This is a genomic window from Jannaschia formosa, assembly GCF_003340555.1.
GTDB classification, from domain to species: Bacteria; Pseudomonadota; Alphaproteobacteria; order Rhodobacterales; family Rhodobacteraceae; genus Jannaschia; species Jannaschia formosa.
This window is the reverse complement of sequence record NZ_QPLJ01000006.1, coordinates 55948-109862: the sequence shown is the minus strand read 5'-3', so window position 1 is coordinate 109862 and position 53915 is coordinate 55948. Positions and strand designations below refer to the sequence as shown.

The window sequence follows — 53915 nt, the reverse complement described above, 5'->3', positions numbered from 1 at the left end:
AGGACATAGCCCTCGTCCATCGTCTCGAATAGGTGGCGATACTTCGCCTCCCCGAGGCGGAGCGCCACCTCGGCGCAGGCGCGTTCCGTCGCTGCCCGAATGCGTTCCGCGACCTCGTGCATCAGATCGAGTTCACGCGGGGTCCAGTCGCGCGGCGCCGGGTCCGCCACGCAGAGCGCGCCGAGAAGCCGGCCCGCCTTCATCAGCGGCGCGCCCATGCAGGCGACGATGCGGAGCGCCTCCGAGGCGTGGCGGTCAGGCTCGGGCACGAGCGGCGAGGTCCGGACGTCGGAGATGGCATGGCATTCGCCCCGGCGAAGGATCTTCACCGCCCAGTCGAAATTGGAGATCCCATGCATCCCCGCGAGCGAGCGCGCGTCCGCCCGAACAAAGTCCCGGCCGATCCGCGCCGCCCCCTTCGCCTCGTTTATCTCGACGTAGAAGGCGCGCTCGACGCCGAGATGCCTGGCCAGAAGACGGCAGGCCTCGCCTTCTATCGAATCCCTGTCGTCCATCGGCCGGATCGCGTCGCTGAGCGCCAGAAGGAACGCCTGTCGCGCTTCGCTCTCGCGCAGGGCGGTCTCGGCGGCGGCGCTGCGGCGCTCCGAGATGACCCGGTCCGTCGTCTCCACCACGACCGCGAGCACGCCCGCGACCTTCTCGGCGTCGTCGCGCACCGGGCTGTAGAAGAGGTCGAACCAGGCCTCCGCCTCCCCGCCGTTGCGTCGGAGCTTCAGGTTCTGGTCGCGGAAGGTCCGCGACTCGCCGCGCAGCACGGCGTCGTAGATCGGGGTGGTGAAGTCCCGGATCTCCGGCCAGCAGGCATGGGTCGGCTGGCCCAGCCCCCGCGCATGCTTGACCCCGATCAAGGCGCGATATGCGTCGTTGTAGATCTGGACGAGATCGGGCCCCCACTTGACGACCATCGCGACTGGCGACGCGAGGACCATCTCGACGGTCCAACGGAGGCTGCGCGGCCAGGAGTCGATCGGGCCGAGCCCGGTCTTCGCCCAGTCCAGTGCGCGGACGTCGCTGGCCAGTTCTCCGGTGCCCGGTGGCCAGTCGAAGGTGTCGGCCATCGCACGACCCTCCACGATCGCTTTCGCTCGTCGGGAAAGCCTAACCGTCCTTGCCCGTCGAAGGAACAGGCTTCGGACCTTGTCGCGTGCTGCAAGCCCGGTGGCCCGCCCGATCCGCTCCGGCGGCGACGGCCTCGAACGTGGCAGAGGTCGGGCTCGCCGCCGCCCCAAAGGTCCGGGGCGGTGGCGTCGCGCATCGTTTGACCCCGCGGTCCACCCGAAGGCGCGGTCCGCGGGGCCGGGTATGGCTCAGATCAGCTTGCCCATCGCGACCGCGGTGTCGGCCATGCGGTTCGAGAAGCCCCACTCGTTGTCGTACCAACTCAGGATCCGGCACAACTTGCCCTCTTCCATGACCTTGGTCTGGTCGAGGTGGAAGATCGACGAATGGGGGTCGTGGTTGAAGTCGCTCGAGACCAGCTTCTTGTCCGTGTAGCCTAGGATGCCCTTCAGCGGCCCGTCCGCGGCTTCGCGGATGGCGGTGTTGATCTCCTCGACGGAGGTGCTGCGCGCGGCGGTGAAGGTCAGGTCCACCACCGAGACGTTGGGCGTCGGCACGCGGATGGCGACGCCGTCCATCTTGCCGTTGAGCTCGGGCATGACGAGGCCCACGGCCTTCGCTGCGCCGGTCGAGGTCGGGATCATCGACAGCGCGGCGGCACGCGCCCGGTAGAGATCCTTGTGCATCGTGTCGAGCGTCGGCTGGTCGCCGGTATAGCTGTGGATCGTCGTCATGAAGCCGCGCTCGATCCCGATGGCGTTGTGCAGGACATGGGCGACCGGGGTCAGGCAGTTCGTCGTGCAGGACGCGTTCGAGACGATCAGGTCGTCGGCCGTCAGCGTGTCGTGGTTGACGCCGTAGACGATGGTCTTCTCGGCGCCGCTCGCCTGGCTCAGCGGGGCGGAGATCAGGACCCGCTTCGCGCCGGCATCGAGATGGGCCTTGGCCTTCTCGGGCGAGGTGAAGATGCCGGTGCATTCCATGACGATGTCCACATCCGACCAGGGCAGGTCGGCGGGGTTGCGCTCGGCGGTGACGCGGATCTTGCCGCGGCCGACGTCGATCCAGTCGTCACCGGTCGTCACCTCGGCGGGAAAGCGGCCGTGAACGCTGTCGTATTGCAGAAGGTGGGCGTTGGTCTCGACCGGGCCGAGGTCGTTGATCGCGATGACCTCGATATCGGTACGGCCCGACTCGACGATGCTGCGCAGGACGTTGCGGCCGATCCGGCCGAACCCGTTGATTGCTACCTTGACCATGGGATCCTCTTCGCTGTGCGCGGCGGCCAGGCGGAAGCGCGACGGCGCCGCTATCGGTTCGAGGTGGCGCTACCACGGGGCCGGGGCGGCCGGCAAGTCAGCGCCAGAATGCGACAAGCTCGATCAGGCGCAGCATCCGCCGCGCGAGGAAGAACAGGGCCTCGCCGTCGTTGAGCAGGACGTCGGCCAGGACGAGGGCCGCGATGAGGAGGGCGAGGCCGAGGGCGATCCGGTTGGTCATGGGCGGAGCATGGCCCCGGGCGGGGGCGGGGGAAAGGGCTCGCGTCGGCTCCGGCCGCCGAGGCGCCCGCCAGCGGCAGGCCGGGGCTGGTCGGGCCCGCCATCGACGCTAGGCTTCGGGGAGAACGGGCCGCTTGCATGCGCGCGCCGGGGCCCGATGTTGGGCGGAACGGATTCGCCCGAGCGAGGAGCAGGTGGCATGAGCGGACTTCTAGCCCTTCTGGACGATGTCGCGGCGATCGCGAAGGTGGCCTCGGCCAGCGTCGACGACGTCATCGGCCAGGCGACGAAGGCCGGGGCCAAGGCCGCGGGCGCGGTAATCGACGACGCGGCGGTCACGCCGAAATACGTCCACGGCTTCGCCGCCGCGCGCGAGCTGCCGATCGTCTTCAAGATCGCGCGCGCTTCGATCTTCAACAAGCTCGTCATCCTGCTGCCGGTGGCGCTGCTGCTGGCGTCCTTCGCGCCCTGGCTGATCCCGCCGCTGCTGATCCTCGGCGGCCTCTACCTCTGCTTCGAGGGGGCCGAGAAGCTGCATCACTGGCTCAGTCCCAAGCACGACGACAGCCTGGCCCAGATCAAGGACCCCGCCCATACCCCGCTGGACGCCGCCCATCTGGAGGAGAAGCGCGTGAAGGGCGCGGTCAAGACGGATTTCATCCTCTCGGCCGAGATCATGACGATCGCGTTGGCGGCGACCGATGCCGACGCGTCGATCTGGTTCAAGGCCGCCGTTCTCGCGGTGATCGCGGTGGTCATCACCGTAGCGGTCTACGGCGCCGTCGCGCTGATCGTGAAGGCGGACGATGTCGGCCTGCATCTCGCGCAGGAGGGGCGGACCGCCTTCGGGCGGCGGCTCGGCGCCGCCGTGGTCAAGGGGATGCCGGGCTTCATGAAGGTGCTGACCGTCGTCGGGACGGCCGCGATGCTCTGGGTCGGCGGCAACATCGTCGTCCACGCGCTGCACGAGATGGGCTGGCACCTGCCCTACGACCTGATCCACGGCGCCGCCGTCGGGCTGGGGCAGGGGAACGGGGTCATCGAGTGGATCGTAACGGCGGTGCTGGACGGAATCGTCGGGATCGCGCTGGGCTACGCATTGATCCCGGTGGTGGAGAAAGTCTCGGCGCTGTTCGGCAAGAAAGACGACGCGGCGGCGCATTAATCGGTCGCGGTGGAGCGGACCTCTGTTCATCAATCGTTGCGGGATACGAACGACTTGCATGTTGAAGAGCCCGGACGTCTAAGTCCGAGCTCAATCGTTCTGGCACTCAGCCGTTCGTGCAAGTGACTGGAACGCCTTCGGTTACAAGTTCTTGCCAGTTAGCACCAAGGACGTTCCTTGCAGAGAGTGCGTTGGAGTATTCCGAGGATCCCGGAGCGATCATCCGGACGACGAGGCCCTGATCATTGACGCCGGACCAACCGTCGTACCCCGTGTTGTCATCGACAATGATGAAAGCATCCCCGCCTTGACGGACCACCTCAATCGCCGCGGCGCGGAATGCCACGTTGCGGGCGCCGGACGCGCCACAGGCGGGCGCGGCACGAGTGCTTACCTTGAAAGTGTCTTGGGACATGGGCTGCACGTCGGTTTGCGCGCAGGCTCCTAAAATCGACAGCATTCCTGCTGTCGCGATTGTCCGAAGGCGCATGAGTATTCTCCTGATCAGCAAAAGTGCCGCTCTGGTGATTTCACTGCATGATGTCAAATATTTGCACAGAATCTGGTCTTGTCGACAAAGTTTGCGCAGGCTCCTACATCAACTCCCGCACCGCCTGCGCCACCGCCTTGGCCGTGATGCCGAAATGCTCGAACAGTTCCTCCGCCGGCGCGGAGGAGCCGAAGCCGTCCATTCCGACGAAAGCCGCCTTGTTCGCGCGCCCCCGCTCGCCACAGAGCCAGCGATCCCAGCCCATGCGGCAGCCCGCCTCGACGGCGACCCGGACCGGCCCGGCGGGCAGGACGCGCTTGCGGTACTTCTCGTCCTGCTGCTCGAACAGCTCCCAGCAGGGCATGGAGACGACGCGCGTCCCGATGCCGTCCTGCTGCAGAAGCTCCCGCGCCTCCAGCGCGAGATGCACCTCGGAGCCGGTGGCGAGCAGGATCGCCATCCGCTTGCCGTCCGCCTCGGCGAGCACATAGGCGCCCTGCGCCACGAGGTTCTTGTTGGTCGCCTCCTTGCGGACGGCGGGCACGCCCTGCCGCGTCAGCGAAAGGACCGACGGCGTTCGCGTGGAGGTCAGCGCCAGCTCCCAAGCCTCGGCGGTCTCGGTCGTGTCGGCGGGGCGGAAGACGTTCATGTTCGGCGTCGCGCGGCTGATCGCCAGATGCTCGACCGGCTGGTGGGTCGGGCCGTCCTCGCCGAGCCCGATGCTGTCATGCGTCATCACGTAAGTGACCGGCACATGCATCAGCGCCGAGAGCCGCATGGCGGGCCGGGCATAGTCGGTGAAGCACATGAAGGTGCCGCCATAGGGGCGCACGCCGCCATGCAGCGCCATGCCGTTCATCGCGGCGGCCATGCCGTGCTCGCGGATGCCGTAATAGACGTAGCGGCCCTTGCGGTCCTCGGGCGAGAATACGCCCAGCCCCTCGGTCAGCGTATTGTTCGACCCGGTCAGGTCCGCCGAGCCGCCGATGGTCTCGGACATGATCGGGTTCACGACCTCCAGCACCATCTCCGAGGACTTGCGGGTCGCGACCTTGGGCTGCGTCTCGGCCAGCTGGCGCTTCAGCGCCTTGATCGTGGCCGAGAGACGCTTCGGCGCCTCGCCCGACAGCGCCCGCTCGAACTCGGCCTTCTTGCCGGAGCCGAGCGCGTCGAACCTCTCCTGCCAGGCGGCGCGGGCAGCGGCGCCGCGGCGGCCGATCTCCTCCCACTCGGCCTTCAGGTCGGCGGGAATCTCGAAGGCCGCCTGGTCCCAGCCATAGGCGCGCTTGGTCGCTTCGACCACGCCGGCATCGGTCAGCGCGCCGTGGCCCTTGGCCGTGTCCTGGGCCGAGGATCCGATGGCGATATGCGTCTTGCAGGCGATCATCGTCGGCCGGTCGCTGGCCTTCGCCTCCGCCAGGGCTGCGTCGATGGCGGCCGGGTCGTGGCCGTCCACGGCCAGCGTGTGCCAGCCGCAGGCTTCGAACCGCGCGCGCTGGTCGGTGATGTCCGACAGCGAGACCTTGCCGTCGATCGTGATCCCGTTGTCGTCGAAGAGGACCGTCAGGTGGCTGAGCTTCTGGCGCCCGGCCAGCGCGATGGCCTCGTGGCTGACGCCTTCCATCAGGCACCCGTCCCCGGCGATCACCCAGGTGCGGTGGTCGACGATCTTCCTGCCGTAGCGGGCGCGCTGCGACTCCTCGGCGATGGCCATGCCGACCGCGGTGGCCAATCCCTGGCCCAGCGGGCCGGTCGTCGTCTCGATGGCCTGGGCGAGGAAGTTCTCGGGATGGCCCGCGGTCTTCGAGCCGAGCTGCCGGAAGTTGCGGATCTGGTCGAGCGTGATCTCCGCGTCGCCCATGAGGTAGAGCAGCGAATAGAGCAGCATCGACCCGTGCCCCGCCGAAAGCACGAAACGGTCCCGGTCCGGCCAGTTCGGGGCCGAGGCGTCGAACTTCAGGTGCTTCTCGAACAGGACGGTCGCGACGTCGGCCATGCCCATCGGCATGCCCGAATGGCCGGAATTTGCCGCGGCGACCGCGTCCAGCGTCAGCGTCCGGATCGCGGCGGCACGGCGCCAATGCGCCGGATTGGCCGCGCGAAGGGCGTCGAGATCGGGGGTCTGGGCTGCGTCGGACATCGGGGCCTCCGGGCGGGTCTGGGGTGGCGTTCCTGTTAGCAGGCTGGGATAGGGAGGCAAGACATGCCGGGTCAGGCTTTGACACCGGGGGCGGTTTGCGATTCGATGCGCGAAACCCGGAAACGAGGGAGAGCAGGATGGCGGAGCAAGCGGAGCTGGACTCGGCGCTCGCACGGCTGGAGGCGGCGCTGAGCGCGGCACAGGACGCGATGAGCGATAGCGCGGCGGGACCGGACCTGTCCGACGAGCTGGCCCAGGCGCGTGCGGCGCTGTCCGAGGCCGAGGCGCGGGCGGGGACGCTGGAGTCCGAACTGCGCGCCGCGCAGAAGGCGCTGGCCGACTCGCAGGACGCGCTGGCCGCGGCACAAGATGCCCTGAGCGAGACGCCCGCAGGCGGCGGCGCCGAGTCCGAGCGGATGCGCGGCGCGCTCGAGGCGCTGGCCGCGCAGGTCGACCGGCTGCGCTCCGGCGCGGGCGATGTTGACGAGACGCTGCGCGCCGAGAACGAGGCCCTGCGCGCCGCCCGTGCGCTGGACCTCGCCGAGATGAAGGCGCTTCTCTCCGACCTCCAACCGCTGCTGGAGCCCGCTCATGCCTGACGTCACCATCGAGATCGGCGGCCGCGCCTTCACCGTCGCCTGTCAGGACGGGGAGGAGGCCTATCTCTCCGCCGCCGCGGCCATGCTCGACCGCGAGGCGCAGCAGCTCGTGCAGGCCGGGTCGCGCCTGACGCCGGACCGGATGCTGCTGATGGCCGGGCTGATGCTGGCCGACAAGTCGATCTCCGCCGAGGAGGAGCTGCGCACGATGGACCGCCGCCTGGCGCAGCAGACCCGGCTTCTGGACGAGCTGCAGTCGAAGCCCGCGCCCGAACCGGTCGAGGTGATAAAGGAGGTGCCGGTCGAGGTGGAGCGCATCGTCGAGAAGGAGGTCGTCCGCGAGACCGTCCCCGACGACGCCGTCGCCCGGCTTCAGACGCTGGCCGAGAAGGCCGAGGCGCTGGCCGCCGAAGCGGTGGAGCGGCGCGGAGGCTGAGCGCCGGCCGGCGGTCGACCGCCGGCGCGCCTCGGCTCAGCCGAGGCCGATCTCCACCAGCAGCCGCCGGGCCTCGTCCGAAGGCTTCGCCAGCGCGTCGCGGTCCTCGCCGGGATGGAACCGCGCGCGCACCGCGGTCGCCATCGGGCGCGGCGTCAGCAGGTGGATGCGGGCGGCCGTCTCCGTGGTGGCCTCGGCCTGCCAGGACTGGATCAGGGCGCGCTGGGCCGCTTTGCCCGCAAGATAGGCGCCCGCGAACTTCACCGGCCGGTCGTCGTCGAAGAACACGGCCGTTCCGCCGCCCGCCGCGCGAAGAAGCGGCGCGACATAGGGGATGAGCCGCGCCAGAGCCGTGACGTTCACCGCCACCGCCTTCTCCATGTCCTTCTCGGAGACCATGTGCGCGGGCGAAAGCGGCGGGGCGTGGACCGCCGTATGGACCCAGAGCGGCAGCGCGCCCCAGCGGTCGTGGATGCCGCGGCAGAGATGCTGCATCGCGCCCGCGTCGGTCACGTCCATCGGCGCCAGCGTCGCTGCGCCGCCTGCGGCCTGGATGCGGTCGTCGAGTTCCTCCAGCGCGCCCTGGGTGCGGGCCACGGCGACGACATGGGTGCCGCGCGCGGCGAGCGTCTCGGCGATGGCGGCGCCGAGGCCCCGCGAGGCGCCGGTGACGAGGGCGAGATCGGGTCTGTCCATGACGGGCTCCTTTGCGCGCGCGGCCTGACATGTCCGGGGGGCGACATCAAGTTGACACCCGTCCCGCCGGGGCGGAAAAGACCCCCGAGACAACCAAGCGCCGCGCGCGGAGGACCCCGACATGACCCCCAATCAACAGGCCATCCAGCGCCCGTCCCTGGCCCGCCAGGCTGCGTATGTGCTGGCCGGCACCATCGTCATCGCCATCGCCGCCCAGATCAGCGTGCCGATGTATCCGGTGCCGATGACGCTGCAGACGCTGGCCATCCTGGGCGTGGGCTTCGCGCTGGGCGCGCGGCTGGGCGCGATCACGGTGCTGGCCTACCTGGCCGAGGGCGCGATGGGCCTGCCGGTCTTCGCGAACTTCGCGAACGGCGCGGCGCTGGTCGGCCCGACGGCGGGCTTCCTTGTGGGCTTCGTCGGCCTCGCCTTCCTCGCCGGGCTCGCCCGCGACCGCGGCCTGACCGGCCCGCTCGCCCTGTCGGCGGTCGCCATCGCGGCCTCGCTCGCGCTCTACATCCCCGGGCTCGCCTGGCCGATGGGCGTCGCCGCTGCGGTGGGGATCGAGGTCTGGGGCGCCGACCTGGCCTTCGGTCCGCTGACCGCGGCCTTCATGACGCCGTTCCTGATCGGCGACGTGGTCAAGGCGGTGATCGCCGCGCTGCTGGCCTCCGGTGGCCTCGCTTGGCTGCGCGCGCGCGGCTGAGACGATCTCCTGCCGGCGTCAGGCCACCGTTTCAGGGCCGCCTTCGGGCGGCCCTTTCGCTTTTGCGGTCAGGCGGGTGATCGCGGAGCGGCACGGTCCGGCCTCCAGCCAGTTGCACCCGGCGCAGAGGGCCGACAGGTCCTCCGCCCGGACCCGGCGCCGCACCAGATCGAGGCAGGCCCCCCAGCTCAACCGGTCCCCCGGGGCGAGGCCGAGCGCCGCGCCATGGCGTGCATCGAGCGCGTCGATCAGGGACTGGGTCTCGCAGCCCGCGCCGCGGCGGAAAGGGCAGGGGGCGCAGATCGAGTCGGCATTGCCGGTGACATGGATCGTGACCGACGCCCCGCCCGGCTTTCGCAACGTGCCGTCGACGATGCGGGAAATGTTGGCCGCATAGGCCGCGTTGTAACCCTGGCCGTCGAACCCGATGGCGCAGAGCACATGGTGAGGGCGCAGGCGAACGCTCATCCCTGACGTTAGTCGCAGGACGGATTGTGCGGCGACTGAATCCTTCGGTCGTTAAGCATTTCTTGATTGGCCTATTCCGCCGCTTTCAGCCGGAAGCCCCTGTCCAGCTGGTCCGCCGGCGCGACCGGATACTCGCCGGAGAAGCAGGCATCGCAATATTGCGGCGCGTTCGGATCGCGGCCCTTCGCCTCGCCGACGGCGCGGTAGAGTCCGTCGAGCGAGATGAAGCGCAGCGAATCGACGCCGAGATGTGCGCGCATCTCCTCCTCGGTCATGGTCGCGGCCAGCAGCTTTTCGCGCTGCGGCGTATCGACCCCGTAGAAGCAGGGCCAGGCCGTCGGCGGCGAGGCGATGCGGAAATGAACCTCCTTCGCGCCGGCGTCGAGGATCATTTCCTTGATCTTGCGCGATGTCGTGCCGCGCACGACGCTGTCGTCCACGAGGATGATGCGCTTGCCCCGGACAAGTGCCCGGTTGACGTTCAGCTTCAGGCGGACCCCCATGTTGCGGATCGACTCCGTCGGCTCGATGAAGGTGCGGCCCATGTACTGATTGCGGATGATCCCCATCGCGTAGGGGATGCCCGATTCCAGGCCGAAGCCGATGGCCGCGGGCGTCCCCGAGTCCGGCACCGGGCAAACGAGATCGGCGTCGACCGGCGCTTCCTTGGCCAGTTCGCGGCCGATCGCCTCGCGGGTTGAATAGACCGATTGCCCGCCCAGGATCGAATCGGGGCGGCTGAAATAGACATGCTCGAAGATGCAGAAGCGGGGGCGGCGCGGCTCGAACGGGCGGTGGGAAGTCACGCCTTCTTCCGGCGTGATCACGACCATCTCGCCCGGCGCGACCTCGCGCACGAACTCCGCCCCGATGATGTCGAGCGCGCAGGTCTCGGAGGCCAGCGCCCAGCCCTCGCCGACGCGGCCCAGCACCAGCGGGCGCACGCCCAGCGGGTCGCGCACGCCGATCAGCTTGGTGCGCGTCATCGCGATGACGCTGAACGCGCCCTCGACCCGGCGCAGCGCGTCCTTCATCCGCTCCGGGATGGAGCGCTGCAGCGACCGCGCCATCAGGTGGATGATGCATTCGCTGTCCGACGAGGACTGGAAGATCGAGCCGCGCTCGATCAGCTCGCGGCGCAGCGCCTCGGCATTGGTGATGTTGCCGTTATGGGCGATGGCCGCGCCGCCCATCGCGAACTCCCCGAAGAAGGGCTGGACGTCGCGGATGGCGGTGTTGCCCTTGGAGCCGCTGGTCGAATAGCGCACATGCCCGATGCCCAGCGTCCCGGGCAGCATGTCCATCACGTCCTGGCTGGTGAAGTTGTCGCGGACATAGCCGAAGCGGCGGACGGAGTTGAAGCCTTGCTCGGGGTCGTGGACGACGATGCCGCCCGCTTCCTGGCCCCGGTGCTGCAGGGCATGCAGGCCAAGCGCCGTGAAGTTGGCGGCCTCGGCCACGCCGACGACGCCGAAGATGCCGCACTCCTCGCGCAGCTTGTCGTCGTCGAAGGGGGTGCTTCGCCAGGTGGGGTCGGTCATGGGGGGACTCGCGGAGAGATTCGCGTCGACCGTCACATAAGCGTTGCATGCGGCCGTGTCACCCCGCGCCGCCGCGGGGACGGGGTCGCGCCTCAGAAGCGGCGGCGGATGGCGGCGAGCCCGCCCGGGGCAGCCAGAAGCGGCAGCGCGCTGGCAGGCAGGGGAATGGTGCCGGAGATGTCGCCGTCCGAGTCGGCGTCGAGGAAGATCGTGCCCGACATGGCGCGGGGAGGGCTTTGTCGTAGTTCAAGCGCAAAGGCCCTCAGGCTCCCCTGGTGGCAGGCCCTGTCGCTTTCGGGGCGTCGCGTGGCCCCTCGCGGTCCTTCAGGGCTGCTGTGGCCCGCCCGCGCCCATGATCGTGACCCCCCCTCTCAGTTCGTCGCCGCCTCGACCGGCGCGCCGCACTCGCCGACCAGCGCCTCGTAGCGCTCCACGATCCAGCCGGGCGCGTCCTCTGGCACCTGCGCCTCCAGCGCCGTCTGGACGCGGCTGAACACGGTGGCCGACCGGCTCTCCTCGACGGCAGGGATGCCCTCGTTCACGATGACGCGATCGTAGACGATGAAGCCGACCGCGATCAGCAGCACGCCGCGCAGCACCCCGAAGAGGAAGCCCAGCCCCTGGTCGATCGGCCCCAGTGCGGAATGGCGCACCGCCGAGGACAGAAGCGGCGTGAACAGCGCGGCGATGACCAGCGACAGGGCGAAGACCAGCGCGAAGGCCGCCAGCACGGCCAGCTCGCAGCTTTCACCCAGCACCTCGCCGACATAGGGGATCTCGCGGACCAGCGGCTCGGCGGCACCGGCGAAGGTAAAGGCCAGGAAGGCGGCCGCGATCCAGCCGAGGATGGCCATGCCCTCGCGCACGAGGCCTCGCGAATAGGCGAGGATCGCCGAGAGGACGATGACGAGCGCGACGCCCCCGTCGACGATGGTGAAACTTTCCATGCCCGTCCTTCCGTCACGACCCGGAGAGGATCAGGCTGCCCCGAAGACTTCCCCCACCAGGGCGGTCAGGTCGGGCAGCAGCCGCAGGGCCATCCCCCCCGCATCTCCGGTCTTGCAGCCCTTCGGGGCCATCGCCGCGCTAAAACCAAGTTTCGCGGCTTCCTTCAAGCGATTTTCGGCCTGGGCCACGGGGCGCAGCGCGCCCGACAGCGACAGCTCGCCGAAGATCACCGTCTCGGGCGGCACGACCGCATCCTCGCGCGCCGAGAGAAGCGCGCAGGCCACGGCGAGGTCGGCGGCGGGCTCGGAGATGCGGATGCCGCCCGCGACGTTCAGGTAGACGTCGAGCCCGGCGAAGGTGATGCCCGTCCGCGCCTCCAGCACGGCGAGGACCATGCTGAGCCGTCCCCCGTCCCAGCCGACGACCGCGCGCCGCGGCTGGCTGAGCTGCGAGGGCGCGACCAGGGCCTGGATCTCGACCAGCAGAGGGCGCGTGCCCTCGATCCCGGCGAAGACGACGGTGCCCGGCGCGGGCGCGTCACGCTCGCCGAGGAACAGCGCCGAGGGGTTGGCGACCTCGGCCAGCCCGCCGCCCGTCATCTCGAAGACGCCGATCTCGTCGGCGGGGCCGAAGCGGTTCTTGACCGCGCGCAGGATGCGGAACTGGTGGCCCCGCTCGCCCTCGAAATAGAGGACGGTGTCGACCATGTGCTCGACCACGCGGGGGCCGGCGATCTGGCCCTCCTTGGTGACGTGGCCCACCAGGATCACTGCGGTGCCGAAGCGCTTGGCGAAGCTGGTCAGCTCCTGTGCCGAGGCGCGGACCTGGCTGACCGAGCCCGGGGCGCTGTCTACCGTGTCGACCCACATCGTCTGGATCGAGTCGATGATGGCCAGCGCCGGACGCTCGGCTTCCAGCGTGGTCAGCACGTCGCGCAGGTTCGTCTCGGCGGCGAGCCTGACGGGCGCGTCGCCCAAGCCCAGCCGCTGCGCGCGCATCCGCACCTGGGCCGTCGCCTCTTCGCCGGTGATGTAGACCACGGACTCGCCCGCGCGTGCGAAGGCCGCGGCGGCCTGCAGCAGCAGCGTGGACTTTCCGATCCCGGGATCGCCGCCCACCAGCGTCGCCGAGGCGGGGACGAGCCCGCCGCCCAGCACGCGGTCGAGCTCCGCCATGCCGGACAGGGTGCGCGGCGGCGGCGCCTCTTCGGTGCGCAGGTCGGTCAGCGCCATGCGCTTGCCCTTGGCAGTGCCCAGCGACTTCTTCGACGGGCCCTGCGACAGCGGCACCTCTTCCTGAATCGTGTTCCAGGCGCCGCAGCCATCGCAACGGCCCGTCCATTTCTTGTGGATCATGCCGCATTCGGTGCAGGCGAACTGGGTGACGGGCTTGGCCATGTTCCCGATTTGGTCCATCCTGCGCCGGATTACAACGACAAAGGCCCGGCGTGGCAGCGTCGGGCCTTCGGAGGGGCGGGGGTCGCCCCGTCGTCAGCGGAGGGTCATTCGGCCGGGGTCGCCATCTTGTCTCCACCGCTTCCTTCGCGCCGGCGCATGCCGACGACGTTCTCAGGCCGGTCGTAGCCCGTCAGCTTCAGGGCGTCGGTCACTTCGGTCAGGTCCTGCTTCAGGCGCTCGATCTGCTTCTCGGCCAAGCCTTCCTCGACCGAGACGGCTTGCATCCAGCGCTTGATCTCGCCCACGGTGGCCTGCGCCATGGAGATCCGCTGGCGGTAATCCTCGACCTCGTGCTGCCGCTCCCGGAGGAAGGAACGGGCGCGTTCGACCTTCTCGTCGGAATAGACCTCAGCCAGCTCCCGGCTCTCGACCGACATCTGCGCCGCAGTCTGGAGCACGTCGTATTCCAGCTCGCCCAGATCGGGGTGCTTGCGCATCCATTCGATCCGCTCACGCATCGTGTCGAACTCCCGGCTGAGCGAAAAAACGCCTTCGCGATCGGCCTGGTGGACGTACTGGTAGGCTTGTGCGACATCTGCCATCGAAAGCTGGAAGTCGCGATTCGTCACCTCGAGCCGGCGGACCCGGGCGAGGGCGGGAAGGAACCCGACGATCGCCAGCAGCAGGGTGGCGAAGGCGAGTTGGGCGATCATGCCGGCATCGGCGACCTCGGCCCCGCCATAGGCGACGGGCAGTTCGAGCCAGGGGATGATCCCGAAGGCTGCGGCGATCGAGGCGGCGACGACGGCGATGGCGGCGGCGACCAGGATGAAGGCGCAGATGGACTGCACGATATAGGTGAGGACGCTGACCGGGCGTTGCGCACTGTTCATAGCCAAACCCCTAATTGGCGGTGTTTCGGGTTTCTTGGCTGCTCGCGTTTCATGCTAGCAGCATTGCCCGAAGACTACGCTACACTTTCGTCAAAAGTTCCGTGAATTCTGGGTGCCTTGGTGGCACGATTAGCGAACATTTATCGGGACGGTCCCGCGCCTTGGTCGCGGCGGGGCGGCTACAACCCGCGATATGATGTCTGGTAGCGCCGCCCGAGCGACGTCAGGATTTCGTACCCGATCGTCCCCGCCGCTTCGGCCAGCCCGTCCACCGTGCGATGCGGATCGAGGATCGTGACTGCCTCGGGGTCGCGGTCGAGATGGCTGATATCCACCGTAATCAGATCCATCGAGATGCGCCCGACGGCCGGGCAGGGCACCTTACCGGCCATCACCTCCAATCCCGGCTGCAGCGCGCGGTGCAGCCCGTCGGCATAGCCGCCCGCGACGGTGGCCAGCCGCGCGTCGGCAGGCGCAGTCCAGGTCGCGCCGTAGCCCACCGTCTCGCCGCCCGCGACGTCGAAGCAGGCGATGACCGGCAGTTCCAGTGAGACGACGGGTTCGGCCCGGTCGAAGGGCAGGCCGCCATAGAGGCCGATACCGGGGCGCACCATGTCGAAATGGTAGGCGGGGCCGAGCAGCGTGCCGCCCGTCGCGGCGAGGCTGCGCGGCACGTCCAGCCCGTCGGTCATCCGCCGGAACGCGGCGAGCTGCCGCGCGCTCTGCTCGCTTTCGGGATCGTCGGAGGAGGCGAGATGCGAGGTGATCAGCACCGGCTCAGCCTCGAGCGCGATCTCGGAAACCGCCTCCCACTCGGCCTCCTTCAGGCCGAGGCGGTTCATGCCGGTGTCGAGCTGCAGTCCGAAGGGGTGGCGGGGCAGGGCCTCCAGATGGCGCGTGAGTTGCTCGACCGAGCAGATCATCGGCACGAGGTCCGCGCGCTGAATCGTCGACGTATCTCCGGTCATGTGGCCGTAGAAGCAGTAGATCCGATGCTCGGGTCCCAGCGTGCGGCGCAGCGCCAGCCCCTCCTCGACGGTGGCCACGAAGAAGGCACGCGCGCCTTCCTTCACGAGGCGCGGCGCGACGGCGGTCAGGCCCAGCCCGTAGGCATCGGCCTTGACCACGGCCGCCGTCTCGCAGCCGGGCGCCGACATCCTGTCGAGCGCCCGCCAGTTGGCGGCGATGGCTTCGAGGTCGATATGGAGCGTTCCGGTCGGCATGGTCGCGAGGTGATGCGGCGAGGCGGGCGTGGCGTCAAGCGAAGGTAGGTGGCGACCCACTCAGGTGGGGCCGCCGGTCGATGGGCGGCGGCTGCCCCGTCAGCCCCGCCCCTCCTGCCAGGGCTTCGCCAGATTGCCGAACCGCGTGAACTGCCCTTCGAAGCTCAACTCCACCGTCCCGATCGGGCCGTGGCGCTGCTTGCCGATGATGACCTCGGCCTTGCCGTGGACCGCCTCCATCGCGGCCTGCCAGTCGGCCATCTTGTCGAGCTGGTGGTCGCCCGGCTTCTCGCGTTCTTTGTAGTATTCCTCGCGGTAGACGAACATCACCACGTCCGCGTCCTGCTCGATCGAGCCCGACTCGCGAAGGTCCGACAGTTGCGGCCGCTTGTCCTCGCGGCTCTCGACCTGGCGGGAGAGCTGCGAGAGCGCGATCACCGGGATGTCCAGCTCCTTGGCGATGGCCTTCAGGCCTTGCGTGATCGCCGAGACCTCGTTGACGCGGTTGTCGCCGTAGCCCGGCGCCTTCACCAGCTGCAGGTAGTCCACGATCAGCAGGTCCAGCCCATGCGTCCTCTTCTGCCGCCGGGCCCGCGCGGCAAGCTGGGCGATGGGCAGCGCAGGTGTGTCGTCGATGAAGAGCGGGCAGGATTCCAGCGCCTTGGCGGCCTCCACGAAGCGGCGGAACTCTGCCTCGGTCATGTCGCCCTTGCGGATCTGTTCCGACGGGACCTCGGCCGCTTCCGACAGGACCCGTGCTGCGAGCTGCTCGGCCGACATCTCCAGCGAGTAGAAGCCGACGACCCCGCCCTCGACCGCGCCATCGCGCCCGTCATAGGTCTTCCCCCGGCGATAGGCCTTGGCGACGTTGAAGGCGATGTTGGTGGCCAGCGACGTCTTGCCCATCGAGGGACGCCCGGCGAGGATCAGCAGGTCCGAGCGATGCAACCCGCCCAGCTTGCGGTCCATGTCCATAAGGCCGGTCGAGATCCCCGCCAGCCCGCCGTCGCGCTGATAGGCGGCGTTGGCCACGTCCACCGCCTGCTTGATCGCCGAAAGGAAGGACTGGAAGCCGCCTTCGCTGCGGCCCTGTTCGGCCAGCGCGTAGAGCTTCGACTCGGCGTCGACGATCTGCTCGGACGGCTCCTTCTCGACGGTCACGTCACTGGCCTGCGCGGCGATGTCGCGGCCCAGCGAGATCAGCTCCCGCCGGACGGCGAGATCGTAGATCATCTGCGCATAGTCGCGCACCGCATAGGCCGCGACCGCGGACGCGGCCAGCGTCACGAGGTATTTCGGACCGCCGAGGGCGCGCAGCCCCTCGTCCTCCTCGAGGAACGGCTTCAGCGTGACCGGCGAGGCCAGCGCGTTCTTCTGGATGCGCGCGGCGCAGGTCTCCCAGATGCGGGCGTGGACGGGGTCGTAGAAATGCTCGGCCCGCACGATCGAGGCGGCCCGGTCATAGAGATCGTTGTCCGTCAGCAACGCGCCCAGAAGCTGTTGCTCTGCCTCGATATTGTGGGGAAGCGCCCCGTCGGTCGACGCCGGGAACCCCTGGTCGAGTCGCATCACCCCGTTCATCTGCCTGCCCCGCCTTGTTCGTTCCGGAGAGGATAGACTCATGGGCCCGAAGCCACAACGGCCCCGGCCTGTGGAAAGCGGGGACGGATCGGTTGTGTCGTCAGCGCCCGCGCGCCGCCGCCACCGAGCGTTCCAGCTCCGCCCGCCAGTTGCAGGCCAGCCCGTCGCCGTCGTCGTCGAGCCTGTGCCGGTCGTTTCGCGGGCCCCCGGAGCCCATCAGCTCCGCCTGCGCGGCGGCCTCCAGCACGAAGTCGGTGCAGTCGATCGCGTCGAGATCGGGATCGTCCTGCCGCGGCCTGCGGAAGCGGCCCGGCTGCGCGCGGGGGAGGGTGCGCTTGCCGAGATAGGCGCTGCCGGCGCGGAACTGGTCGCGGCTGCCTAGCTCCGCCTCGACCTGGTGCAACTCCACCTCGCTGCGCGTGGTGGCCTGGATCCGCCAGAGCTCCGCCGTCGGCAGGGCATTGATGCGCCGCGCCTCCTGCCGCGCCTCCTCGGGAGAGACGCCGCAGGCGGCGAGGAGGAGAAGGAGGGGAAGGGTGCGGCGCATGCGGATCCTCGAAATCGTGTCAGGACTTATCGTAACCAGCTTCGAAACGGTTGTATGCCCCTCGTCTTGACGTCCGGCCCCTGACGTCGGGCGGTCACGAGGTCCGGTCCCGGTGTCGCGCCTGCCAGCCGCGCGGATCGTTCAGGAAGGCCTCGACCCCGTCCAGCGTCTCGGCGTCGAAGGCGTCCTGGGCCTTGGCCTCCGCCAGCACGTCCCACCAGGTCGCCAGCGCGTGCAGCGTGACGCCGTGATCGCCCAGCACCTTCGGAACCTCGGGGAAGATGCCGTAGCTGAAGATCACGGCGGTATGGGCGCAGCTCGCCCCGGTCTCGCGGATCGCGTCGACGAAGGACAGCTTGGAGCCTCCGTCGGTCGTCAGGTCCTCGACCAGCAGCACGCGCTGGCCCTCGGTCATCAGCCCCTCGATCCGGGCGTTCCGGCCGTAGCCCTTGGGCTTCTTGCGGACATAGGTCATCGGCAGGGCCAGCCGCTCGGCCATGAAGGCCGCGAAGGGGATGCCCGCCGTCTCGCCGCCCGCCACGTTGTCGAAGGCCTCGAAGCCTGCGTCGCGCATGACGGTGACGGCGAGGAAGTCCATCAGCGTCGCACGCAGCCGCGGGTAGGAGATCAGCTTGCGGCAGTCGATATAGGTCGGCGCCGGCAGGCCGCTGGCCCAGGTGAACGGCTCGCGCGCGTTGAAGTGGACGGCGCCGACTTCCAGCAGGGCGCGGGCGGTGAGGCGGGCCATCTCGGCAGCGGGGGGATGAGCGGTCGGGATCATGGGCTGACTTTCGGATAGGGGCGGTCCGGGTGCGGCCGGGACGGAAATTCCTGCAGGAATTTTCGCCTAGCGCAGGGACCAGTGCAACGGATGGCCGGGATCGAACAGCTCGACCGACAGCCCGCCCCGCGCCACGCGGGACGGCGCGGCATAGGGGGCGGTACGGCGCAGGGTGACGGTCTCGGCGTTGGCGGGCAGCCCGTAATGCGCGGGCCCGTGCAGCGAGGCGAACCCCTCCAGACGGTCGAGCGCCTCCTCCTCCTCGAAGACATGGGCGAGGCAGGGCAGGGCGATGGGCGCGGTGAAGCAGCCCGCGGCGCAGCAGGCGGCCTCCTTCGCGTGGGTCGGGTGCGGAGCGCTGTCGGTGCCGAGGAAGAAGCACGGGTCGCCCGAGGTCGCGGCTTCGCGCAGCGCGTCCCGGTGATGGGCGCGCTTCAGGATCGGCAGGCAGTAGAGATGCGGCCGCATCCCGCCGACCAGCATGTCGTTTCGGCTCTTCATCAGGTGCTGGACGGTGATCGTGGCGCCGACATTATCGTTGCCGCGGACCCAGGCCACGGCTTCGGCCGTGGTCACATGCTCCAGCGTCAGCTTCAGCGCGGGATGCGCCTTGCGCAGGGGCGTCAGCACGCGGTCTAGGAAGACCGCCTCCCGGTCGAAGATGTCGGTCTCCGGCGACGTCACCTCGCCATGCAGGCAAAGCGGCACGCCCGCCTCCTCCATCGCGACGAGGACAGGGCGCACCGCCTCCATGTCGCGCACGCCCGAGGCGGAGTTGGTCGTCGCGCCTGCCGGATAGAGCTTCACCGCCGTCACGAGGCCCGAGGCATGGGCCGCGACGACGTCGGCGGGGTCGGTCGTCTCGGTCAGGTAGAGCGTCATCAGCGGCCCGGCGAAGCCTGCGGCGAGGATGCGCTCGCGATAGGCCGCGGCCTCGGCGCCGGTCACCACCGGCGGCACCAGGTTCGGCATGACGATGGCGCGGGCGAAGTCGCGGCTTTCCGGCGCGACCAGCGACAGCATCTCGCCGTCGCGCAGATGCAGGTGCCAGTCGTCGGGGCGGCGGATCGTGAGGCTGTCCATGGGGCAGCGCCTAGCGCGTCCGATGCGCGCTTGACCAGCGATTCCCGCCGGGGCACCCCTTTCGCCATGCTTGCCGCCCCGATCATGCAGCGCGTGCGCGGAGAGGCCTTGGTCCGGCTGACGCGGGCGGGGCTTGCCGACCTGCGCCAGCAAGGCAGCGCCAAGGCGATGCTGCCGCGCACAGACGACCCCGACCCGGAGGTCGTCTTTCTGAACACGGCGGGCGGGATCACCGGGGGCGACCGGCTCGACTATGCCCTGACCCTCGGCCCCGGCGCCCGTGCCACAGGCGCCACCCAGACAGCGGAGCGGGCCTATCGCGCCACCGGCGACACGCCGGGGATCGTCGACACGCGGATCACGCTGGGAGAGGGCGCCCATCTCGACTGGTTGCCGCAGGAGGTGATCCTGTTCGAGGGCGCGCATCTGCACCGCGTGACGCGGGTGGACCTCGCCCCCGGTGCCACCTTCCTCGGGGTCGAGTCGGTGATCCTCGGCCGCGCCGCCCATGGCGAGACGGTGGCCCGCGCCCGGCTCGACGACCTGCGCTCCATCCGCCGGGGCGGGCGGCTGGTGCATGAGGAGCATCTGGCGCTCGACCCCGCCACCTTGGGCGATGCGATGGCGCGCGGCGGCTTCCGCGGCTTCGCCACGCTCACCTACCTCGCGCCCGATGCCGCGGACCGGTTGGACCCGCTGCGCGCCGCCCTCGGCGCCGACGGCCATGCCTCGGCCTGGGACGGACGGCTGGTTGCGCGGCTCATCGGTGACGCTGCGCCGTTGCGTCGCGCGCTCATCCGCGCCATCGTGATCTTGCGGGGGCGGCCCGTTCCCCGCGTTTGGCAATCCGACGCTTGAGAGGCCCGCGATGAACCTGACCCCCCGCGAGAAGGACAAGCTGCTCGTCTCGATGGCTGCCATGGTGGCGCGCAACAGGCTGGAGCGTGGCGTCAAGCTGAACCACCCCGAGGCGATCGCGCTGATCACCGACTTCGTGGTCGAGGGCGCGCGAGACGGCCGCTCGGTCGCCGACCTCATGCAGGCTGGCGCCCATGTCATCACCGCCGACCAGTGCATGGAGGGCGTGCCCGAGATGATCCACGACGTCCAGGTCGAGGCGACCTTCCCGGACGGGACCAAGCTGGTCACCGTCCACCACCCGATCCGCGCTGCGGAGCAGGCGGCATGATCCCCGGCGAGGTCCTGACGGCCCCGGGCGAGATCACCCTGAACGAGGGCGCCGAGGCGATCACGCTGGAGGTCGCGAATACCGGCGACCGGCCGGTACAGGTCGGCAGCCACTACCATTTCGCCGAGACGAACCCGGCGCTCGACTTCGACCGCGCTGCTGCGCGGGGGCGCAGGCTGGATATCGCAGCAGGAACGGCCGTTCGATTTGAACCGGGACAGACCCGGCGCGTTCATCTGGTGCCCCTGTCGGGCGACCGTCGCGTGTTCGGCTTCAACGCGCAGGTGAACGGAGAGCTTTGAGCGATGCTGCAGGTGTTTCGGCTTCAGATGCAGACGGCCCGGATGATGGTCGAGGCGCAGACCGTCATCGGGATGCGGATGATGGGAATGGCCGGGCTGATGCCCGCCGCGCAGGGCGAGACCCTGCTGATGGTCACGGAAAAGCAGACCGCCTTCGCCGATGCATGGATGGCCGGCGCGCAGGCGATGCTGTCCGGGGCCTCGCCGGGTCAGGTCTATGGCAAGGCGCTCGCCCCGATCGGGCGCGCAACCAGCGCGAATTCGCGGCGTCTCACGCGACGGACGCGGCGATGAAAGGGCTCGCGGCCCTGCTCGCCCTGCTGGCCGCCCCCGCGGCGGCGCAGCCGGTCGACTGCGCCGCCCAGGACCTCGCCCCGCCGCAGCTGTCCTATTGCGCGGAGGTCGCGCTGGAGACCGCCCGGGCGGAGATGGACGAGGCCTATCGCCTCGCCCTGACCCGCGCGAAGGCCCATGACCAGCGCCTCGCGATGGAGCAGGGCAGCGTGCCGCTGACGCTGGAGATCGCGCTCCGCGACGCGCAGGCGGCCTTCGTCGAGTATCGCGACCGTGCCTGCGAGGCCGAGGCCATCGCCCATGGCGGGACGGGCGCTCCGATGGCCGGGGTCGTCTGCGCCGCCCGGATGACCATGGCCCGGGTCGAGGACCTGCAGCGCTATGGCGAGCTCGAGTGAGGCCCGCGCGTTTTCGTTGACACATTAGGGATTTCAGGCACAGCCTTCGGTCATCGTAGCCGAGGGAGGCCCAAGCCATGTGCGATGTCTGCGTGATGAATGCCGTGAAGGACCGGATGCTCAGCCGGCGCGCCCTGTTCCGGGGCGGGGCCGCCGCCGGCATCGCGGGCGCCGCCGCCGCGCTGACCGGAACCCGTGCGCTGGCCGACGGCCACGGCTCGGTCCGCGACCTTACCCATCCCTACGGGCCGGACTTCCCCACCTTCTTCGGCGAGCCCGGCATCTCGATGGAGCAGGTGTTCAACTTCGCCGATAACGGCTTCAACCTGTTCAACCTCTCGATCAACGAGCATACCGGCACCCATATCGACGCGCCCCTGCACTTCTCGGCGAACGGCGACTCGGTCGACCAGATCCCCGTCGGCAACCTCATCGTGCCGCTCTGCGTCGTCGACATCCGCGAGAAGGCCGCCGCCGACCCGGACGCGCAGGTCACGCCCGAGGATCTGGAGGCCTGGATCTCCGACAACGGCGACATTCCTGATCGCGCCTGCGTCGCCATGATGTCCGGCTGGGCCGAGAAGGTCGACACGCCCGCGTTCCGCGGGGCCGACGACGCCGGCACGCTCCACTTCCCCGGCTTCCACCCCGATGCGGCCGCGATGCTGCTGGAGACGACCTCCGCCGCGGCGATCGCCGTCGACACGCTGTCGCTGGATCACGGGCCCTCGGCCGACTTCGCGACGCATTACGCCTGGCTGCCTGCCGGGCGCTACGGCATCGAGTGTCTCGCGGGCCTGGCCGATGTGCCTGCGGCGGGTGCAACGATGGTCGTCGGCGCGCCGACCCACAAGGGCGGCTCCGGCGGCCCGGCCCGCATCTTCGCGATGGTCTGATGCGCAAGCTCCTGATCGCCGCGGCCCTTCTGGCCGCGGCGCCCGCCTCCGGCCAGACATCCATCGACTGCTCGTCGCGACAGACCCAGCTCGACCTGAACTTCTGCGCCCGCGACGGCTGGGTCATCTCGGATGCCGAGCTGAACCGTCTCTGGAAAGAGGTGAAGCCCGCCGCCGACCGCCGGGGCATCGGCGAGGCCCTGCTGGAAGAACAGCGCGCCTGGCTGCGCCGACGCGCGCTACCTGCGAATCCGAGCGGGACCAGTATGCCGGGGGTTCCATCGCCCCGATGATCTACTGGCACTGCATGGACCGGCTGACGATCCGGCGAAATGCCGAGCTTCGGTCGATGCGCTGAAATGGGGGCCCCATGGCGACCGTGACCCTTCTGAACGACGACGACCTGTCGCCCGAAGCGGCGGAGGTCTTCGCCGAGATCCGGGCCGCCCGCGGCACCGACTACGTCAACGACTTCTGGCGCGCGCTGGCCCATGACCCGGCGACGCTGCGCGCCACCTGGGACCGGCTGTCGGCGGTGATGGCGCCGGGCGCGCTGGACCCGCTGGTCAAGGAGATGGTCTATCTCGCCGTCTCGACCGCGAACGGCTGCGCCTATTGCGTCCACAGCCATACAGCGGCCGCGAAGGCGAAGGGCATGGACCCGGCCATGCATGGCGAACTGCTGGCCGTGATCGGGATGGCGATGCAGACGAACGGGCTGGTGACTGCGCTTGGCGTGGCGCCGGACGCGGCGTTCCAGGTCCCGCGCGACGGCTGAGCCGGGACAGCCTCCGGTCGACCGGAGGCAGGCCGCGGGTCGACCCACGGCCGCCCCGCCCAAGGTTTAGGCACCGGCCCCTCGGACGCTGGACAAGCTGCCGCGCGCCCGCTCCAATCCCGCGGACACCACCGGAGCCGCACCATGCCCGCCACGATCTCCCGCCGCAGCTATGCCGACATGTACGGCCCCACCACCGGCGACCGGGTCCGGCTCGCCGATACGGAGCTTTTCATCGAGGTCGAGAGCGACCGGACCACCTATGGCGAGGAGGTCAAGTTCGGCGGCGGCAAGGTCATCCGCGACGGGATGGGCCAGTCGCAGCGCACCCGCGCGGAAGGCGCGGTCGACACCGTCATCACCAACGCGCTGATCGTGGACCATACCGGCATCTACAAGGCTGATGTGGGCCTGCGCGACGGGCGCATCCACAAGATCGGCAAGGCGGGCAATCCCGACACCCAGCCCGGCGTCGACATCGTCATCGGGCCGGGGACCGAGGCCATCGCGGGCGAGGGGCGCATCCTGACGGCGGGCGGCTTCGACGCGCATATCCACTTCATCTGCCCCCAGCAGATGGAGGACGGGATGCATTCCGGCGTCACCACCTTCCTCGGCGGCGGCACCGGCCCCGCGCACGGGACGCTCGCCACCACCTGCACGCCCGGCCCTTGGCATATCGGGCGGATGCTGCAGGCGATGGACGCGATGCCCGTGAACCTGGCCCTGTCCGGGAAAGGCAACGCCACGCTCCGCGCCCCGCTGGAGGAGATGGTCCGCGCCGGGGCCTGCGCCCTGAAGCTGCACGAGGACTGGGGCACGACGCCCGCGGCCATCGACACCTGCCTCAGCGTCGCGGACGCGATGGACGTGCAGGTGATGATCCACACCGACACGCTGAACGAAAGCGGCTTCGTCGAGAACACGGTCGCCGCCATGAAGGGCCGGACGATCCATGCCTTCCACACCGAGGGCGCGGGCGGCGGGCACGCGCCCGACATCATCAAGGTCTGCGGGCTGGACCACGTCATCCCGTCCTCCACCAATCCGACCCGGCCCTACACGGTGAACACGCTGGAAGAGCATCTCGACATGCTCATGGTCTGCCACCACCTCGACAAGTCGATTCCCGAGGACGTGGCCTTCGCCGAGAGCCGCATCCGCAAGGAGACGATCGCCGCCGAGGACATCCTGCACGACATGGGCGCCTTCTCGATCATCGCATCCGACAGCCAGGCGATGGGCCGGGTGGGCGAGGTCATCATCCGCACCTGGCAGACCGCCGACAAGATGAAGCGCCAGCGCGGGCGGCTGGCCGGCGAGACGGGCGACAACGACAACCTGCGCGTCCGCCGCTACATCGCCAAGTACACGATCAACCCGGCCATCGCGCATGGCATCGCGCGGGAGATCGGCTCGATCGAGGAGGGCAAGCGCGCCGATCTCTGCCTCTGGGACCCGGCCTTCTTCGGGGTAAAGCCCGAGATGGTGCTGGTCGGCGGCTCCATCGCGATGGCGCAGATGGGCGACCCGAACGCCTCGATCCCGACGCCGCAACCGGTCTTCTCGCGCCCGATGTGGGGCGCGATGGGGCGGTCCGTCGAACGAGGCGCGGTGCTCTTCGCCTCGCAGGCGGCGGTCGACGACGGTATCGGTGCGGCGCTCGGGCTCGCCAAGGACGTGCTGGCGGTGAAGGGCACGCGGGGCATCGGGAAGAAGGACATGGTCCTGAACGACCTGACGCCCGAGGTCGAGGTCGATCCCGAGACCTACGAGGTCCGCGCCGATGGCGAGCTGCTTACATGCGAGCCAGCCACGGTGGTTCCGATGGCGCAGCGGTATTTCCTCTTTTGAGGAACGACGCGCTGCGGTCCCGCTTCACTCGGGCGGCTCGGGACGCACGGGTGCTGCGTCGGACAGGCGCAGCAGATGCGCGCGCAGCGCAGTCGCTTCGCGCGCGAGGGACTCCATCCGGGCCTGGACATCGGAGAGGCGCGCCAAGGTCGCTTGCGGGGTGTCGGGACGGGGCAGATCCAGCATGAGACAAGGCTGCGCGAAAATGTGTGAAGAATGGGTTAATGGCGAGGTAATCTTGGGGCGCCCGGCCGTTTCCGGTGCGGCCCGACGGACGGCCAGGTGGCGCGTTCCGCCCCCTGACCGCCTTGCGCGCCCGGGATCGGCCCACGCCGTCCGGCCCATCGGCCGCTGCGTTTGGAAGGACCATCCGGAGACGGGATCGGAGGGCCGCCCATGACCGGTGAAGCTACCATCGAGTTGCTCGACCACCTCCACGCGCCCGTGGACACGATCCGCCTCGACTACGACGCGCGGCTCGTGCGGCGGAAGCGGCTGGTGACCGAGAGCGGTCGCGCGATCCACCTCGACCTTCCGGAGCTGACCGACCTCAGCCACCATGCCGGGCTCCGCCTGCCCGATGGCACCGAGATCGCGCTGGAGGCCGCGCCGGAGCCTGTGCTGGTGATCCGGGGCGACCTGCCTCGGCTCGCCTGGCATATCGGGAACAGGCATACGCCCTGTCAGATGGGCGGCGACCACCTCGTGATCCGCGCCGACCATGTCCTGCGCGGGATGCTGGAGGGGCTCGGCGCCGAGATCGCCGACGAGACGCGCCCGTTCCACCCCGAAGGCGGTGCCTACGGCCACGGGCGCACGATGGGGCACGACCACGGGGATCATGGGCATGGCCACGATCACTGACCTGCTGCGCCTGACGCAATGGCTGTCGCCGGCCTTCCCGCTCTCGGGCTACGCCTATTCCCACGGGTTGGAGACGGCGATGGCCGAGGGGCGGGTGACGGACGCCGCGTCCTGCCGGGCCTGGACCGGGACGGTGCTGCGGCGGGGTACCGGCGCGCTGGACGCCTGGGCGATCCGGCGGGTGATGACGGGGGACGACCCGGAGGAGGTGGCCGACGTCATCCGCGCCCGCGCCGGATGTGCCGAACGATGGGCCGAGACGCGAGACATGGGCGCGGCTTTCGACGCCGCGGCCGTGGGAATGGGCGAGGCGCCGGGTGGTGGCTGGCCGCTGCCCGTCGCCCTCGCCACCCGCGCGCGCGGGATGGAGGCCGAGACCGTGGCCGCGCTCTATCTCCAGGCGCTCGCCGCGCAGATCGTCTCGGCCGCGACCCGCTTCCTGCCGTTGGGCCAGACCGAGGCGCAGGCGATCCTGCGCGACCTGCACCCCCTCATTACCGAGATCGCCGCGCGTGACGACCCCGCGCCTCCGGGGGGCGGCGCCCTTCTGGCCGAGCTCGACGCGATGGCCCACGAGACCCTGCAACCGAGGATCTTCCGCACATGACCTCCCCCAACGGCCCCCTCCGCATCGGCATCGGCGGCCCCGTCGGCGCGGGCAAGACGACCCTGACCGAGAAGCTGGCCCGCGCGCTGTCGCAGGACCTGTCCATCGCCGTCATCACCAACGACATCTACACGCGCGAGGATGCGGAGTTCCTGATGCGCGCGCAGGCCCTTCCGGCGGACCGCATCCGGGGCGTCGAGACCGGGGGCTGCCCGCATACCGCGATACGCGAGGACGCCTCGATCAACCTCGCCGCCATCGCGGACCTGCGCGCGGCCCATCCCGATCTCGACGTCGTGCTGATCGAGAGCGGGGGCGACAACCTCGCCGCGACCTTCTCGCCGGAGCTGGCGGACCTGTCGCTCTACGTCATCGACACGGCGGCGGGGCAGGACATCCCGAGGAAGCGCGGGCCGGGGGTGACGCGGTCGGACCTGCTGATCCTCAACAAGACCGATCTCGCGCCGCATGTCGGTGTCGACCTCGACCAGGCGCGGGCCGATCTGGACGTGGCGCGCGCCGGGCGGCCCTACGTCATGGCGGCGCTTCGCCACGGGAAAGGGGTCGACGAGGTCATCGCCTTCATTCGGGAGGAGGGAGGCTTCGGCTCCTGACAGGTAGCTGTCAGGAGGGGTATGTCAGAGGGACCTCACCCGCGCGACCTGACGGGGGAAACAGAGGAAATGACAATGACCGCTCCTGCCACGATCCTTCGCAACGCGCCTGACAATGCCATCGTCTGGGCCGAGATCCCCGTCCGCGACCTCGACGCCGCCTGCGCCTTCTACGGCGCCGCGCTGTCCTGCGACCTCAGCCAGCAGCAGATGGGGCCGAACATGGCCGCCGTCTTCCCGGCCTCCGAGACCGGCGTCTCGGGCCATCTCTACGAGGGCAAGCCCGCGGGCGACGGGTCCGGCCCGACCGTCAGTCTCTGCGTTCCCGACACGCTGGAGGCGACAATGGACCGGGTCCGGGCGGCTGGCGGCAAGGTCGTCAGCCCCGCGATCCAGATCCCGGCAGGACGGTTCTTCTACGCCACCGATCCCGACGGCAACTCGCTCAGCTTCTTCCAGAACTGAGATGCGCCGCGCCGACCGTCTCTTCCGCCTCGTGCAGATCCTGCGCGGCGGGCGGCTCTGGACGGCGGCGCGGCTGGCCTCCGAGATGGAGGTGTCGGAGCGGACGATCTATCGCGACATCGCCGACCTGATGGCGTCCGGCGTGCCGATCGAGGGTGCGGCCGGCGTGGGCTACGTCATGCGCCAGGGCTATGACCTGCCGCCCCTGATGCTGACCGAGGAGGAGGTGACGGCGCTCGCCCTCGGCGCCCACATGGCCATCGCCTGGGGCGGGACGGAGATGGCCGCCTCGGCGCGGCTGGCGCTGTCGAAGATCGAATCGGTGCTGCCGCGCCCCGACCAGATGGCAGCCGCGGTCCGGCGCATCGGCATGCCGGGCCGCTTTGTCCCGGAGGAGGTGGCCGCGCATCTCGACATCCTGGACGACCTGATCCGCCGCAGGCGGGTTGCGGTGCTGGTCTACGAGGACGCGCGGGGCGAGGCGAGCGCCCGCCGGGTGCGGCCGCTGGCGCTGTGGTTCTGGGGGCGGAACTGGACGCTGATCGCGTGGTGCGAATTGCGGGAGGATTTTCGCATGTTCCGCCTCGACCGGATCACCGGGGTCTCCGACACCGGCGCCGGTTTCGCCGAACATCCCGACCGCAGCCTGCGCGCCTTCCTCGCCCTGGGCGAGGCGGAGGGGCATCGGCTGCCGGCGGGGCCGCTGGGCTGAGGTCCCCCGCCCCCGTCAGGTCCGGCCGTGTCGACGGCGATCTCGGGTCAGCCCCGCGACGGGGTCACGGTCTTCCAGAACAGCCGCTCGAAATTCGCCTCGGTCCGCGCGGCAAACTCGGCGTAGTCCATGTCCAGCGCCTCCGCCCCGGCACGCGCGGTATGGGCCACGAAGGCGGGCTCGTTGCGCTTGCCGCGGTGGGGCGGGGGGGCGAGGTAGGGGGCGTCGGTCTCGACCAGGATGCGGTCGCGCGGCGCGTCCGCGAAGATGGCGCGCAGCTCGTTCGACTTCGGGAAGGCGGCGATGCCGGACATCGACAGGTAGAAGCCCAGCTCCAGCGCCGCCTCGGCCAGCGCACGGCCACTGCTGAAGCAGTGCATGACGCAGGAATAGGCGCCGGCGCGGTGCTCGTCCCGCAGGATCGTCGCCATGTCCTCGTCGGCGTCGCGGGCATGGATGATGAGGGGCAGGCTGGTGCGGCGGGCGGCCTCGATATGGATTCGCAGGCTTTCCTGCTGCACGCCCTTGCTGTCGCCGGTGTAGTGGTAGTCGAGCCCGGTCTCGCCGATCCCCACCATCTTCGGATGGGCAGCCAGCGCCTCCAGCTCCGCGACCGTCGCCATCGGTTCGTCGGCGGCAGACATCGGATGGGTCCCGGCGGCCCAGAAGACGGGCTCATGCGCTTCCGACAGGGCGCGCACGGCAGGGGCCTGGCGGAGCCTGGTGCAGATCGTGACCATGCGGTGGACGCCCGCCTCGGCGGCGCGGCCGATCAGGTCGGGCAGCTCCCCCTCGAATTGCGGGAAATCCAGGTGGCAGTGGCTGTCGGTGATGCGCGGTTCCATGGGCGCCGAGCTAGGCCGCGCGGGCCGGGGGCGCAACCCGTCAGACCCGGCGCGCGGCCTCGTCTATGGCGGCGAGCGCATCCCAGACAATGGCTGCCGGATCGACGTTGACGGTGCGGGCATGGGCCGCGCGGTCCGCGACCTTCTGGGCCAGCGCGGCCCAGTCGCGCGCTGCGCCGTCGTGGGGGGCGAGGCGGGCGAGGGTCTCCGCCTCTCGCGGCCCGGCATCGGAAGGCGGCCCGAGCAGCCCGGCGCGCGCCGCGCGGTGGAGCAGGCGGTCGATGGCGTCGAGAGTCTGCTGCAGCCGCTCCGCCCCCTGCCGCCCGGCACAGGCATCGGCGAGCTTCCGCGCCGCGCCCCGGTCCATCTGGCCGCGGGCGTAGAGCGAGAGGAGCGCGGCATAGACCTCCGCCCCGCCCGCGCCGAGCGACAGGGCGGCGCCGACCGAGCCGTCGGCGAGGGCCAGGCCCTCGTCGCCGCCGCCCGCCTGCGCGACCGCCTCGGCCAACGCATCCGGACCCAGCCGCCCCAGCCGCAGCACGCGACAGCGCGAGCGGATCGTCGGCAACAGCCCCGCGGGCTTCTGCGCGACCAGCAGCAGGGTGGCCTGCTTCGGCGGCTCCTCCAGCAGCTTCAGGATGGCGTTCGCCGCCGAGGGATTCAGGTCGTCTGCCGCATCGACCAGCACGACCCTCCGCCCGCCCGCCGAGAGGCCGAAGAACCCGCCCAGCCGCCGCACCTCATCGACGGTGATGTCCTGCTTGAGCCGCTTCGCCTTCTCGTCCCAGGGGCGGCGCAGCAGCATCAGCCCCGGCTCCGACAGGGCCTTCAGGCGCGGCAGGGCAGGGTGCCCCGGCCGGGGGTCGAGCGACGGCGCGGGCAGGGGCGGATCGGTCAGCAGGAAGCGGGCGATCCGCCAGGCCAGCGTCGCCTTGCCCACGCCGCGCGGGCCGGTCAGCAGCCAGCCGTGATGCAGCCGGCCCGAGTTCCAGGCGTCGAGGAAGGCGGCCTCGGCGGCCTCCTGCCCGAGAAGGCGGTCGGTCTCGCGCGGGTGGGGGGCGTCGCCGAGGCGGTCCGGCTCGGGGATGTCGCTCATGGCAGCAGGGCGCGGACGCGGTCCGCGACGGCCTCCGGCGCGGCATCGCCATCGACGATGCGGATGCGCCCGGGGTAGTCCCGCGCCAGCGCCGCATAGCCCGCGCGGATCGTGCGCTGGAAGTCGAGGCCAAGCTGCTCGAACCGGTCCTCCTCGCCGCCGCGGGCGAGGCCGCGGGTCAGCGCCCGCTCCGGGTCCATGTCGATGACGAAGGTCAGGTCGGGCTCGCGGGCGATCACGAGGTCCTGCAGCGCGTCCACCACCGCGCGGTCCCCCCCGCGGGTGGCCTGGTAGACGCGGGTGCTGTCGGTCCAGCGGTCGGACACGACCCAGTCGCCGCGCGCCAGCGCCGGGGCGATGCGGCGTTCCAGGTTGTCGCGCCGCGCGGCCATGTAGAGCAGAAGCTCGCTGACCGGCGACCAGCGGCCGGGATCGCCCTCGACCAGCAGGGCGCGCACGGCCTCGGCACCGTCCGAGCCACCGGGTTCGCGGTTGAACAGGACGGGCGTGCCCCGCGCCTCCAGGTGGCGGACCAGCAGGCGGGCCTGGGTGGACTTGCCACAGCCGTCGATGCCTTCGAAGGAGATGAACATGGGCACCGCCTAGAGGAAATCTCGGCGGGGGTGAATGTCGGACATGCGGGCCGGGCGCCGGAAGGCGGGCGCTGCAGCCGCGCCGCTACTGGAACCGCTCCAGCGCCTCGCCGATCAGGTTGCCCGCGACCTTCGCGCCGGTGATCTGGATGCGCCGCCACGGGCCGGCTAGCGGCACGTCCTCGCCCGCGACCAGCGGCACCTCGACCGGCGGCACGCCCGGATGGCTGAGCGTCAGCGTCGCCAGCCGGTCGCCCACGGCGACGGGCGCCTGGATCGGGCCGTCATAGGCGATCTCTCCGGTCACCGTCTCGCGCCCCGTGACCGGCAGCAGCAGCGTGACGCCCTCGGCCGGGACCAGCGGCACGGTCGCCCGCTCGCCCATGAAGACCTCGGCCTCCATCACCGGCGCGTTCGGGTCGTCGAGCAGCGTTTCTTCGGCGAACTGGCGGAAGGCCCAGTTGACGATGCGCTCGCTTTCCTCAGCGCGGGCCGCCTCGGTCTCGAGGCCCGAGACGACGAAGGTCACGCGCCGATCCCCCTGCACCGCCGAGCCGACGAGCCCGTAGCCCGCCTCCTGCGTGTGACCGGTCTTCAGCCCGTCGGCGCCGATATTCAGCTCCAGCAGGGGGTTGCGGTTGAAGCGATTGGCGGGGGCGCGGCCGTCGAAGGCGAACTCCGTCTCATCGAAGTAGTCGTAGAACTGCGGATGCTCGGTGATGATGATCTCGGCCAGCGTGGCGAGATCGCGCATCGACATGACATGCCCCGGCGCGGGCCAGCCCGAGGCGTTGCGGAAGACGCTGTCCATCATGCCAAGCTCCCGCGCGCGCTCGGTCGCCATGCGGGAGAAGCCTTCCTCGGTGCCGTCGGGGCTCAGCGCCTCGGCCAGCACAACGGTCGCGTCGTTGCCCGACAGCACGACGACGCCGCGGATCAGCTCCTCCACGGTCACGCGGTCGCGCGGATCGAGGAACATGGTCGAGCCGCCGAAGCTGGCCGCGTGTTCCGAGACCGGCAGCACCGTGTCGAGCGCCAGCCGCCCGTCCTTGAGCGCCTCGAAGGTCATCAGCAGCGTCATCAGCTTCGACATCGAGGCAGGCGGCAGCGGCACGTCGGCGTTCTTCGACAGCAGCACCTGACCGGTATTGTGGTCGACCACGATCGCCGATCCGGCGCGGGTCTGGAATTCCTGCGCCCAGAGGGGCGCGGCGGTCAGCATCAGGGCCAGGATCGCGGGGCGGAGCATCTCTAGGCTTCTCCGTCTGTTTGGGGCGTTCCCCGGCATATAGGCAGTCAGCCGGCGACAGGGTAGGCGTCGGAGAAACCAAGATCCTTTGCCTTGCGGAGAACCGCCGCCCGGTCCTCGTCCGAGGGGGCGGGGCCGACCAGCACGCGCCAGTTGTCGCCCTGCTGCCTGATCGAGGGAAGCACGCCGGCGCTCGCCAGACGTTCGGCGGCAGCGCGGGCACTGGTCTGTTCGTCGAAGAGGCCGATCTGAACGAAGGACAGGGGCGGGCCGGAATAGAGCCCGGCGGGCAGCGGCTCGGGCGCGCCGACCGCGTTGCGGCGGCCGAACAGCAGGGCGAGGCCCCGGCGGCGCGGGGCGGTGCGCGTGGCTTCGACAGCCGTAGGGCCGCTTCCGGACAGTGCGGCCTGCTCGGCCGTCGCGGGCGCGTCGAGCGAACTCGCCGAGACCTCGGGCGCGGCCGCGCCGACGACCGTCGTCTCGGGCGCCGCTTCCACTGCAGCGGCCTCGGCCGCGGCCTGCTCGGCGGCGCGCTTCGCGGCGAGTGCCCGGGCGGCGATCATCAGCACGTCGACCGGCTGGGCGTTCGGGTCGCCGACCTCCTCCTCGGCGGCGGCGACCACCGGCTCGGGCTCGGCTACGGGGGCGGGGGCGGGGGCGAGGGCCGCAGCGACGGCGACCGGCGCCGCTTGGACCTCCTCCTCGGCAAGGGCCTCGGGCTCCGGCTCGGCGATGACGGGCTTCGGCTCGGGCGCCTCCTCGCGGCGCAGCGCGACCACGTCGAGCGTCACCGGCGTCCCGGCGATCGCCCCGATCGCCGTCGCGGCGTCAGAGCTGAGCTGCAGCTTCGGTCCGGGGGCGATCCGCTCGCGCTTGAACAGCGCGCCGATGACGAACTTGCCCGTCTCCTCGTTGCGGATGATCACGCGCTCGGGCGCGCGGACCTCGGGGGAGGCGACCCAGACGCCGCCCAGGCTGGGGCGGCCGTCCCAGAGCGCCAGCTCGGTCGTCTGGAAGACCTCCGGCGCCTCGACGTCGCGCTCGATCAGCTGCACGCTGGTGCCGAGCGCGGTGCTGCGGGTGGCATCGCCGCCGGTGCTGACGGCCTGGCAGCCCGCCAGCAGGGCCGCCGCCGCGACGGTCGAGAGGATACGAATGGTGGTGCCAGGCGCACGCGCCCCGATGGTTGCCTGTCGCAATGTCCTGCGCCCCGATGCTGCTCTGCCCAAATGCGGCCCGTTGGCCGGACCTGCGATAGGCGGAAGGTAGCGCACCGGCCAGCTTCTGTGAAGCCGTTGCGTCAGCTGCGGTCTTCGGGGATGGCTTCGAGGACACGCTCCAGCCGCGCCTTCACCTTGAAATAGCCTGCCGTGGCATGAGGCCAGACGGCCTGATCCCAGGCCCGGAGCGGGCGGATAACCGGGATGTCGAGCGCCGCCGCGACCCGGTCGAGCGCGGCGCGCCCGGGGCCGACCGGCGCGTAGGGCGCGACGACCTGGCGGAGCCCGGCCTCCCTCGCCCAGGCGACGATCTCCTCGGGTCGGTCCGTGACCAGCGAGGCCGAGACCCGTGCCGCCGCGTCCTCGGCGAGGCCCCGGACGAAGGCCGCCACCTTCGGCGACACGGCCAGCGGACTGCGCCCCGCGGGTGAGATCAGCACGGCGGCCGCGTCGGGCGTCAGCCCGCGGGCGAACAGGTAGTCGGGGTGCAGGTCATCCTCGTGCAGCAGAAGGCCGGTGCGCAGGCCGCGCTGCCACGCCGCGTCCTCCGGCATGTCCGACGGGGCAGGCGGCGGGGCCTCCGGCACCGTCACCTCGTCCTCGGTCGCGAGCTGGTGGCCCAGCCTGCGCGCGTCCCAGCGCCCGCCGGTGAACTTCGCGATGTTCGAGGCCCGCGCGCGATAGACCTTGCCGCGGGTGTGCAGACCCGCGACCCAGCGCCAGCTCAGCGTGTTCGAGGCCGGATCGCCATCCAGCAGATGCCGCAGGAAGAAATCGGCCCCAAGCTCCCACGGCAGGCGCAGCGTGTGCATCCAGATCGAGGCAAACCACATCCGGGCATGGTTGTGCAGATAGCCGGTCCGGGCCAGCTCGCCCGCCCAATCGTCGAAGGGGGCGATGCCGGTGCGGCCCTCGCAGGCCTCCTCCCAGGCACGCCGCAGGCCGGATTCGGTGGCGAGCCGGTTGCGCGCGGCGTCGAGGCCGCGGCGGTAGTCCTCCCAGACCGAGGGCCGCCGTTCCAGCCAGCCCTTGAAGTAGCCGCGCCACAGCACCTCCTGCAGGAATTTCTCGGCGGTCGAGGGGGCGAAACGGTCCAGCACGGCGCCCGCGACCTCGGCCTCGGTGACGGTGCGGTGGCGCAGCCAGGGCGACAGCCCGGAGACGTGAGGATGCCCCGCGAGATCGTGGTTCCGGCCCTCGGCGTAGTCCCGCCCCGCGCGCGGGACGAACTGTGCCAGCCGCTCCAGGCCAGCGGCACGGGTCGGATCGGGGTCGGGCTGGACCAGCGTTTCCAGGGAGGGCGTCGACATGACGCGCGAACTAGGCCAGCCCCGAGGCCCGTCCATCCCGCGGGCGCTGCCCCGCGGCACCGCACCGCGCGCTCGGTCGCATCGCGGCAGGCGATCACGTAGCCGTCGCCGGCGACATTCGTGAACGGCACCAGCGACAGGTCCCACCAGCGGGTCCTGTCCGCCCGAGCGGGCGCGCAGAGCGCGATCTCGCGGCACGCGGGCGCGGCGTCTGCGGCAGAACGTCCCGCAGCCTCTCGATGTCCTGCGGCGAGTGATCGGCCAGGGCAGAGCCGACCGTCGTGGCGGCGCGGTCAGGATCACGGCCAGCCCCGTCATCGTCCCGAAACGCAGAACGGCCCGCCGAGGCGGGCCGTTTCACGAAAGCGGGACCTGTCAGCCGGCCGAGGCGGGCTCGGCCTTCTCTTCGGTGTAGATCAGCAGCGGCTTCACCTCGCGGCGCACCGCCTCCTCGTTGACGACGACCTCGTCGACGGTGTCCATCCCCGGCAGTTCGAACATGGTGTCGAGCAGGATGTCCTCCATGATCGAGCGCAAACCGCGGGCGCCGGTCTTGCGCTCGATGGCGCGCTTGGCGACGGCCTGCATCGCGTCGCCGGTGAAGGTCAGCTTCACGCCCTCCAGCTCGAAAAGGCGCTGGTACTGCTTGACCAGCGCGTTCTTCGGCTGGGTCAGGATCGTGACCAGCGCTTCCTCGTCGAGATCGGTCAGCGTCGCGATCACCGGCAGGCGGCCGACGAATTCCGGGATCAGACCGAACTTCAGCAGGTCCTCAGGCTCGAGCTCCTTGAGGGCCTCGCCCACGGTCCGGTCCTCGGGGGCCTTCACCTCGGCGCCGAAACCCATGGCCGAGCCCTTGCCTCGCTGCGAGATGATCTTGTCGAGTCCGGCAAAGGCGCCTCCGCAGACGAACAGGATGTTCGTCGTGTCGACCTGCAGGAATTCCTGCTGTGGATGCTTGCGCCCGCCTTGTGGCGGCACGGAGGCCACGGTGCCCTCCATGATCTTCAGCAGCGCCTGCTGCACGCCCTCCCCCGAGACGTCCCGGGTGATCGAGGGGTTGTCGGACTTCCGCGTGATCTTGTCGACCTCGTCGATATAGACGATGCCGCGCTGCGCCCGCTCCACGTTGTATTCAGAGGCCTGCAGCAGCTTGAGGATGATGTTCTCGACATCCTCGCCGACATAGCCCGCCTCGGTCAGCGTCGTCGCGTCGGCCATGGTGAAGGGCACGTCGAGGATCCGCGCCAGCGTCTGCGCCAGCAACGTCTTGCCGCAGCCCGTGGGGCCGATGAGCAGGATGTTCGACTTGGCCAGCTCGATGTCGGACTTCCCGGAATGGTCGAGCCGCTTGTAGTGGTTGTGGACCGCGACCGAGAGCACGCGCTTCGCATGCTCCTGCCCGATCACGTAATCGTCCAGAACCTTGCAGATCTCGCGCGGGGTGGGGGTGCCGTCCGCGGTCTTGAGGCCCGAGGCCTTCGTCTCTTCGCGAATGATGTCCATGCAAAGCTCAACGCATTCGTCGCAAATGAACACGGTGGGACCCGCGATCAGCTTGCGCACTTCGTGCTGCGACTTACCGCAGAAGCTGCAGTAGAGGGTGTTCTTTCCGTCCCCTGACGTGTTGTTCGCCATGCTCGAGCCTCCTGGTTGGCGCGCCCGCTCCCGGGCCGCCGACCCGGTGCGTGCACGTCCGGGCCACTAGAATTCCGTCGGTTCAGGGCACCCTAGGCGCCTCGTCCGGAGCCCACAATGCCAAAAAATCGCCGGATTGAAAGCGCCGCCCGCCCGCCGTTGCGGAACGGGCGTGCGCGGTGTCACGCGTCCTTTGCCGCCTTGGCGTCGTCGCGGGTCGTCACGATCTCGTCGACATGGCCCCACTCCTTGGCCTCGTCGGGCGTCATCCACTTGTCGCGGTCGAGCGCGCGCTGGACCGTGTCGTAGTCCTGGCCGGTGTGCTTCACGTAGAGTTGATAGAGCCGCTCGCGCGTCTTCTCGATGTGGCGGGCCGAGATCAGGATGTCGTCGGCCATGCCGCGCGCCCCGCCCGAGGGCTGGTGGATCATGATCTCGGAATTCGGCAGCGCGAAGCGCATCCCCTTCTCGCCGCCGACCGCGATGACCGAGCCCATCGAGGCCGCCATGCCGCAGACCAGCGTCGAGACCTTGGGCCGGATGTACTGCATCGTGTCGTAGATGCTCATCCCCGCGACGACGCTGCCGCCGGGGGAGTTGATGTACATCGAGATTTCCTTGTTCGGGTTGTCGGCCTCGAGGTGCAGAAGCTGCGCGACGACGAGCTGCGACATGCCGTCGTGGATCGGGCCGTTCACGAAGACGATCCGCTCCTTCAGCAGGCGGCTGAAGATGTCGTAGGCGCGCTCCCCGCGCGAGGTCTGCTCGACCACCATGGGGACGAGGTTGTTCTGGAAGTGCTCAACTGGATCTTGCATCTGCTCTGTCCCTTCGAGGCCCGGTCCGCGCCTGTCGCGGCTGGCGTCGGAGGCGAACCTATGGCCGTGACCGGGGGGCTTCAAGCAATCGCCGATCCGAGGGTGTCGCGTTCGTGAAGGTTGACCGGTCGGACCCGGCCCGCATAACTCCGCAGCGATGCGACACGAACCGATCCTCGTAGCCCTCGCCGACCCGACGCGCCGCGCCATCCTGGACCGGTTGCGCGCGGGGCCGACCGCCGTCGGCGCCATCGCCGCGGGACTGCCCGTGTCGCGCCCGGCGGTGTCGCAGCATCTCAAGCACATGGCCGCCGCGGGGCTGGTGTCGATGACGCCTTCGGGACGGCGGAACCTCTATTCGCTGGCGCCGGGCGGGGCGTTGCCGCTGGTCGACTGGCTGGGCGGCCTGACCGAGCTCGCCGCGCCCTTCGCGTCCTCCGCGGGTGCGGGCGGTCTGACCCGGGCCGTGTCCCTGCGCCTGCGCCCCGACGAAGCGTGGCAGCTCTTCTGCGAGGACCTGGCGCTCTGGTGGCCGGTCGCGACGGTGTCGGTCTCCGGCCGCACCGAAGGCGCGCTGCCGCAGGCGGTGGTGCTCGACGCGCGGCCCGGCGGGGTCTGGCGCGAGGTGCTGTTCGACGGGTCGGAGGCGGTCTGGGCCGAGGTGCGGGAGGCCGATGGCCGGCGCCTCCTGCTGGACTGGCGCTTCGGGACCGACGGCTCGCGCCTCTCGGTGGCCTTCGCGGAGGAGCCGGGCGGCACGCGCGTCACCCTGACCCACGATGCCGACACGCCCGAGATGGGCGCGATGTGGGATCACGTCCTGGTCGAGCGCTTCGCCGCCGCCGCCGCTTCGAGCCTGTCGAACTTCTAGCGTATCCAGAGGTTTTCGCGCCGAAGCCGGTTGCGGATCGCCTGTTCCCGCCTGGGCAGGTCGGCCCGGTCGAACAGCGCGCGGGCACGGGCGCCCTTGCCTTGGTAGAGGAAGCGCAGGAAAGGCTCGTGGCGCTTCAGGACCTTCTTGACGGCGTTGGGCGCCGCGGCGGCCTCGAGGCTGGCGACGACGTGATCGGGCGCGGTGGCGTAGAGGAGAGGGATGTATCTGTAGTGGAATGAATGGCTTCCGTCGAAGACTTCATCCGCGATGCCGCCCTTGCCACCGGGCCGGCCGCCGCCCAGCTCGTGGATGGCCAAGGGCAGCGCCGCCTGGTCGAGCCAGGGGTCAAGCTCTTGTGTCGCAACGGAATCCGGGGGGTCGTCGCGGATCGTCAGGGCGGCGTCGAGGAAGGCGCGGTGGAAGGCTTGCGGATCTTCGCCGAAGAACCATCCGGCGTTGAAGTAGAGGTAGCGGCGCCAGTGGTTTACGGGCCAGTCCTCATCCAGCGTGTCCTCCAGCCTGCCGCCCCGCTTTGAATGAAGGTCACCCCATATCGTGTTGATATCGGGTCCATACAGCCCCGCTGTAGGCCAGGTGTCCTCGCGTCTCATGCTCGCCGCGGGGCGGGTGAAGTCGATCTCAAGCTCGGCGAGTTCGCCGGTGACGACCGTGTCGGTGTCGAAGAAGACGAAGGGGCCCGGCGGCATCGCGGCGAGGGCTTCGATCTTGTTGCCGTGCGGGTAGTCGGCGCCGAAGTGGATGTTTTCGAACTGAACGAATTCCGCGTCAAGGCTTTCGAGCAGGGAGCGCTGGGGGCCCGGCGGGATGCGCGGATCCTCGGGCCAGAGGGGCCCGGTCGGCTCCGCCACGATGAGACGGCCGGAGAAGCGCGGGGAGGCGTGGCGGAGGGTGGCTGCGAAGAGGGCCGCCTCGTGCATGAGGCGGCCCTTCTGTCCGATTATCAGGATGTTGAAGCTCAACCCAGCTCGGCGAGACTGTCGAGCGCGGTCTGGAGCGCCGCGCGCTCCGCCTCCCGTGCGACGAGGTTGGCGCGGGCCTCCTCGACCACCTCGGGCGGGGCGGATTCGGCGAACTTCGGGTTGTTCACCCGGCCCTGCAAGCCCTTGATCTCCTTGTCGAGCTTCGTCGCCGACTTCTCGAGCCGCGCCTTCTCGGCGGCGACGTCGATGACGTCGCCCAGGGGCAGGGCGAAGCGGTCGGAGCCGACGGTCACGGCGATGGAGCCCCTGGGCGCCGCGCCTTCGGTCAGGCCCTCGATCCGGGCGAGGGCCTGGATCAGAGGTTCATTCTTCTCATAGGCTTGCGCGGCGTCCTTCGACCAGTCCACCGCGACGACCGGGATGCGGGCCGAGGCGGGAACGTTCATCTGCGCGCGGGCCGAGCGGACGCCCTCGATGAAGGCGATGATCCAGCGGATCTCGGTTTCCGCAGCGGGATCAACGGCTTCCGATGTGAGGGTCTCGGGCCAATCGCCGTGGACGAGCATCCCGTCATGGCCGGTGACGCGCCAGAGCTCCTCGGTGACGAAGGGCATGAAGGGGTGGAGCAGGGTCATGCACCGCTCCAGCACCCAGGCGGTGGTGGCTTGGGTTTCCGCTTTCAGATCAGCGTCTTCGCCTTGCAGGAGGGGCTTCGAGAACTCGACATACCAGTCGCAGACCACGTTCCAGACGAAGCGGTAGAGCGCGTTGGCGGCATCGTCGAAACGGTAGGCGTAGAGGGCGGCGTCGACCTCTTCCCGGACCCGCGCCGTCTCGCCGATGATCCAGCGATTCAACGTATGATCCACATCGGACGGACGGGTGATCCGCGTCGGACCGAACGTTACCCCGTTCATCTCCGCGAAGCGGACGGCGTTCCAGAGCTTGGTGCCGAAGTTGCGGTAGCCCTTGATCCGGTCGACGCTCAGCTTCAGGTCGCGGCCCATGGCGGCCATCGCGGCGAGCGTGAAGCGGACGGCGTCGGCGCCATACTCGTCGATCAGGTCGAGCGGGTCGAGCACGTTGCCGAGCGACTTCGACATCTTCTTGCCGGAGGCGTCGCGGACGAGGGCGTGGACGTAAACGTCTTTGAAAGGAATTCGTGCTTCAAGGGGGAGCGAAGAGGGCAACACGGAGGTCTGCATCATCATCATCCGGGCGACCCAGAAGAAGAGGATGTCGAAACCGGTAATCAGGACCGAGGTGGGGAAGTACTTGCGCAGTTCTTCCGTGTCGTCGGGCCAGCCGAGCGTGCCGAGCGGCCAGAGACCGGAGGAGAACCAGGTGTCGAGGACGTCGGAGTCCTGGACTAGATTGATCCAATGAGGCTTCGTCCCGCCAACGTGTGACTGCATATACCCCGCCGGCTTGCTGGGGTCGCAGTGGACGTGGAACTCCGGACCGTAGTATTCCTCAGCCAGTGCAATGGCGCCTTCTTTCGAAGTCGCGCAGAACTGTTTCGGCATGTCAGCGTCAGGGACCCCGAGGCTATCAATGCCCTCGTCACCCTTGAAGGTAGGGCCGAACCAAACCGGGATCCGGTGCCCCCACCAGAGCTGGCGCGAGATGCACCAGGGCTCGATGTTGCGGAGCCAGTGGAAGTAGACCTTGCGGTCCGCCTCCGGGAGGATGCGGACGGTGCCGTCCTCGACGGCCGAGATCGCCTCGCCGACGAGCTTGTCGGTGTCGACGAACCACTGGTCTGTCAGCATCGGCTCGATGACGGTCTTCGAGCGGTCGCCGTGGGGCTGCTGGATCAACTTGGGCTCGACCAGCGGGACCAGCGCCTCGGGCTCGGTGCGGGTGAGTTCGGCGCCTTCCTCGGGGGCGGCGGGGGGCTCTCCGGTGGCGGCCTTCTTCGCGGAGGACGCGCCCTTGCCCAGCCGCGGGTCGGTCGCGGGGACCATGACAGCGAGGCCCTCGTCGGTGATCTCGTCGACGACGGCCTTGCGGGCTTCGAAGCGGTCGAGCCCGCGCAGATGGTCGGGGACGAGGTTGATCGCGTCGGCCTCGGCTTCGCTGAGGGTCTTCTCGCCCTTTGCGACGGCCATCGCGATGGCGGCGGCCTCGGCATAGGGCGCGCCGTCGGCCCGCATGGCGGCCCTGGTGTCCATCAGGCGGTAGAGAGGGATGCCCGCGCGCTTGGCGACCTCGTAGTCGTTGAAGTCGTGGGCGCCGGTGATCTTGACCGCGCCGGAGCCGAAACTCGGGTCCGGGTAGTCGTCGGTGACGATGGGGATGAGGCGGCGGTGTTCCTTCGGGCCGACGGGTATCTCGCAGAGCTGGCCGACGATTGGGGCATAGCGCGCGTCGTCCGGGTGGACCGCGACGGCGCCGTCGCCCAGCATCGTTTCGGGGCGCGTCGTCGCGATGGAGATGTAGTCGCGGGTCTCGCGGAAGAGCTCATTCCCGTCCTCGTCGCGCTCCACGTATTCGTAGGTCGCGCCGTTCGCGAGCGGGTACTTGAAGTGCCACATGAAGCCCGGCGTCTCGATGCTCTCGACCTCCAGGTCGGAGATCGCGGTCTCGAAATGCGGGTCCCAGTTCACGAGGCGCTTGCCGCGGTAGATCAGCCCGCGCTCGTACATCTCGACGAAGACCTTGATGACCGCGTCATGGAAGTTCTGCTGCGTCGGGTCCGGATCGCCGGGGGCGCCGCCCATCGTGAAGGCCTCGCGGTCCCAGTCGCAGGAGGCGCCGAGGCGCTGGAGCTGGCCGATGATGGTGCCGCGCGACTTCGCCTTCTGCTGCCAGACCCGTTCGAGGAAGGCCTCGCGGCCCATCTCCTGCCGGGTCGGCTCTCCGTTGGCGGCCATCTCGCGCTCGGTCACCATCTGGGTGGCGATGCCGGCATGGTCCGTGCCCGGCTGCCAGAGCGTGTCGAAGCCGCGCATCCGGTGCCAGCGGACGAGGATGTCCTGCAGGGTGTTGTTGAAGGCGTGGCCCATGTGGAGCGAGCCGGTGACGTTGGGCGGCGGGATCACGATGGAGAAGGTCTCGGGGCGCCTGGCGTTGGCGCCCGCGCGGAAGAAGCCGCCTTCGATCCAGTCGCGGCTGATGCGGGCCTCGGCTTCGGCCGCGTCGAAAGTCTTGTCCATGGCCATGGGGCTCTCCGTCCGTGTCGGGGTGCGGCTTAACGCGCCGCCCGGGCGAGGGGAAGGGTGGTGGACAGCGGGCGCCGCGCCGCTACTGTCCGCCGAAAGCCACCGCCCCGGAGAGCCCCCATGGAAAAGTTCGGCCTGAGCCAGCCCAACCGCCGCACCGAAGACCCCCGCCTGCTGATCGGCGGGGGCGCCTATGTGGACGATCTGGCCCCTGCGGGGGCGCTGCACGCCTACATGTTGCGGTCGACCGTCGCTCATGGCGAGATCACGGAGCTGGACGTGTCGGAGGCCGAGGCCATGCCGGGCGTGAAGCTGGTGCTGACGCAGGACCGGCTGGGCGAGCTGGACGCGACGCTGGGCACGACCCCGGCCAAGAACCCCTCGGACGGCACGCGCGGCGCCACGCCGGAGCGGCCGATCCTGGCGAAGGGGCGGGTGCGCTTCGTCGGCGAGGGCATCGCCATGGTCGTGGCCGAGACGCTGGCGCAGGCGCGCGACGCCGCCGAGGCGATCATGGTCGAGATCGAGGAGCTGCCGGTGAAGATGGACGTGGCGCCGGGCGGCCCCGCCATCTTCGAGGAGGCGCCCGACAACGTCGCCTATGTCTGGAAGCTGGGCGACGAGGCGCGCGTCGAGGCCGCGCTGGCCTCGGCCGCGCATCGCGTCACGCTGGAGGTCGAGGACAACCGCGTCATGGTCGCCTCGCTGGAGCCGCGCGGCTGCTTCGCCGAGGAGATGGAGGGCGGGCGGCTGCATGTCTGCGTCAACGGGCAGGGCGTCTGGGGGACCAAGGGCGATCTCGCGCGCATCCTGAAGGTGGACAAGGCGCTGATCCGGGTGACGAATCCCGACGTGGGCGGGGGCTTCGGAATGAAGGCGATGGCCTATCCCGAGACCTTCCTCGTGGCTCATGCCTGCCGGGTCCTGGGACAGCCGGTGCGCTGGATGGGCGACCGGACCGAGTCGATGCTGTCGGACAACGCGGGCCGCGACCTGAAGCAGAAGGCCGAGCTGGGCTTTGATGCCGACATGAAGCTGGTGGCCTACCGCACGACCAACCTGGCCAACATGGGCGCCTATAATTCCGGCTACGCGCAGAACATCCAGTCGGAGCTTTATTCCAAGGTGATGATGGGAGTCTACGACGTGCAGGACGCCTGCATGACCTCGACCGGCATCTTCACCAACACGACGCAGGTCGATGCCTATCGCGGGGCGGGCCGGCCCGAGGCGATCTTCATGCTGGAGCGGGCGATGGACTACGCCGCCAAGGAGCTGGGCGTCGATCCGTTCGAGCTGCGCCGCAAGTCCTTCATCCCCGTCGAGAAGTTCCCCTATACCACCGTTTCGGGCGAGACCTATGACGTGGGCGACTTCAACCGGGTGCTGGACCGCGCCGTGGCGGAGGCCGATGTCGCGGGGCTCGACTCGCGCCGGGCCGACAGCGCCTCGCGCGGAAAGCTGCGGGGGCTGGGGGTCTGCTACTACATCGAGTCGATCCTCGGCAGCCCCGAGGAAAGCGCCGAGATCGAGTTCGGGGCGGACGGGCGCGTGACGCTCTATGTCGGGACGCAGTCGAACGGGCAGGGGCACGACACGGTCTACAAGCAGTTCCTGGCCACTGACCTTGGGGTCCCGGTGGAGATGATCGACGTCGTCATGGGCGACAGCGACCGGATCGCCACCGGCGGCGGGACCGGGGGCTCGCGCTCCGTCACCACGCAGGGCACCGCGAACCGCGCCACAGCGGAGAAGGTGATCGAGAAGCTCACGCCCTTCGTGGCCGAGACGCTGGACGTCGACGAGGTGAGCTTCGAGGAGGGGCAGTTCCGCTCCCCCGGGTCGAACGTCGTCATGACCGTGCTGGAGGCCGCCGCCGCCGCCCGCGAGGCGGGGCGCGAGGACCTTCTGAAGACGCGCGAGACGACGACGCTGCCCGGCCGCTCCTATCCGAACGGCTGCCATCTGTGCGAGGTCGAGATCGACGGCGAGACGGGCAACCTGGAGGTGGTGAAATACACCGTGGTCGACGATTTCGGGAACCTGATGAACCCGATGCTGGCCGAGGGGCAGGTGCATGGCGGGGTCGTGCAGGGGATCGGACAGGCCGTGTCCGAGCATGTCGTCTATGACGAGGACGGACAGCTTCTGACCGCGTCCTTCATGGATTACGGGATGCCGCGCGCCATGGGCCTGCCGATGATCGCCTTCTATTCGGAACCGGTGCCGTCGACGGCCAACGTGCTGGGCATGAAGGGCTGCGGCGAGGCGGGGACCGTGGGCGCGATGGCCGCGGTGGCGAACGCGGCGCTGGACGCGCTCTGGCCGCTGGGGCTGCGGCAGGTGGACATGCCGTTCACGCCGACGCGGGTCTGGCAGATGATGCAGGCGGCGGAGGCGGCGATCGCGGCGGAGTGATCGCGTCCCGCGGCGTCCTGGCGAGGCGCCGCGGGATGGCTTGTCCGTTCCGGTGCGCGGGACTCGTCAGAACACCTCGAAGATCGGGTAGACGTGGACGAGGTAGAGGTAGAAGAACCCCAGCGACAGGGCGAGGATGATGACGCCCAGCACCGGCGATGAGACCTTCAGTCCGCCGCTCGACGCCTCCAGGCTGGAACTGCCCATGTCCCGGCCCCGGTCCGAGGCGTGGAACTGCATCCACGAGAAGTAGAGCCCGATCAGCACGATGAGCACGACCACGGCGAAGATCGCCATGGACGAGCGGTATTGCCAGCGGAACACCGCCATGCGGTGGTCGAGCGCCTCGACGTGGTAGTCGTAGAGCCGCTGGCGCGAGGCGTCGTAGGCGTCGAGCGTGGCCTGGCTGGCTGGCGGGCCCGACACCGGAGGCGCGTCCCGCGCGGGGTCGAGCGGGTCGGGGCGGTCGCCCTCCGCCGTCGCCGAAGGCGGGGCGTCGAACAGGCTTCCAAGATCGTCGAGGTTCACCTGCGCCCCGGCCGCCACGGGGCCGAGCAGGAGGAGCGCGACGAGAGCGGCCCATGCGGCGCGGCGCAGCGGCTCAGCCATTGGAGAGGGCCTGGATTGCGATGACGTGCCGCTCGATCCGGTCGGCGCGGCCGAAGCCCTGGTGCAACGCGCGGTAGCCGTCGTGATCCTCGGGCGGCAGGAAGCGCAGCGCGATGGCGATCAGCCGCGTCTCCAGGTCGGCCAGCCATCGGCCCCCGTCGGAGGGCGGCGTCGGCGGCTCCCCCGTCCCGGGCAGGCCCGGCACCTGGATGAACTGGGGCGGCGGGACGAAGGTGCCGTCGGCCAGTTCCGTGCCCAGGTAGTCGCCGTCGAGATCGTAGAGATCGACCGTCCCGTCCGGCTGCGCGACCTCGTAGAACCCGTCGCGCAGGGCCGTCCCGCCGCCCGTGGCGCCGAAACCCGCGCCGGGGACGAGGTCGATGATGCGCTGCTGGTAGCGGCGGGTGAGGCAGGGAACGTCGTCGCCGCAGGTGTCGCGCCACCGGCGCCAGAGCGCCTGCTCCCTCTCCAGCCGCGTCCTGCCCTCGCCGCCCCGCCGCGCGCGGCGGGCAAAGTAGCCCTCGGCCATGGCGTAGTCGAGCCGGGCGAGGGTCAGGTCGCCGCAGACCGCGACCTCCGTCGGTGTCCGGGCGCGGGCGCAGTCGAAGCTGGGCCGCTCCTGCGCGGAGGCGGGCACGGGGCAGCCGAGGGCCAGGGCGAGGGCGAATCGGATCATGGCACGCGCTCCTGCGTCGGGATGACGTAGGGTAACACGGCCGGGCGGGACCCGAACTGCGGGATTCCTCAGGCCAGCGGGCGGATGCGGAGTTGGGTGATGCGATTCGCCTCGCGCGCGGCGACCTCGAAACGGAAGCCGTGGAAGCTGAAGACCTGGCCCTTGATCGGGATCGCCTGCGCCTCGTGGATGACGAGCCCGGCGACGGTGTTCGCCTCGTCGTCGGGCAGGCCCCAGTCGGTCGCGCGGTTCAGGTCGCGGATCGTCATCGCGCCGTCGATGACGTAGCTGCCATCGGCGTCGGGGGTCAGCACCAGCTCTTCGGGCTGGTCGAACTCGTCGGTGATCTCGCCCACGATCTCCTCGAGGATGTCCTCGAGAGTCAGCAGGCCCTGGAGCGCGCCGTATTCGTCGACGACGAGGGCGAAATGGGTGTGCCGCTTGAGGAATTCGCGCATCTGGTCGTCGAGCGTCGTGGTCTCGGGGATGAAGTAGGGCTCCATCATCACTTCGCGGATGTCGAAGCGTGCGATGGCCTCGACGCCGCCCCGGTCGCCGCGCACGAGCCGGTCGATCATCCGCAGCATGTCCTTGGAATGGAGCAGGCCGATGATGTTCTCCGGCTCGCCGTCGAAGACGGGCAGGCGGGTGTGGCGCGAGGCGAGGCACTGGTCGAGGATCTGCGAGGGCGCGGCGGAGGCGTCCACCATCTCGATATTGGAGCGGTGGAGCATGATCTCCTCCACGAAGCGGTCGCCGAGGTCGAGCGCGCCGAGCAGGCGGTCGCGATCCTCCTTCTCGACGCCGCCCTCGGTGTGGCCCTGGGTGATGACGCCCACGATCTCCTCTCGCGCGGTCATGATCGCGGCGTCGGCGTCGATGTCGACCCCGAAGAGGCGCAGCACCCCGCGCACGAGCGCGCGTACGACCGAGACGATCGGCGCAAAGGCCCGCACGACCAGGACGATGATCGGCGCGACGCGGGCGGCGGCGGCCTCGGGGTTGGAGATGGCGTAGGTCTTGGGCATGACCTCGGCGAAGATCAGCACCAGCGCCGTCATCACCAGCGTCGCGATGGCCACGCCGCCCTCGCCGAAGATCGCGGTGAAGAGCGCCGTGGCCAGCGAGGCGGCGAGGATGTTGACGATATTGTTGCCGAGCAGGACCGAGCCGATCAGCCGCTCGTTGTCCTCGGTCACCTTGAGGGCGCGGGCCGCCCCGGCGTTGCCCTTGTCGGCCTGGGATCGCAGCTTGCCGCGCGAGGCGGCGGTCAGCGCCGTCTCGGAGCCCGAGAAGAAGGCCGAGAGAGCGAGAAGGAAGACGATCGCCGCGGCCGTGCCCCAGATCGCGCCTGTCGTCATCGTGGTCACCGTGGTCTCCATCGCCGCGTTATGCGGAGCGGCGCGTCCGGGATCAAGCGTCGGAGGGGGCTCCGCCCCCGCGCCTGCGGCGCCCCCCGGCATATTTGGGGAGCATCGAAGGAGGTGGGGTCAATTCTGACGCGGGGGCAACGTGTCGGGGATGATACTGATCCGGAGGGAGATAGCCGGGTTTTGCGCCCAAGGGATCTCCCCGGGACGACCTGACCGGGTAAACGGTCCGACGCTTCAGGGCGTGGCCAGCGGGTGGCGGGTCAGGACGAGTTCCCGCAGGCGTGTCTCGAGGACGTGGGTGTAGATCTCGGTCGTCGAGATGTCGGCATGGCCGAGCATCGCCTGGATCGCGCGCAGGTCGGCCCCGCCGGACAGCAGATGGGTCGCGAAGGCATGGCGCAGCACATGGGGCGAGATGCCGGAGGGGTCGAGGTTGGCATGCAGCGCCAGGGCCTTGATGCGCGAATGGAACCAGATCCGGGTCAGGTGGCCCGACTTGCCGCGCGACGGGAAGAGATGCGGCGAGGGCGGCGTGCCCTTCTCCAGCCGCTTGCGGTCGGCCTCGGCGTCGCGGTGGGCGAGCCAGGCGGCGAGGGCCGCGCGGGCCGGGGGCGAGAGCGGGACGAGCCTCTCCTTCCCGCCCTTGCCGCGCACGAGCAGCATGCGCGGGTCGCCCCGCGCGGCCGAGACCGGCAGCGAGACAAGCTCCGTCACGCGCATCCCCGTGGCATAGAGAAGCTGCATCAGGCAGGTGTCGCGCAGCCTTTCGGCCTCGGTCGCGCCGAGGCGGCCCGCCGCGTCGAGCAGGGCGTCGACCTGCTCGGGCGAGAGCGTCTTAGGCAGCGATTTCGGCTTGGACGGGCCGCTGATCCGGATCGCGGGATCGTCGGCGCGCAGCCCGTCCTCATGCGCGAAGCGGTAGAAGCCGCGGATCGCGGCCAGCCGGCGGGCGCGGGTCGAGGCGGCGAGGCCCTGCGCCTCGCAGGCGACGAGATAGGTTTCGATGTCGCCGCGGGTCGCCGTCTCGGGCGCCTTTGCGCGGGCCGAGAGATGGGCGGTGTAGTCCTCCAGGTCGCGGCGATAGGCGAGGAGAGAGTTCAGCGCCGCCCCGCGCTCGGCGGCCTGGGCCTCGAGGAAGCGATCGAGCCAGGCGGTCATGCGAGGAGGAGTTGCAGCGCGGTGCGGCGCGCGATCTCGCGCAGGCCGGCCGCCTGCAGGAAGGCCAGCGCCTCGGCGATGTCCTGCGGGTCCGACCGGGCGCCGTCGGCGAGGAGGAGGCCGGTCTCCAGCAGCGCCTCGCCCAGACGGCCCTCGCCGGCGAGGCGCAGCAGATGCTCCGGGGCCGCGCCGGTGAGGCCGTCATGGATTGCCCGCTCCAGCGCGGTGGCGGGGGGCGTGCGGTCCGGCGCGCCGAGGGCGATCGAAGCGGCGAAGCTGTCGGGGGCCGTCTCGGCCACGCTGTGGTAGTCGTCGGAGAGGAGGCCGAGGCGCAGCGCGACCTCCGCCGCGTCGCCCGGAAGCGGCAGGCGGGCGAGACGCGCGCCGTAGAGCTCGGCCAGCACCTGCAGCAGGCCGGCCTGCTCCATCAGGTCGACCGCATCGGGCAGGGCCGCGGCGACGGCGTCGGGCTGACGCGCCATCAGCGCGGCGTCGAGCGCCTGAACCGCGGCTGCGCGGTCCCAGACCCCGCCCGAGGCGGCGGGGCGGCGTTCGGTATAGAGCGACAGCAGCCGGTTGGGATCGAGCGCCTGGACGCGGACCAACCGCTCCGCCGCCTCGATCTGCGCCTTCCAGCCCGCGGTCGGACGCAGGTCGGCGGCGGCGAAGGCGAGCGGCAGGGCGCGGGTGTCGGGGGTCTCGCCGATGCCGTCGAGCAGGCGGAAGGCGAGCGGCGTCATCGGGCGCGGCGGGACCGGCGGCGGCTCGTCCTCGAAGAGCTCGGGGTCGAGGAAATGGGCGAGCAGCGCATCCTCGGCCTCGGTGATGTGGCCGAGCGCGCGGCCCGTCTCGAGCGTCAGCGCGGCGGCGGGCCAGTCGCCGGTTCGGGACAGGCAGAAGATGCGTGCGGGCAGGGTGGGCGCGATGGCGGGGTTCGCCGTCATCGCGTCGCAGGCGCGGTTGTCGTAGCCGGTCAGCAGCGAGGCGTCGAACCAGCGGCGGAACGCCTCCCGGTCGGTAGCGCCGGCGCGTTCCAGCAGGGCCTGCGCCTGATCGAGCGCGCCGAAGCGCAGCAGCGTGTCGATCCGCGCGAAGAACAGCGCATCCGGATCGGCGGCGGCACGGGGCGGCGACAGCTCGGCGAGGAGAAATCGCAGCAGCAGGTCCTGCATCGCCGGAAGCGCGTCGAGCGGCTGGCGCATCAGCAGGTCGGCCAGGCGAGCCGGGTCGCTGCCCGCCACGGCGTCGGGCGGCAGGCCCGCGCGCGTGGCCGCCATCAGCCCGACCGCGTCGCGGCGGGTGGCGCCCAGCGGCTGGGTCGTGATCGTGGTCTGGGTCGGGACGGTCGCCGGCGGCTCTGCGGCGGTGGTGTCGCGCGGCTGGTCGACGGTGCGCTCGTCCACGAGGCGCGGATCGCCGGAGGGGCGCGGCGCGATCGAATCGCTGAGCCAGGGAATGACGGACTGAGGCGCCTCCTGCGCCGAAAGGGGCGCGGCGAGGGCGAGGAGGAGAAGGCTAGCCCGCATCGATCTCGATCGTCTCGGTGACTGGCCCGCCCTCGGGCTCGAGCAGGTAGGAATAGCCGAACAGGCCGATGGCACCGAGCACGGCGAGGATCAGGAGGTATTTGATCAGTCGAAACATGGTCTGCCCGCGCGCCTTCGCTTGCCCTAGTTTGTCCGGGGGAGATAGCGATGGCAATCCGAGGCGCAACAGGTCATTCAAACGGCATGTCCGATGTGGGAGAGAGGCAGCAGGCGCTGACGGTGCCGGTCGTGCTGGTCGGCATGCCGGGCTGCGGCAAGACATCGGTGGGGACTGCCCTGGCCGAGATGCTGGGCGTTCCCTTCCGCGACACCGACGAGGCGCTGGTGGCCGCGGCCCGCATGTCCATCGCCGAGATCTTCGAGCGCGACGGCGAAGCCTTCTTTCGCGCGCGCGAGGGCGAGGTGCTGCGCCGCCTGCTGGACGAGGGGCCGGGCGTGCTGTCGACCGGGGGCGGGGCCTTCCTGCGGGCGGAAAACCGCCAAGCCATTGCGAAGCAGGGCGTATCGGTCTGGCTGCGGGTGCCCGAGGCGCTGCTCTGGCAGCGGGTGCGGCACCGGAACTCGCGGCCCCTGCTTCGGACGGCGAACCCGCGCCAGACGCTCACCGAATTGATGGCGGCGCGGGAGCCGTTCTATGCCAAGGCCGCGCTGGTCGTGGACGGGCAGCCGGAGTTCACCGTGCCGGACATGGCGCGGCGGCTGGTCGAGGTTCTGAAGGATGCGGGCGTGGTGAGATGATCGAGACCGTTCACGTGCCGCTGGGCGCGCGTGCCTATGACGTGGTGATCGGCCCCGGCCTGATCGGGGAGGCGGAGGCGCGGATCGCGCCCTTCCTCAAGCGTCCGCGCGTCTTCGTCGTGACCGAGACCCGCGTCGCGGCGCTGCATCTCGACGCCTTCCGCGCCGGGCTGGGCGGGATCGCGGCGCCCGTGCTGGAGCTTGCGCCCGGCGAGGGGACGAAGGACTGGACCAACCTGACGCGCGTGGTCGAGTGGCTGCTTGACGAGCGCTGCGAGCGGGGGGACGTCGTCGTCGCGCTGGGGGGCGGGGTGATCGGCGACCTCGTGGGCTTCGCCGCCGCCGTGCTGCGGCGGGGCGTCCGGTTCGTGCAGGTGCCGACGACGCTGCTGGCGCAGGTGGATTCGTCCGTCGGCGGCAAGACCGGGATCAACACGCGCCACGGCAAGAACCTCGTGGGCGCCTTCCACCAGCCGGTGCTGGTGCTGGCGGATGTCGACGTGCTGGGAACGCTGGAGCCGCGCGACTTCCTCGCGGGCTATGGCGAGGTGGCGAAATACGGGCTGCTGGGCGACGAGGGGTTCTTCGCCTGGCTGGAGGAGAACGGGCCGCGCCTCGTCTTGGACACCGCGCTGCGGGTCGAGGCGGTGCGGCGCTCGGTCCAGATGAAGGCCGACATCGTGGTGCGCGACGAGACGGAGCAGGGGGATCGGGCGCTGCTGAACCTCGGCCACACCTTCTGCCACGCGCTGGAGGCGGCGACGGGCTATTCCGACCGGCTGCTGCATGGCGAGGGCGTGGCGATCGGCTGCGCGCTGGCCTTCGACCTGTCGGCGCGGCTGGGGCTGTGCGCTCAGGAGGCGCCGAGCCGGGTGCGGGCCCATCTGCAGGAGATGGGCATGCGGCGCGATCTGTCGGATATTCCGGGCGACCTGCCGGGGTCGGAGGCGCTGCTGGAGCTGATGGGGCAGGACAAGAAGGTGGTCGAGGGACGGCTGCGCTTCGTCCTCGCGCGCGGGGTCGGCGAGGCCTTCGTCACCGGAGAGGTACCGCCCGAGGCGGTGCGGGCCACGCTGGACGCCGCGCGCTGAGGGGAAACCCTGCCCGCGCCTGCCGCGTTGCGGCGGCATGGACGATTTCGAACCGATCATCGAAGAGGCCGCCGCGCTGCTGACCGGCCTTCCCGCCTTCGTCGGCCCGGCCCTAAAGTTCGCGCTGGCCGTCGGCCTCGCCATCCTGCTGCACCGGCTGGTCTACACCGTGATCCTGCGGCGCGCGATCGGACGCGACACGCTCTGGGCGCGGTTCCTGCTACGGGTCCGGCGGCCCCTGCGCATCGTCGGCGTGGTGATCGCCGTCGGGTTGGTCGCCTCGGCCACGGCCTTGCCGCCGCGGGTGACCGACGCGCTGGAGCACATGTCGCTGATCGCGGTCATCGTGGTCGTGGGCTGGTTCGTGTTGGTCGCCGCCGACGTCGTCTCGGCCCATGCGATGCGGAAGCACAGGCTTGACCAGGCCGACAACCTGTCGGCGCGCAAGTTCCTGACGCAGCTGCGCATCCTGCGGCGGGCGGTGGCGATCGTCATGGTCATCCTGACGGCGGGCGCGGTGCTGATCACCTTCGAGGGGGTGCGGGAATACGGCGTCTCGCTCTTCGCCTCGGCGGGGGCGGCGGGGCTGGTGCTGGGCTTCGCGGCGCGGCCGGTGCTGGCGAACCTGATCGCCGGCATCCAGATTGCCCTGACGCAGCCGATCCGGCTGGAGGACGTCGTTATCGTTGAGGGCGAATGGGGCTGGATCGAGGAGATCTATGCCACCTATGTCGTCGTCCGGATCTGGGACTGGCGGCGGCTGGTCGTTCCGCTGTCCTACTTCATCGAGCAGCCCTTCCAGAACTGGACGCGGGACTCGGCGCGGATCATGGGCTCGGTCTTCTGGTACGTGGACTACACCGTGCCGCTGGGCGAGATGCGGGCCGAGGTCGAGCGTATCATCTCCGAGAGCCGGCACTGGGACGGCGGGGTGAAGGTGCTGCAGGTGGTCGACACCGACAAGGACACGATGCATCTGCGCGCGCTGATGTCGTCGAAGGATTCGCCGACGAACTGGGACCTGCGCTGCGAGGTGCGCGAGAAGGTGCTGGACTGGGTGCAGCGGACCCATCCGCAGGCGCTGCCGAAGCTGCGGGCGGAGCTGCAGGACCCGCGCGACGCGGACATGCCTCAGATGCGGTCCGCCTGACGCGCGTCGTCGTGCTCTGGCGCGAAGGCCATCCGCTGGAGGTCGCGAAGCACCGCGACCCGGATTGCGGAGGCGAGGCCGGCGCTCGTCCCCCGCTCCCGGTCGATCCGGGCGGCGAGGGCGTTGACCGAGGTGCCCTGCGCCCGCGCCATCTCCACGAAGGCGACCCAGAAGGCGTCTTCGAGCGAGACGCTGGTGCGGTGGCCCTCCAGCGTCAGGGAGCGTTTGCGGGGGCGCGCGTCGTTCATTCCCGCTTGTGGCCCTCGTGATCGCGGTCGGCGCGCGCGGCTTCGGCCGCAAGGCGCGTCTTCTCGGCCTTCGGCACCCCGTGCCTGGCGGCATTGGCGTCGGCCCGCGCGGATTTCTCGGCGCGGGCGCGGGCCTTGCGGGCCATGCGCAGATTGACGACCTTTCCGGTCATTTCGGGCCGATCATCAGTTCGGGCCGGACGACGCGGTCGAAGGTCTCCTCGTCGACGAGGCCCAGCGCGATCGCTTCCTCCCGCAGGGTCGTGCCGTTCCTGTGGGCGGTCTTGGCGACCTTGGTGGCGTTGTCGTAGCCGATGGTCGGCGCCAGCGCCGTCACCAGCATCAGCGATTCCTTCATCAGCTTGTCGATGCGCTCGACATTGGCCTGGGTGCCGACGACCATGTTGTCGGTGAAGCTGCCCGCCGCGTCGCCCAGAAGCTGCATGCTCTGCAGCACGTTGTAGCTCATCATCGGGTTGTAGACGTTCAGCTCGAAATGGCCCTGGCTGCCGGCGAAGCCGACGGCGGCGTCGTTGCCCATGACATGGGCGCAGACCATCGTCAGCGCCTCGGCCTGGGTCGGGTTCACCTTGCCCGGCATGATCGAGCTGCCGGGCTCGTTCTCCGGCAGGATCAGCTCGCCCAGCCCCGAGCGGGGGCCGGAACCCAGAAGCCGCATGTCGTTGGCGATCTTGAAGAGGCTCGCCGCGACGGTCTTCAGCGCGCCCGAGAACATGACCATCGCGTCATGGGCGGCCAGCGCCTCGAACTTGTTGGGCGCGGTGACGAAGGGCAGGCCGGTGATCTGCGCGATCTCGGCCGCTACCTTCTCGGCGAACCCCTTGCGGGTGTTGAGCCCGGTGCCGACCGCCGTGCCGCCCTGCGCCAGCTCGTAGATGTCGGGCAGGCATGC

The 53915-nt window shown here is 70.1% G+C and carries 60 protein-coding genes (2 of these 60 only partly in view); 23 read left to right on the top strand and 37 right to left on the bottom strand.

The annotated features are described in order from the left end of the window. The 3 genes from DR046_RS08845 to DR046_RS23615 all read right to left on the bottom strand — a co-directional run. Positions 1-1079: the start of a PAS domain-containing protein gene (locus DR046_RS08845; RefSeq protein WP_115382016.1), read on the bottom strand. 2251 nt of this gene lie to the left of the window's left edge; the window shows 1079 of its 3330 coding nt (coding positions 1-1079); the start codon lies at positions 1077-1079; its stop codon lies off the left edge, out of view. A gap of 249 nt (positions 1080-1328) precedes the next feature. Further along, a complete protein-coding gene (gene gap, locus DR046_RS08840; RefSeq protein WP_115382015.1) occupies positions 1329-2339 on the bottom strand; it encodes a type I glyceraldehyde-3-phosphate dehydrogenase in 1011 nt (336 codons plus the stop codon). Positions 2340-2436: 97 nt separating this feature from the next. Then, complete coding sequence (locus tag DR046_RS23615) at positions 2437-2580, bottom strand: hypothetical protein (protein ID WP_167767014.1); 144 nt, start codon at positions 2578-2580, stop codon at positions 2437-2439. Positions 2581-2778: 198 nt separating this feature from the next. On the opposite strand from DR046_RS23615, the gene DR046_RS08835 reads away from it, so the two are divergent. Continuing rightward, on the top strand, positions 2779-3744 hold the full coding sequence (locus DR046_RS08835; RefSeq protein ID WP_115382014.1) for a DUF808 domain-containing protein: 966 nt from the start codon (positions 2779-2781) through the stop codon (positions 3742-3744). 106 nt (positions 3745-3850) lie between these two features. On the opposite strand, the gene DR046_RS08830 is transcribed toward DR046_RS08835, so the two are convergent. Together DR046_RS08830 and tkt are read right to left on the bottom strand one after the other, a co-directional pair. Then, positions 3851-4234: a hypothetical protein gene (locus DR046_RS08830; RefSeq protein ID WP_245190880.1), complete on the bottom strand. Its 384-nt coding sequence runs from the start codon at positions 4232-4234 to the stop codon at positions 3851-3853. Between the two features lie 103 nt (positions 4235-4337). Next, positions 4338-6374 carry a transketolase gene (tkt, locus tag DR046_RS08825; protein ID WP_115382013.1) on the bottom strand — a complete coding sequence of 679 codons (2037 nt, stop codon included), beginning with the start codon at positions 6372-6374 and terminating at the stop codon, positions 4338-4340. 137 nt (positions 6375-6511) lie between these two features. Here tkt and DR046_RS08820 point away from each other — a divergent pair, with 137 nt between their 5' ends. Together DR046_RS08820 and DR046_RS08815 are read left to right on the top strand one after the other, a co-directional pair. After that, positions 6512-6973, top strand: a complete 462-nt coding sequence (locus DR046_RS08820; protein ID WP_115382012.1) for a hypothetical protein — start codon at positions 6512-6514, stop codon at positions 6971-6973. Then, positions 6966-7409, top strand: a complete 444-nt coding sequence (locus DR046_RS08815; RefSeq protein WP_115382011.1) for a cell division protein ZapA — start codon at positions 6966-6968, stop codon at positions 7407-7409. The genes DR046_RS08820 and DR046_RS08815 overlap by 8 nt, the downstream gene beginning before the upstream one ends. Before the next feature lie 36 nt (positions 7410-7445). Here DR046_RS08815 and DR046_RS08810 read toward each other — a convergent pair whose 3' ends face one another. Then, positions 7446-8105, bottom strand: coding sequence for an SDR family NAD(P)-dependent oxidoreductase (locus DR046_RS08810; RefSeq protein WP_115382010.1), 660 nt, complete (start codon positions 8103-8105; stop codon positions 7446-7448). 121 nt (positions 8106-8226) lie between these two features. Between DR046_RS08810 and DR046_RS08805 the strand changes: the two genes are divergently transcribed. After that, positions 8227-8811 (top strand): biotin transporter BioY, encoded by a 585-nt coding sequence (locus DR046_RS08805; protein WP_115382009.1) that lies wholly within the window; start codon positions 8227-8229, stop codon positions 8809-8811. An 18-nt stretch (positions 8812-8829) separates the two neighbouring features. Here DR046_RS08805 and DR046_RS08800 read toward each other — a convergent pair whose 3' ends face one another. The 11 genes from DR046_RS08800 to pyrC form a co-directional block, all read right to left on the bottom strand. Beyond that, positions 8830-9279 carry a DUF1284 domain-containing protein gene (locus DR046_RS08800; protein ID WP_115382008.1) on the bottom strand — a complete coding sequence of 150 codons (450 nt, stop codon included), beginning with the start codon at positions 9277-9279 and terminating at the stop codon, positions 8830-8832. A 71-nt stretch (positions 9280-9350) separates the two neighbouring features. Beyond that, positions 9351-10820: an amidophosphoribosyltransferase gene (gene purF, locus DR046_RS08795; RefSeq protein ID WP_115382007.1), complete on the bottom strand. Its 1470-nt coding sequence runs from the start codon at positions 10818-10820 to the stop codon at positions 9351-9353. A gap of 92 nt (positions 10821-10912) precedes the next feature. Further along, on the bottom strand, positions 10913-11041 hold the full coding sequence (locus DR046_RS24610; RefSeq protein ID WP_209313564.1) for a VPLPA-CTERM sorting domain-containing protein: 129 nt from the start codon (positions 11039-11041) through the stop codon (positions 10913-10915). Between the two features lie 150 nt (positions 11042-11191). Next, positions 11192-11767, bottom strand: coding sequence for a CvpA family protein (locus DR046_RS08790; protein ID WP_115382006.1), 576 nt, complete (start codon positions 11765-11767; stop codon positions 11192-11194). Positions 11768-11797: 30 nt separating this feature from the next. Then, positions 11798-13165: a DNA repair protein RadA gene (gene radA / locus DR046_RS08785; protein ID WP_115382005.1), complete on the bottom strand. Its 1368-nt coding sequence runs from the start codon at positions 13163-13165 to the stop codon at positions 11798-11800. Between the two features lie 104 nt (positions 13166-13269). Beyond that, complete coding sequence (locus DR046_RS08780) at positions 13270-14058, bottom strand: DNA repair protein (RefSeq protein WP_115382004.1); 789 nt, start codon at positions 14056-14058, stop codon at positions 13270-13272. A gap of 179 nt (positions 14059-14237) precedes the next feature. Beyond that, entirely contained in the window at positions 14238-15281 is a 1044-nt protein-coding gene (alr, locus tag DR046_RS08775) for an alanine racemase (RefSeq protein WP_115382003.1), read from the bottom strand. A 99-nt stretch (positions 15282-15380) separates the two neighbouring features. Continuing rightward, positions 15381-16850 carry a replicative DNA helicase gene (locus DR046_RS08770; protein ID WP_245190878.1) on the bottom strand — a complete coding sequence of 490 codons (1470 nt, stop codon included), beginning with the start codon at positions 16848-16850 and terminating at the stop codon, positions 15381-15383. Between the two features lie 112 nt (positions 16851-16962). Beyond that, positions 16963-17409, bottom strand: coding sequence for a hypothetical protein (locus DR046_RS08765; protein WP_115382001.1), 447 nt, complete (start codon positions 17407-17409; stop codon positions 16963-16965). A gap of 94 nt (positions 17410-17503) precedes the next feature. Next, positions 17504-18190 carry an orotate phosphoribosyltransferase gene (locus tag DR046_RS08760; RefSeq protein ID WP_115382000.1) on the bottom strand — a complete coding sequence of 229 codons (687 nt, stop codon included), beginning with the start codon at positions 18188-18190 and terminating at the stop codon, positions 17504-17506. Positions 18191-18256: 66 nt separating this feature from the next. Further along, positions 18257-19273: a dihydroorotase gene (pyrC, locus tag DR046_RS08755; RefSeq protein WP_115381999.1), complete on the bottom strand. Its 1017-nt coding sequence runs from the start codon at positions 19271-19273 to the stop codon at positions 18257-18259. A gap of 66 nt (positions 19274-19339) precedes the next feature. On the opposite strand from pyrC, the gene DR046_RS08750 reads away from it, so the two are divergent. The 9 genes from DR046_RS08750 to ureC all read left to right on the top strand — a co-directional run bounded on the left by DR046_RS08750 (position 19340) and on the right by ureC (position 24984). Then, positions 19340-20131, top strand: coding sequence for an urease accessory protein UreD (locus DR046_RS08750; RefSeq protein WP_115382116.1), 792 nt, complete (start codon positions 19340-19342; stop codon positions 20129-20131). A gap of 10 nt (positions 20132-20141) precedes the next feature. Then, on the top strand, positions 20142-20462 hold the full coding sequence (locus DR046_RS08745) for an urease subunit gamma (protein WP_115381998.1): 321 nt from the start codon (positions 20142-20144) through the stop codon (positions 20460-20462). Beyond that, on the top strand, positions 20459-20764 hold the full coding sequence (locus DR046_RS08740; RefSeq protein ID WP_115381997.1) for an urease subunit beta: 306 nt from the start codon (positions 20459-20461) through the stop codon (positions 20762-20764). Before DR046_RS08745 ends, DR046_RS08740 begins: the two co-directional genes overlap by 4 nt. A gap of 3 nt (positions 20765-20767) precedes the next feature. Beyond that, positions 20768-21058, top strand: a complete 291-nt coding sequence (locus tag DR046_RS23610; RefSeq protein ID WP_167767012.1) for an antifreeze protein — start codon at positions 20768-20770, stop codon at positions 21056-21058. Then, positions 21055-21456 (top strand): lysozyme inhibitor LprI family protein, encoded by a 402-nt coding sequence (locus DR046_RS08735; protein WP_167767010.1) that lies wholly within the window; start codon positions 21055-21057, stop codon positions 21454-21456. The genes DR046_RS23610 and DR046_RS08735 overlap by 4 nt, the downstream gene beginning before the upstream one ends. Before the next feature lie 77 nt (positions 21457-21533). After that, positions 21534-22352, top strand: coding sequence for a cyclase family protein (locus DR046_RS08730; protein ID WP_115381995.1), 819 nt, complete (start codon positions 21534-21536; stop codon positions 22350-22352). After that, positions 22352-22645: a lysozyme inhibitor LprI family protein gene (locus DR046_RS08725; RefSeq protein ID WP_115381994.1), complete on the top strand. Its 294-nt coding sequence runs from the start codon at positions 22352-22354 to the stop codon at positions 22643-22645. The genes DR046_RS08730 and DR046_RS08725 overlap by 1 nt, the downstream gene beginning before the upstream one ends. A gap of 77 nt (positions 22646-22722) precedes the next feature. Next, a complete protein-coding gene (locus tag DR046_RS08720) occupies positions 22723-23130 on the top strand; it encodes a carboxymuconolactone decarboxylase family protein (protein WP_115381993.1) in 408 nt (135 codons plus the stop codon). Between the two features lie 144 nt (positions 23131-23274). Next, positions 23275-24984, top strand: coding sequence for an urease subunit alpha (gene ureC / locus DR046_RS08715; RefSeq protein ID WP_115381992.1), 1710 nt, complete (start codon positions 23275-23277; stop codon positions 24982-24984). A 24-nt stretch (positions 24985-25008) separates the two neighbouring features. Here ureC and DR046_RS23605 read toward each other — a convergent pair whose 3' ends face one another. Then, the gene (locus DR046_RS23605; protein WP_167767008.1) at positions 25009-25170 is read right to left on the bottom strand and encodes a hypothetical protein; all 162 of its coding nucleotides are present in this window, start codon (positions 25168-25170) and stop codon (positions 25009-25011) included. A 210-nt stretch (positions 25171-25380) separates the two neighbouring features. Here DR046_RS23605 and DR046_RS08710 point away from each other — a divergent pair, with 210 nt between their 5' ends. The 5 genes from DR046_RS08710 to DR046_RS08690 all read left to right on the top strand — a co-directional run bounded on the left by DR046_RS08710 (position 25381) and on the right by DR046_RS08690 (position 28246). Continuing rightward, positions 25381-25848, top strand: a complete 468-nt coding sequence (locus DR046_RS08710) for an urease accessory protein UreE (protein ID WP_115381991.1) — start codon at positions 25381-25383, stop codon at positions 25846-25848. Continuing rightward, the gene (locus tag DR046_RS08705; protein WP_115382115.1) at positions 25832-26455 is read left to right on the top strand and encodes an urease accessory protein UreF; all 624 of its coding nucleotides are present in this window, start codon (positions 25832-25834) and stop codon (positions 26453-26455) included. Before DR046_RS08710 ends, DR046_RS08705 begins: the two co-directional genes overlap by 17 nt. Continuing rightward, complete coding sequence (ureG, locus tag DR046_RS08700) at positions 26452-27069, top strand: urease accessory protein UreG (RefSeq protein WP_115381990.1); 618 nt, start codon at positions 26452-26454, stop codon at positions 27067-27069. The genes DR046_RS08705 and ureG overlap by 4 nt, the downstream gene beginning before the upstream one ends. A 75-nt stretch (positions 27070-27144) precedes the next feature. After that, on the top strand, positions 27145-27534 hold the full coding sequence (locus DR046_RS08695) for a VOC family protein (RefSeq protein WP_115381989.1): 390 nt from the start codon (positions 27145-27147) through the stop codon (positions 27532-27534). Between the two features lies 1 nt (position 27535). Then, positions 27536-28246, top strand: coding sequence for a helix-turn-helix transcriptional regulator (locus DR046_RS08690; protein ID WP_115381987.1), 711 nt, complete (start codon positions 27536-27538; stop codon positions 28244-28246). 47 nt (positions 28247-28293) lie between these two features. Here the strand turns inward: DR046_RS08690 and DR046_RS08685 are convergent, their stop codons facing one another. From DR046_RS08685 to DR046_RS08650, 8 genes are all read right to left on the bottom strand, one after another. Further along, complete coding sequence (locus tag DR046_RS08685) at positions 28294-29091, bottom strand: TatD family hydrolase (RefSeq protein ID WP_115381985.1); 798 nt, start codon at positions 29089-29091, stop codon at positions 28294-28296. A 40-nt stretch (positions 29092-29131) separates the two neighbouring features. Beyond that, on the bottom strand, positions 29132-30187 hold the full coding sequence (locus DR046_RS08680; RefSeq protein ID WP_115381983.1) for a DNA polymerase III subunit delta': 1056 nt from the start codon (positions 30185-30187) through the stop codon (positions 29132-29134). Further along, entirely contained in the window at positions 30184-30780 is a 597-nt protein-coding gene (gene tmk, locus DR046_RS08675; RefSeq protein WP_115381981.1) for a dTMP kinase, read from the bottom strand. The genes DR046_RS08680 and tmk overlap by 4 nt, the downstream gene beginning before the upstream one ends. Positions 30781-30865: 85 nt before the next feature. Further along, entirely contained in the window at positions 30866-32029 is a 1164-nt protein-coding gene (locus tag DR046_RS08670; RefSeq protein ID WP_115381979.1) for a D-alanyl-D-alanine carboxypeptidase family protein, read from the bottom strand. Between the two features lie 47 nt (positions 32030-32076). Further along, on the bottom strand, positions 32077-33228 hold the full coding sequence (locus DR046_RS24830; RefSeq protein ID WP_115381977.1) for an SPOR domain-containing protein: 1152 nt from the start codon (positions 33226-33228) through the stop codon (positions 32077-32079). 101 nt (positions 33229-33329) lie between these two features. Beyond that, positions 33330-34559 carry an FAD-binding domain-containing protein gene (locus DR046_RS08660; RefSeq protein ID WP_115381976.1) on the bottom strand — a complete coding sequence of 410 codons (1230 nt, stop codon included), beginning with the start codon at positions 34557-34559 and terminating at the stop codon, positions 33330-33332. A gap of 375 nt (positions 34560-34934) precedes the next feature. Next, positions 34935-36197: an ATP-dependent Clp protease ATP-binding subunit ClpX gene (clpX, locus tag DR046_RS08655; protein ID WP_115381974.1), complete on the bottom strand. Its 1263-nt coding sequence runs from the start codon at positions 36195-36197 to the stop codon at positions 34935-34937. 182 nt (positions 36198-36379) lie between these two features. After that, entirely contained in the window at positions 36380-37015 is a 636-nt protein-coding gene (locus DR046_RS08650; protein WP_115381972.1) for an ATP-dependent Clp protease proteolytic subunit, read from the bottom strand. Between the two features lie 157 nt (positions 37016-37172). Between DR046_RS08650 and DR046_RS24825 the strand changes: the two genes are divergently transcribed. Then, positions 37173-37886 carry an ArsR/SmtB family transcription factor gene (locus DR046_RS24825; RefSeq protein ID WP_115381970.1) on the top strand — a complete coding sequence of 238 codons (714 nt, stop codon included), beginning with the start codon at positions 37173-37175 and terminating at the stop codon, positions 37884-37886. On the opposite strand, the gene DR046_RS08640 is transcribed toward DR046_RS24825, so the two are convergent. Both DR046_RS08640 and DR046_RS08635 read right to left on the bottom strand, forming a co-directional pair. Then, positions 37883-38869, bottom strand: a complete 987-nt coding sequence (locus tag DR046_RS08640; protein ID WP_115381968.1) for a GT-B fold glycosyltransferase domain-containing protein — start codon at positions 38867-38869, stop codon at positions 37883-37885. The genes DR046_RS24825 and DR046_RS08640 overlap by 4 nt on opposite strands. After that, positions 38866-41994 carry a valine--tRNA ligase gene (locus DR046_RS08635; protein ID WP_115381966.1) on the bottom strand — a complete coding sequence of 1043 codons (3129 nt, stop codon included), beginning with the start codon at positions 41992-41994 and terminating at the stop codon, positions 38866-38868. The genes DR046_RS08640 and DR046_RS08635 overlap by 4 nt, the downstream gene beginning before the upstream one ends. 120 nt (positions 41995-42114) lie before the next feature. Here DR046_RS08635 and DR046_RS08630 point away from each other — a divergent pair, with 120 nt between their 5' ends. Next, positions 42115-44412, top strand: a complete 2298-nt coding sequence (locus DR046_RS08630; RefSeq protein WP_115381964.1) for a xanthine dehydrogenase family protein molybdopterin-binding subunit — start codon at positions 42115-42117, stop codon at positions 44410-44412. Between the two features lie 66 nt (positions 44413-44478). On the opposite strand, the gene DR046_RS08625 is transcribed toward DR046_RS08630, so the two are convergent. The 6 genes from DR046_RS08625 to DR046_RS24605 form a co-directional block, all read right to left on the bottom strand. Next, complete coding sequence (locus tag DR046_RS08625; protein ID WP_115381962.1) at positions 44479-45021, bottom strand: hypothetical protein; 543 nt, start codon at positions 45019-45021, stop codon at positions 44479-44481. Further along, positions 45014-45697 (bottom strand): lysozyme inhibitor LprI family protein, encoded by a 684-nt coding sequence (locus DR046_RS08620; protein ID WP_115381960.1) that lies wholly within the window; start codon positions 45695-45697, stop codon positions 45014-45016. The genes DR046_RS08625 and DR046_RS08620 overlap by 8 nt, the downstream gene beginning before the upstream one ends. A 68-nt stretch (positions 45698-45765) precedes the next feature. Next, positions 45766-47079 (bottom strand): HlyC/CorC family transporter, encoded by a 1314-nt coding sequence (locus tag DR046_RS08615; RefSeq protein ID WP_115381958.1) that lies wholly within the window; start codon positions 47077-47079, stop codon positions 45766-45768. A gap of 225 nt (positions 47080-47304) precedes the next feature. Continuing rightward, positions 47305-48228 (bottom strand): site-specific tyrosine recombinase XerD, encoded by a 924-nt coding sequence (locus DR046_RS08610; RefSeq protein ID WP_115381956.1) that lies wholly within the window; start codon positions 48226-48228, stop codon positions 47305-47307. Continuing rightward, a complete protein-coding gene (locus tag DR046_RS08605) occupies positions 48225-49754 on the bottom strand; it encodes a hypothetical protein (RefSeq protein WP_115381954.1) in 1530 nt (509 codons plus the stop codon). The genes DR046_RS08610 and DR046_RS08605 overlap by 4 nt, the downstream gene beginning before the upstream one ends. Continuing rightward, positions 49744-49872, bottom strand: a complete 129-nt coding sequence (locus tag DR046_RS24605; RefSeq protein WP_280652829.1) for a hypothetical protein — start codon at positions 49870-49872, stop codon at positions 49744-49746. The genes DR046_RS08605 and DR046_RS24605 overlap by 11 nt, the downstream gene beginning before the upstream one ends. A gap of 86 nt (positions 49873-49958) precedes the next feature. Here DR046_RS24605 and DR046_RS08600 point away from each other — a divergent pair, with 86 nt between their 5' ends. From DR046_RS08600 to DR046_RS08590, 3 genes are read left to right on the top strand one after another with little or no spacing between them, the layout of a single operon-like run. Continuing rightward, on the top strand, positions 49959-50513 hold the full coding sequence (locus DR046_RS08600) for a shikimate kinase (protein WP_115381952.1): 555 nt from the start codon (positions 49959-49961) through the stop codon (positions 50511-50513). Then, positions 50510-51604: a 3-dehydroquinate synthase gene (aroB, locus tag DR046_RS08595; protein WP_115381950.1), complete on the top strand. Its 1095-nt coding sequence runs from the start codon at positions 50510-50512 to the stop codon at positions 51602-51604. Before DR046_RS08600 ends, aroB begins: the two co-directional genes overlap by 4 nt. A 37-nt stretch (positions 51605-51641) precedes the next feature. Further along, entirely contained in the window at positions 51642-52754 is a 1113-nt protein-coding gene (locus DR046_RS08590; RefSeq protein ID WP_115381948.1) for a mechanosensitive ion channel family protein, read from the top strand. Here DR046_RS08590 and DR046_RS08585 read toward each other — a convergent pair. The 3 genes in view from DR046_RS08585 to fumC are tightly spaced (each overlapping or abutting the next) and all read right to left on the bottom strand, a layout consistent with a single transcriptional unit that may run on beyond the window. Continuing rightward, positions 52736-53002 (bottom strand): ribbon-helix-helix domain-containing protein, encoded by a 267-nt coding sequence (locus tag DR046_RS08585; RefSeq protein WP_115381946.1) that lies wholly within the window; start codon positions 53000-53002, stop codon positions 52736-52738. The two genes, DR046_RS08590 and DR046_RS08585, sit on opposite strands and share 19 nt — an antisense overlap. After that, positions 52999-53175, bottom strand: coding sequence for a DUF4169 family protein (locus tag DR046_RS08580; protein ID WP_115381944.1), 177 nt, complete (start codon positions 53173-53175; stop codon positions 52999-53001). Before DR046_RS08580 ends, DR046_RS08585 begins: the two co-directional genes overlap by 4 nt. Beyond that, a protein-coding gene (gene fumC, locus DR046_RS08575) for a class II fumarate hydratase (protein WP_115381942.1) crosses the window boundary here: on the bottom strand, positions 53172-53915 show its 3' portion. The gene runs 648 nt beyond the window's last position; only the last 744 of its 1392 coding nucleotides appear in the window; the start codon falls outside the window, past its right edge — the gene reads right to left on this strand; it ends in the stop codon at positions 53172-53174. The genes DR046_RS08580 and fumC overlap by 4 nt, the downstream gene beginning before the upstream one ends.

Bases quoted from the DNA above. Each gene is read 5' to 3' on its own strand.
- gap (WP_115382015.1), bottom strand. From the start codon at position 2,339: ATGGTCAAGGTAGCAATCAACGGGTTCGGCCGGATCGGCCGCAACGTC.
- DR046_RS23615 (WP_167767014.1), bottom strand. From the start codon at position 2,580: ATGACCAACCGGATCGCCCTCGGCCTCGCCCTCCTCATCGCGGCCCTC.
- DR046_RS08835 (WP_115382014.1), top strand. From the start codon at position 2,779: ATGAGCGGACTTCTAGCCCTTCTGGACGATGTCGCGGCGATCGCGAAG.
- DR046_RS08830 (WP_245190880.1), bottom strand. From the start codon at position 4,234: ATGCGCCTTCGGACAATCGCGACAGCAGGAATGCTGTCGATTTTAGGA.
- tkt (WP_115382013.1), bottom strand. From the start codon at position 6,374: ATGTCCGACGCAGCCCAGACCCCCGATCTCGACGCCCTTCGCGCGGCC.
- DR046_RS08820 (WP_115382012.1), top strand. From the start codon at position 6,512: ATGGCGGAGCAAGCGGAGCTGGACTCGGCGCTCGCACGGCTGGAGGCG.
- DR046_RS08815 (WP_115382011.1), top strand. From the start codon at position 6,966: ATGCCTGACGTCACCATCGAGATCGGCGGCCGCGCCTTCACCGTCGCC.
- DR046_RS08810 (WP_115382010.1), bottom strand. From the start codon at position 8,105: ATGGACAGACCCGATCTCGCCCTCGTCACCGGCGCCTCGCGGGGCCTC.
- DR046_RS08805 (WP_115382009.1), top strand. From the start codon at position 8,227: ATGACCCCCAATCAACAGGCCATCCAGCGCCCGTCCCTGGCCCGCCAG.
- DR046_RS08800 (WP_115382008.1), bottom strand. From the start codon at position 9,279: ATGAGCGTTCGCCTGCGCCCTCACCATGTGCTCTGCGCCATCGGGTTC.
- purF (WP_115382007.1), bottom strand. From the start codon at position 10,820: ATGACCGACCCCACCTGGCGAAGCACCCCCTTCGACGACGACAAGCTG.
- DR046_RS24610 (WP_209313564.1), bottom strand. From the start codon at position 11,041: ATGTCGGGCACGATCTTCCTCGACGCCGACTCGGACGGCGACATCTCC.
- DR046_RS08790 (WP_115382006.1), bottom strand. From the start codon at position 11,767: ATGGAAAGTTTCACCATCGTCGACGGGGGCGTCGCGCTCGTCATCGTC.
- radA (WP_115382005.1), bottom strand. From the start codon at position 13,165: ATGGCCAAGCCCGTCACCCAGTTCGCCTGCACCGAATGCGGCATGATC.
- DR046_RS08780 (WP_115382004.1), bottom strand. From the start codon at position 14,058: ATGAACAGTGCGCAACGCCCGGTCAGCGTCCTCACCTATATCGTGCAG.
- alr (WP_115382003.1), bottom strand. From the start codon at position 15,281: ATGCCGACCGGAACGCTCCATATCGACCTCGAAGCCATCGCCGCCAAC.
- DR046_RS08770 (WP_245190878.1), bottom strand. From the start codon at position 16,850: ATGCGACTCGACCAGGGGTTCCCGGCGTCGACCGACGGGGCGCTTCCC.
- DR046_RS08765 (WP_115382001.1), bottom strand. From the start codon at position 17,409: ATGCGCCGCACCCTTCCCCTCCTTCTCCTCCTCGCCGCCTGCGGCGTC.
- DR046_RS08760 (WP_115382000.1), bottom strand. From the start codon at position 18,190: ATGATCCCGACCGCTCATCCCCCCGCTGCCGAGATGGCCCGCCTCACC.
- pyrC (WP_115381999.1), bottom strand. From the start codon at position 19,273: ATGGACAGCCTCACGATCCGCCGCCCCGACGACTGGCACCTGCATCTG.
- DR046_RS08750 (WP_115382116.1), top strand. From the start codon at position 19,340: ATGCTTGCCGCCCCGATCATGCAGCGCGTGCGCGGAGAGGCCTTGGTC.
- DR046_RS08745 (WP_115381998.1), top strand. From the start codon at position 20,142: ATGAACCTGACCCCCCGCGAGAAGGACAAGCTGCTCGTCTCGATGGCT.
- DR046_RS08740 (WP_115381997.1), top strand. From the start codon at position 20,459: ATGATCCCCGGCGAGGTCCTGACGGCCCCGGGCGAGATCACCCTGAAC.
- DR046_RS23610 (WP_167767012.1), top strand. From the start codon at position 20,768: ATGCTGCAGGTGTTTCGGCTTCAGATGCAGACGGCCCGGATGATGGTC.
- DR046_RS08735 (WP_167767010.1), top strand. From the start codon at position 21,055: ATGAAAGGGCTCGCGGCCCTGCTCGCCCTGCTGGCCGCCCCCGCGGCG.
- DR046_RS08730 (WP_115381995.1), top strand. From the start codon at position 21,534: ATGTGCGATGTCTGCGTGATGAATGCCGTGAAGGACCGGATGCTCAGC.
- DR046_RS08725 (WP_115381994.1), top strand. From the start codon at position 22,352: ATGCGCAAGCTCCTGATCGCCGCGGCCCTTCTGGCCGCGGCGCCCGCC.
- DR046_RS08720 (WP_115381993.1), top strand. From the start codon at position 22,723: ATGGCGACCGTGACCCTTCTGAACGACGACGACCTGTCGCCCGAAGCG.
- ureC (WP_115381992.1), top strand. From the start codon at position 23,275: ATGCCCGCCACGATCTCCCGCCGCAGCTATGCCGACATGTACGGCCCC.
- DR046_RS23605 (WP_167767008.1), bottom strand. From the start codon at position 25,170: ATGCTGGATCTGCCCCGTCCCGACACCCCGCAAGCGACCTTGGCGCGC.
- DR046_RS08710 (WP_115381991.1), top strand. From the start codon at position 25,381: ATGACCGGTGAAGCTACCATCGAGTTGCTCGACCACCTCCACGCGCCC.
- DR046_RS08705 (WP_115382115.1), top strand. From the start codon at position 25,832: ATGGCCACGATCACTGACCTGCTGCGCCTGACGCAATGGCTGTCGCCG.
- ureG (WP_115381990.1), top strand. From the start codon at position 26,452: ATGACCTCCCCCAACGGCCCCCTCCGCATCGGCATCGGCGGCCCCGTC.
- DR046_RS08695 (WP_115381989.1), top strand. From the start codon at position 27,145: ATGACCGCTCCTGCCACGATCCTTCGCAACGCGCCTGACAATGCCATC.
- DR046_RS08690 (WP_115381987.1), top strand. From the start codon at position 27,536: ATGCGCCGCGCCGACCGTCTCTTCCGCCTCGTGCAGATCCTGCGCGGC.
- DR046_RS08685 (WP_115381985.1), bottom strand. From the start codon at position 29,091: ATGGAACCGCGCATCACCGACAGCCACTGCCACCTGGATTTCCCGCAA.
- DR046_RS08680 (WP_115381983.1), bottom strand. From the start codon at position 30,187: ATGAGCGACATCCCCGAGCCGGACCGCCTCGGCGACGCCCCCCACCCG.
- tmk (WP_115381981.1), bottom strand. From the start codon at position 30,780: ATGTTCATCTCCTTCGAAGGCATCGACGGCTGTGGCAAGTCCACCCAG.
- DR046_RS08670 (WP_115381979.1), bottom strand. From the start codon at position 32,029: ATGCTCCGCCCCGCGATCCTGGCCCTGATGCTGACCGCCGCGCCCCTC.
- DR046_RS08660 (WP_115381976.1), bottom strand. From the start codon at position 34,559: ATGTCGACGCCCTCCCTGGAAACGCTGGTCCAGCCCGACCCCGATCCG.
- clpX (WP_115381974.1), bottom strand. From the start codon at position 36,197: ATGGCGAACAACACGTCAGGGGACGGAAAGAACACCCTCTACTGCAGC.
- DR046_RS08650 (WP_115381972.1), bottom strand. From the start codon at position 37,015: ATGCAAGATCCAGTTGAGCACTTCCAGAACAACCTCGTCCCCATGGTG.
- DR046_RS24825 (WP_115381970.1), top strand. From the start codon at position 37,173: ATGCGACACGAACCGATCCTCGTAGCCCTCGCCGACCCGACGCGCCGC.
- DR046_RS08635 (WP_115381966.1), bottom strand. From the start codon at position 41,994: ATGGCCATGGACAAGACTTTCGACGCGGCCGAAGCCGAGGCCCGCATC.
- DR046_RS08630 (WP_115381964.1), top strand. From the start codon at position 42,115: ATGGAAAAGTTCGGCCTGAGCCAGCCCAACCGCCGCACCGAAGACCCC.
- DR046_RS08625 (WP_115381962.1), bottom strand. From the start codon at position 45,021: ATGGCTGAGCCGCTGCGCCGCGCCGCATGGGCCGCTCTCGTCGCGCTC.
- DR046_RS08620 (WP_115381960.1), bottom strand. From the start codon at position 45,697: ATGATCCGATTCGCCCTCGCCCTGGCCCTCGGCTGCCCCGTGCCCGCC.
- DR046_RS08615 (WP_115381958.1), bottom strand. From the start codon at position 47,079: ATGGAGACCACGGTGACCACGATGACGACAGGCGCGATCTGGGGCACG.
- DR046_RS08610 (WP_115381956.1), bottom strand. From the start codon at position 48,228: ATGACCGCCTGGCTCGATCGCTTCCTCGAGGCCCAGGCCGCCGAGCGC.
- DR046_RS08605 (WP_115381954.1), bottom strand. From the start codon at position 49,754: ATGCGGGCTAGCCTTCTCCTCCTCGCCCTCGCCGCGCCCCTTTCGGCG.
- DR046_RS24605 (WP_280652829.1), bottom strand. From the start codon at position 49,872: ATGTTTCGACTGATCAAATACCTCCTGATCCTCGCCGTGCTCGGTGCC.
- DR046_RS08600 (WP_115381952.1), top strand. From the start codon at position 49,959: ATGTCCGATGTGGGAGAGAGGCAGCAGGCGCTGACGGTGCCGGTCGTG.
- aroB (WP_115381950.1), top strand. From the start codon at position 50,510: ATGATCGAGACCGTTCACGTGCCGCTGGGCGCGCGTGCCTATGACGTG.
- DR046_RS08590 (WP_115381948.1), top strand. From the start codon at position 51,642: ATGGACGATTTCGAACCGATCATCGAAGAGGCCGCCGCGCTGCTGACC.
- DR046_RS08585 (WP_115381946.1), bottom strand. From the start codon at position 53,002: ATGAACGACGCGCGCCCCCGCAAACGCTCCCTGACGCTGGAGGGCCAC.
- DR046_RS08580 (WP_115381944.1), bottom strand. From the start codon at position 53,175: ATGACCGGAAAGGTCGTCAATCTGCGCATGGCCCGCAAGGCCCGCGCC.